The 43,944-nt window shown below is 67.1% G+C and carries 41 protein-coding genes; 28 read left to right on the top strand and 13 right to left on the bottom strand.

Going from position 1 to position 43,944, the window contains the following annotated elements; genetic code table 11:
* Window positions 1–285: 285 nt before the first annotated feature.
* The gene (locus B7G54_RS35990) at window positions 286–1,557 is read right to left on the bottom strand and encodes an SGNH/GDSL hydrolase family protein (RefSeq protein WP_085043433.1); all 1,272 of its coding nucleotides are present in this window, start codon (window positions 1,555–1,557) and stop codon (window positions 286–288) included.
* A 200-nt stretch (window positions 1,558–1,757) separates the two neighbouring features.
* Between B7G54_RS35990 and paaA the strand changes: the two genes are divergently transcribed.
* From paaA to B7G54_RS35950, 8 genes are all read left to right on the top strand, one after another.
* The gene (paaA, locus tag B7G54_RS35985; RefSeq protein ID WP_027788584.1) at window positions 1,758–2,756 is read left to right on the top strand and encodes a 1,2-phenylacetyl-CoA epoxidase subunit PaaA; all 999 of its coding nucleotides are present in this window, start codon (window positions 1,758–1,760) and stop codon (window positions 2,754–2,756) included.
* Window positions 2,757–2,793: 37 nt separating this feature from the next.
* Window positions 2,794–3,078 carry a 1,2-phenylacetyl-CoA epoxidase subunit PaaB gene (gene paaB, locus B7G54_RS35980; protein ID WP_031396947.1) on the top strand — a complete coding sequence of 95 codons (285 nt, stop codon included), beginning with the start codon at window positions 2,794–2,796 and terminating at the stop codon, window positions 3,076–3,078.
* Window positions 3,079–3,088: 10 nt separating this feature from the next.
* Entirely contained in the window at window positions 3,089–3,892 is an 804-nt protein-coding gene (gene paaC / locus B7G54_RS35975; RefSeq protein ID WP_085043432.1) for a 1,2-phenylacetyl-CoA epoxidase subunit PaaC, read from the top strand.
* 23 nt (window positions 3,893–3,915) lie between these two features.
* Complete coding sequence (gene paaD / locus B7G54_RS35970) at window positions 3,916–4,476, top strand: 1,2-phenylacetyl-CoA epoxidase subunit PaaD (protein ID WP_085043431.1); 561 nt, start codon at window positions 3,916–3,918, stop codon at window positions 4,474–4,476.
* A 5-nt stretch (window positions 4,477–4,481) separates the two neighbouring features.
* Window positions 4,482–5,570, top strand: coding sequence for a 1,2-phenylacetyl-CoA epoxidase subunit PaaE (paaE, locus tag B7G54_RS35965; protein WP_085043430.1), 1,089 nt, complete (start codon window positions 4,482–4,484; stop codon window positions 5,568–5,570).
* Window positions 5,571–5,698: 128 nt separating this feature from the next.
* Window positions 5,699–6,523, top strand: a complete 825-nt coding sequence (locus B7G54_RS35960; protein WP_085043429.1) for a DUF1835 domain-containing protein — start codon at window positions 5,699–5,701, stop codon at window positions 6,521–6,523.
* A 16-nt stretch (window positions 6,524–6,539) separates the two neighbouring features.
* Entirely contained in the window at window positions 6,540–7,145 is a 606-nt protein-coding gene (locus tag B7G54_RS35955; protein ID WP_027783292.1) for a TetR/AcrR family transcriptional regulator, read from the top strand.
* 242 nt (window positions 7,146–7,387) lie between these two features.
* Window positions 7,388–8,035: a GNAT family N-acetyltransferase gene (locus tag B7G54_RS35950; RefSeq protein WP_085043428.1), complete on the top strand. Its 648-nt coding sequence runs from the start codon at window positions 7,388–7,390 to the stop codon at window positions 8,033–8,035.
* 67 nt (window positions 8,036–8,102) lie between these two features.
* On the opposite strand, the gene B7G54_RS35945 is transcribed toward B7G54_RS35950, so the two are convergent.
* Window positions 8,103–8,627, bottom strand: coding sequence for an Lrp/AsnC family transcriptional regulator (locus B7G54_RS35945; RefSeq protein WP_085043427.1), 525 nt, complete (start codon window positions 8,625–8,627; stop codon window positions 8,103–8,105).
* A gap of 212 nt (window positions 8,628–8,839) precedes the next feature.
* On the opposite strand from B7G54_RS35945, the gene hppD reads away from it, so the two are divergent.
* Window positions 8,840–9,937 (top strand): 4-hydroxyphenylpyruvate dioxygenase, encoded by a 1,098-nt coding sequence (gene hppD / locus B7G54_RS35940; protein ID WP_085043426.1) that lies wholly within the window; start codon window positions 8,840–8,842, stop codon window positions 9,935–9,937.
* 132 nt (window positions 9,938–10,069) lie between these two features.
* Here hppD and B7G54_RS35935 read toward each other — a convergent pair whose 3' ends face one another.
* Complete coding sequence (locus B7G54_RS35935; RefSeq protein ID WP_027788593.1) at window positions 10,070–10,264, bottom strand: hypothetical protein; 195 nt, start codon at window positions 10,262–10,264, stop codon at window positions 10,070–10,072.
* Between the two features lie 330 nt (window positions 10,265–10,594).
* Between B7G54_RS35935 and B7G54_RS35930 the strand changes: the two genes are divergently transcribed.
* Entirely contained in the window at window positions 10,595–14,185 is a 3,591-nt protein-coding gene (locus tag B7G54_RS35930) for an indolepyruvate ferredoxin oxidoreductase family protein (RefSeq protein ID WP_085043425.1), read from the top strand.
* Between the two features lie 145 nt (window positions 14,186–14,330).
* On the opposite strand, the gene B7G54_RS35925 is transcribed toward B7G54_RS35930, so the two are convergent.
* Window positions 14,331–16,601, bottom strand: coding sequence for an NADP-dependent malic enzyme (locus tag B7G54_RS35925; protein WP_085043424.1), 2,271 nt, complete (start codon window positions 16,599–16,601; stop codon window positions 14,331–14,333).
* A 460-nt stretch (window positions 16,602–17,061) separates the two neighbouring features.
* On the opposite strand from B7G54_RS35925, the gene B7G54_RS35920 reads away from it, so the two are divergent.
* From B7G54_RS35920 to B7G54_RS35890, 7 genes are all read left to right on the top strand, one after another.
* Window positions 17,062–17,748, top strand: coding sequence for an orotate phosphoribosyltransferase (locus B7G54_RS35920; protein ID WP_011546659.1), 687 nt, complete (start codon window positions 17,062–17,064; stop codon window positions 17,746–17,748).
* A 240-nt stretch (window positions 17,749–17,988) separates the two neighbouring features.
* The gene (locus tag B7G54_RS35915; RefSeq protein ID WP_085043423.1) at window positions 17,989–18,582 is read left to right on the top strand and encodes a YbhB/YbcL family Raf kinase inhibitor-like protein; all 594 of its coding nucleotides are present in this window, start codon (window positions 17,989–17,991) and stop codon (window positions 18,580–18,582) included.
* Window positions 18,583–18,802: 220 nt separating this feature from the next.
* Entirely contained in the window at window positions 18,803–19,375 is a 573-nt protein-coding gene (locus tag B7G54_RS35910; RefSeq protein ID WP_021158582.1) for a flavodoxin family protein, read from the top strand.
* A gap of 154 nt (window positions 19,376–19,529) precedes the next feature.
* Window positions 19,530–20,480: an N-acetyl-gamma-glutamyl-phosphate reductase gene (gene argC, locus B7G54_RS35905; RefSeq protein WP_085043422.1), complete on the top strand. Its 951-nt coding sequence runs from the start codon at window positions 19,530–19,532 to the stop codon at window positions 20,478–20,480.
* 435 nt (window positions 20,481–20,915) lie between these two features.
* Entirely contained in the window at window positions 20,916–22,337 is a 1,422-nt protein-coding gene (locus B7G54_RS35900; protein ID WP_085043421.1) for a DUF2957 domain-containing protein, read from the top strand.
* A gap of 139 nt (window positions 22,338–22,476) precedes the next feature.
* Complete coding sequence (locus tag B7G54_RS35895; RefSeq protein WP_085043420.1) at window positions 22,477–23,718, top strand: DUF2957 domain-containing protein; 1,242 nt, start codon at window positions 22,477–22,479, stop codon at window positions 23,716–23,718.
* Window positions 23,719–23,736: 18 nt separating this feature from the next.
* Entirely contained in the window at window positions 23,737–24,570 is an 834-nt protein-coding gene (locus tag B7G54_RS35890) for an OmpW/AlkL family protein (RefSeq protein WP_085043419.1), read from the top strand.
* Window positions 24,571–24,754: 184 nt separating this feature from the next.
* Here the strand turns inward: B7G54_RS35890 and B7G54_RS35885 are convergent, their stop codons facing one another.
* On the bottom strand, window positions 24,755–25,684 hold the full coding sequence (locus tag B7G54_RS35885) for a LysR family transcriptional regulator (RefSeq protein ID WP_085043418.1): 930 nt from the start codon (window positions 25,682–25,684) through the stop codon (window positions 24,755–24,757).
* Window positions 25,685–25,781: 97 nt separating this feature from the next.
* Between B7G54_RS35885 and B7G54_RS35880 the strand changes: the two genes are divergently transcribed.
* Window positions 25,782–27,077, top strand: a complete 1,296-nt coding sequence (locus tag B7G54_RS35880) for an MFS transporter (RefSeq protein WP_085043417.1) — start codon at window positions 25,782–25,784, stop codon at window positions 27,075–27,077.
* Between the two features lie 85 nt (window positions 27,078–27,162).
* On the opposite strand, the gene B7G54_RS35875 is transcribed toward B7G54_RS35880, so the two are convergent.
* Entirely contained in the window at window positions 27,163–27,804 is a 642-nt protein-coding gene (locus tag B7G54_RS35875; protein WP_085043416.1) for a LysE family translocator, read from the bottom strand.
* Window positions 27,805–27,879: 75 nt separating this feature from the next.
* Complete coding sequence (locus tag B7G54_RS35870; RefSeq protein WP_279628102.1) at window positions 27,880–28,788, bottom strand: NAD(P)-dependent oxidoreductase; 909 nt, start codon at window positions 28,786–28,788, stop codon at window positions 27,880–27,882.
* 57 nt (window positions 28,789–28,845) lie between these two features.
* Between B7G54_RS35870 and B7G54_RS35865 the strand changes: the two genes are divergently transcribed.
* Window positions 28,846–29,598, top strand: coding sequence for a Mut7-C RNAse domain-containing protein (locus B7G54_RS35865; protein WP_085043414.1), 753 nt, complete (start codon window positions 28,846–28,848; stop codon window positions 29,596–29,598).
* A 78-nt stretch (window positions 29,599–29,676) separates the two neighbouring features.
* Here B7G54_RS35865 and B7G54_RS35860 read toward each other — a convergent pair whose 3' ends face one another.
* Window positions 29,677–29,910: a hypothetical protein gene (locus tag B7G54_RS35860; protein WP_085043413.1), complete on the bottom strand. Its 234-nt coding sequence runs from the start codon at window positions 29,908–29,910 to the stop codon at window positions 29,677–29,679.
* A gap of 360 nt (window positions 29,911–30,270) precedes the next feature.
* Between B7G54_RS35860 and B7G54_RS35855 the strand changes: the two genes are divergently transcribed.
* From B7G54_RS35855 to B7G54_RS35840, 4 genes are read left to right on the top strand one after another with little or no spacing between them, the layout of a single operon-like run.
* Entirely contained in the window at window positions 30,271–31,476 is a 1,206-nt protein-coding gene (locus B7G54_RS35855; RefSeq protein ID WP_085043412.1) for an efflux RND transporter periplasmic adaptor subunit, read from the top strand.
* Window positions 31,477–31,483: 7 nt separating this feature from the next.
* A complete protein-coding gene (locus B7G54_RS35850) occupies window positions 31,484–32,182 on the top strand; it encodes an ABC transporter ATP-binding protein (protein ID WP_085043411.1) in 699 nt (232 codons plus the stop codon).
* Window positions 32,183–32,203: 21 nt separating this feature from the next.
* A complete protein-coding gene (locus tag B7G54_RS35845) occupies window positions 32,204–33,358 on the top strand; it encodes an ABC transporter permease (RefSeq protein ID WP_085043410.1) in 1,155 nt (384 codons plus the stop codon).
* Between the two features lie 4 nt (window positions 33,359–33,362).
* Window positions 33,363–34,529 (top strand): ABC transporter permease, encoded by a 1,167-nt coding sequence (locus B7G54_RS35840; RefSeq protein WP_085043409.1) that lies wholly within the window; start codon window positions 33,363–33,365, stop codon window positions 34,527–34,529.
* Window positions 34,530–34,545: 16 nt separating this feature from the next.
* On the opposite strand, the gene B7G54_RS35835 is transcribed toward B7G54_RS35840, so the two are convergent.
* The 3 genes from B7G54_RS35835 to B7G54_RS35825 all read right to left on the bottom strand — a co-directional run bounded on the left by B7G54_RS35835 (window position 34,546) and on the right by B7G54_RS35825 (window position 37,376).
* Window positions 34,546–35,877: a carotenoid oxygenase family protein gene (locus tag B7G54_RS35835; protein WP_085043408.1), complete on the bottom strand. Its 1,332-nt coding sequence runs from the start codon at window positions 35,875–35,877 to the stop codon at window positions 34,546–34,548.
* A 17-nt stretch (window positions 35,878–35,894) separates the two neighbouring features.
* Window positions 35,895–36,518 carry a DUF2239 family protein gene (locus B7G54_RS35830; protein ID WP_085043407.1) on the bottom strand — a complete coding sequence of 208 codons (624 nt, stop codon included), beginning with the start codon at window positions 36,516–36,518 and terminating at the stop codon, window positions 35,895–35,897.
* Window positions 36,519–36,644: 126 nt separating this feature from the next.
* On the bottom strand, window positions 36,645–37,376 hold the full coding sequence (locus tag B7G54_RS35825; RefSeq protein ID WP_085043406.1) for a glutathione S-transferase family protein: 732 nt from the start codon (window positions 37,374–37,376) through the stop codon (window positions 36,645–36,647).
* Between the two features lie 91 nt (window positions 37,377–37,467).
* On the opposite strand from B7G54_RS35825, the gene B7G54_RS35820 reads away from it, so the two are divergent.
* From B7G54_RS35820 to B7G54_RS35800, 4 genes are all read left to right on the top strand, one after another.
* A complete protein-coding gene (locus B7G54_RS35820; protein ID WP_085043405.1) occupies window positions 37,468–38,391 on the top strand; it encodes a LysR substrate-binding domain-containing protein in 924 nt (307 codons plus the stop codon).
* Between the two features lie 200 nt (window positions 38,392–38,591).
* Window positions 38,592–39,932 carry an MFS transporter gene (locus B7G54_RS35810; RefSeq protein WP_085043404.1) on the top strand — a complete coding sequence of 447 codons (1,341 nt, stop codon included), beginning with the start codon at window positions 38,592–38,594 and terminating at the stop codon, window positions 39,930–39,932.
* Between the two features lie 62 nt (window positions 39,933–39,994).
* Window positions 39,995–41,392: an enolase C-terminal domain-like protein gene (locus B7G54_RS35805; protein ID WP_085043434.1), complete on the top strand. Its 1,398-nt coding sequence runs from the start codon at window positions 39,995–39,997 to the stop codon at window positions 41,390–41,392.
* 123 nt (window positions 41,393–41,515) lie between these two features.
* Window positions 41,516–41,827 carry a hypothetical protein gene (locus B7G54_RS35800; protein WP_085043403.1) on the top strand — a complete coding sequence of 104 codons (312 nt, stop codon included), beginning with the start codon at window positions 41,516–41,518 and terminating at the stop codon, window positions 41,825–41,827.
* An 82-nt stretch (window positions 41,828–41,909) separates the two neighbouring features.
* Here B7G54_RS35800 and B7G54_RS35795 read toward each other — a convergent pair whose 3' ends face one another.
* The gene (locus tag B7G54_RS35795; RefSeq protein WP_085043402.1) at window positions 41,910–43,376 is read right to left on the bottom strand and encodes a virulence factor; all 1,467 of its coding nucleotides are present in this window, start codon (window positions 43,374–43,376) and stop codon (window positions 41,910–41,912) included.
* Entirely contained in the window at window positions 43,373–43,675 is a 303-nt protein-coding gene (locus B7G54_RS35790; protein WP_133059260.1) for a hypothetical protein, read from the bottom strand. The genes B7G54_RS35795 and B7G54_RS35790 overlap by 4 nt, the downstream gene beginning before the upstream one ends.
* A gap of 101 nt (window positions 43,676–43,776) precedes the next feature.
* On the opposite strand from B7G54_RS35790, the gene B7G54_RS35785 reads away from it, so the two are divergent.
* Window positions 43,777–43,944 (top strand): helix-turn-helix domain-containing protein (locus tag B7G54_RS35785; protein ID WP_133059261.1); only part of this gene is annotated, 168 nt, incomplete at its 3' end.

Raw genomic sequence — 43,944 nt, 5'->3', positions numbered from 1 at the left:
CTACACTACATCGTTGCGACTGCGGGGCTCATCTTCCAGGCCAGCTGCGCGCCCCAGACTGCAGCACACCACCGACCCTGCTTCCCTCTTCCGCGCTGCGTTTCCGTTAGCGCGAAAGAGGCGTGATTCTAAGCACCCGCCCCCGTCCGCGCAAGCCCCTTTGTGAAAATATTTTGAAAAAGCCCCCGTGCGCTGACGCGCACGGGGGCTTGGGGCTCGGCTGGCCGCGTAACGCCGCCGCCCCGTCAGGTCGCCAGCAACACTTCCTCTATATATAGAGGCGCGTCACTTGCCACCCACTGCCGCCTGCAGTTGCTCGACCGGCACCGCGTCGGCCATCGCCGTGTAGCCGGCGTCGCTTGGATGAATACCGTCGCCGCTATCGTATCGACGCTGCAGCGCGCTCGGGCGCGCCGGATCGCGCAGCACCGCATCGAAGTCGACCACGCCGTCGAACCCCTTACCGCTCCGGATCCACCGGTTCACCTCGAGCCGGATCGCCTCGCGACCCGCCGGCAACCCGGCCGGCGTGAGCGTCGCACCGAAAACCTTCACGCCCTGACGGTGCGCCGCTTCGACCAGCCGACGATAGCCGTCGATCAGCGACGCGGCCGTGACCTGCGTATGCGGGTGGTCGCAATCGAGCCCCGCACGCGGCGGCATCGCCGCAAAGTTGATGTCGTTGATCCCGATCAGCACGATCGCCGCCTTCACCCCTGCGCGCGACAGCGCATCGCGTTCGAACCGCGACGCCAGCGACGTGCCGTAGCACGCCGAATCGCTGAGCAGCCGGTTCCCGCTGATACCCAGATTCGCGACGCCGATCGATTCCGCGCCGGAGGCGGTCAGCCGGCGCGCCAGCGCGTCCGGCCAGCGGCGGTTCCGGTTCACGCTCGAGCGCAGCCCGTCGGTGATCGAATCGCCGATCGCTGCTACGCTGGCGCGCGCGGAACCAGCCTCGACCGCAAGCTCGGTCACCCATGCATATTGGGTAAAACGGGTACGGAACGCGGCGGCACCCGGATCGCTCACGTGATCACCCGGCGCAGACACGTAATTGAACTGGTTCGATACGCGGTGCCAGACCGTCATCCGCTGGTTCGCCCCCATCTGGAGGCTGATCGCATATGGCAACCCGGCCGCCACGTCGATCGCCACCGGATCGCTTTCGAGCTCCTGGCCCGGCGCAAGTGTCACCGATGCCCTGCCGCCGAACCGGACCGGTACCGCCGCGCCGCCAACGAGCGCCGCGCCCTCGCCGGCGCGCGCAAGGCTCGCCGCCTCGACAACCAGCGGCACACGACCGTATGCATTGCTGATGCGGATCCGCGCGGCGCGCCCCGACACCGTCGGATAGACGATCTGGCGTACGGCCCGCCCGGCCACGTCGGGCGCGCGATAGAGCGGCGGCGGTGCGGCAAGGTCGGGAATCGGCTGCAACGCGGTCGCCCACGCGGCCACCCATCCGGCCGGCGCGGCCGAAGCCGACGCCACGAGCGGCGAGACAAAGACGGCCGCACCCAGCACGGCCGCGGCGATACTGCTTCGGAATGACATCGGCAAAATCCTCGTCGGAAAGCGGGCATTGTGCCGCAGAAGACGCGAACCCTACGTGCCGGACCACCCTCACGCCATCCGATCGCACCCCGACATCCCTCGTTTACCCGAGTCTCGCTGCAAATCCACAAGAAATTTATTAACCGACCGGTCGGTTGGTTTATACTTCGCACACATTCAACCGGACGAGAACCTCCGCCATGTACACGCAATCCCTCGACATCCCCGGCAACGTCGCGCCGCTCGACGCCGCAGCCGAGTCGCCCGAGCAGGCGCGGTTCGACGCGGTCATGGCCGCCGACGGCAAGATCGAACCGCAGGACTGGATGCCCGATGCCTATCGCAAGACGCTGGTTCGCCAGATCTCGCAGCACGCGCACTCGGAAGTGGTCGGCATGCTGCCCGAAGGCAACTGGATCTCGCGCGCGCCGAGCCTGAAGCGCAAGGCGATCCTGCTCGCGAAGGTCCAGGACGAAGCCGGCCACGGCCTCTATCTTTATAGCGCGGCCGAAACGCTCGGCGTGTCGCGCGATTCGCTGATCGACGCGCTGCACGCCGGCAAGGCGAAATACTCGAGCATCTTCAACTACCCGACGCCGACCTGGGCGGATGTCGGCGTGATCGGCTGGCTCGTCGACGGCGCCGCGATCATGAACCAGATCCCGCTGTGCCGCTGCACGTACGGTCCGTACGCGCGCGCAATGATCCGCGTGTGCAAGGAAGAATCGTTCCACCAGCGCCAGGGTTTCGACGCGCTGCTCTCGATGATGAAGGGCAGCGATGCGCAACGCGCGATGGTCCAGCAGGCCGTGAACCGCTGGTGGTGGCCAGTGTTGATGATGTTCGGCCCGAGCGACGCCGATTCGGTCCACAGCAACCAGTCAGCGAAATGGGGCATCAAGCGGATCACGAACGACGACCTGCGGCAGAAGTTCGTCGACGCGACGGTCGACCAGGCGAAGGTGCTTGGCGTGACGCTGCCCGACCCCGATCTGAAGTGGAACGAGGCGCGCGGCCATCACGACTACGGCACGATCGACTGGGACGAATTCTGGCGCGTGGTCAACGGCGACGGCCCGTGCAACAAGGAACGCCTCGCGACCCGCGTGAAAGCGCACGAGGACGGTGCATGGGTACGCGAAGCCGCACTCGCCCACGAAGCGAAGCGCCGCGCGCGCGCCGAACAGCACGCCGCCTGAGCGGCACACCATCGAATTCAGGATTCAGGAGAAAGTGATGAACAAGGAATGGCCGATCTGGGAAGTGTTCGTGCGCAGCAAGCAGGGGCTCGACCACAAGCATTGCGGCAGCCTCCACGCCGCCGATGCGTCGATGGCGCTGCGCATGGCTCGCGACGTCTACACGCGCCGCCAGGAAGGCGTGAGCATCTGGGTGGTGCCGTCGTCGGCGATCACCGCGTCGGATCCGGGCGAGAAGGCCGAACTGTTCGAGCCGGCGGGCGACAAGATCTACCGTCACCCGACGTTCTACACGCTGCCCGACGAAGTCAACCACATGTAACGCCCGCGCCATGACGATCACGCCCGAACACCTCTCCTACGTGCTGCGCCTCGCGGACAACACGCTGATCCTCGGTCAGCGCAACGCCGAATGGTGCGGCCACGGCCCGATCCTCGAGGAAGACATCGCGCTCACCAACATGAGCCTCGACCTCATCGGCCAGGCGCGCATGCTGTACACGCACGCGGCCGAACTCGAGCGCCAGCTCACCGGCGCGACGAAGACCGAGGACGACTACGCATACTTCCGCACCGAGCGCGAGTTCGCCAACTTCACGCTCGCCGAGCTGCCGCACTACGGCCCGGTGGCCGGTACCGCGCACGCCGACAAGGACTACGCGGTGACGATCGTGCGCAATTTCCTGTACTCGGCGCTGATGCTGCACCTGTGGAGTGCGCTGGAAGCGTCGACCGACACGCAGCTCGCCGCGATCGCCGCGAAATCGGTGAAGGAAACCCGCTATCACGTGCAGCACGCACGCGAGTGGCTCGTCCGCCTCGGCGACGGCACCGACGAATCGCACCGTCGCGCGCAGGACGCGCTCGACTACCTGACGCCGTACACGCGCGAATTCTTCGCCGCCGATGCGATCGACGCTGCGGTCGCCGCCGAAGGCATCGCCCCCGCGCCGGCTACGCTCGAAGCGGCATGGCGCGCGGACGTGGACGACGCGCTCGCCGAGGCAACGCTCACGCTGCCGGCCCCCGTGCAGCATGTGACGACCGGCAAGCAGGGCGAGCACTCGGAGCACATGGGCTACCTGCTCGCGGAACTGCAAAGCCTCGCACGCCAGCACCCTGGCGCGACCTGGTAACCCCGACGCCACGGAGCCCGACGATGTCCGTCCAGACCGCCCCTGCCAACGCCGTGCCTCCCGCGCACCACGACGATCCGTTGCTCGCCCGTGCGTGGGACGTGCTCGAAGCCGTGCCCGACCCCGAGATCCCGGTCGTGTCGATCCGCGAGCTCGGCATCCTGCGCGACGTCCGCCGCGCGGACGACGGCCAGCTCGAAGTCGTGATCACGCCGACCTACTCGGGCTGCCCGGCCATGTCGCAGATCGCGGAGGACATCGCCGCCGCACTGCAGGCCGCCGACCTCCCGCCGCACCGGATCGAGACGGTGCTCGCGCCGGCGTGGACGACCGACTGGATTACGCAGGAAGCCCGCGACAAGCTGCGGGCGTACGGCATCGCGCCGCCGGTCGGCCAGTGCGGCAGCACCGCGCCGCGGGAAAACGTCGTGCGCTTCGTGCCGCGGCCCGTCGCGGCGCCCGCGTGCCCGCGCTGCGGCTCCGCCCGTACCGAGCGTCTCGCGCAATTCGCGTCCACGGCCTGCAAGGCGCTGTATCGCTGCGTCGACTGCCGCGAACCCTTCGACTACTTCAAACCTTATTGACCGATATGGCGACCCCGCAATTTCATCCGCTGCGTATCCGCGACGTGCGGCCCGAGACCGCCGACGCCGTGACCGTCTCCTTCGACGTGCCGCCCGAGCTGCGCGACGCGTACCGCTTCACGCAGGGCCAGTTCGTCACGCTGAAGACCCACATCGACGGCGAGGAAACGCGCCGCTCGTATTCGATCTGCGTCGGCACGACGGACTACGACCGTGACGGCGAACTGCGCATCGGCATCAAGCGCGTGCGCGGCGGCCGCTTCTCGAACTTCGCGTTCGATACGCTGAAGCCGGGCCACACGATCGACGTGATGACGCCGGACGGCCGTTTCTTCACGCACCTGAACGCCGATCACGGCAAGCAGTACGTCGCGTTTTCCGGCGGCTCGGGGATCACGCCGGTGCTCGCAATCGTGAAGACGACGCTCGAACTCGAGCCGCGCAGCACGTTCACGCTGATCTACGGCAACCGCAGCGTCGACGCGATCATGTTCGCGGAGGAACTCGAGGACCTGAAGAACCGCTACATGAACCGCTTCGTCCTCTATCACGTGCTGTCGGACGACCTGCAGGACGTCGAGCTGTTCAACGGCGTGCTCGACCAGGCGAAATGTACGGAATTCCTCGGCACGCTGACGCCGGCCGACGCGATCGACGAAGCGTTCATCTGCGGCCCCGCGCCGATGATGGATGCGGCCGAGGCCGCACTGAAAGCAGCCGGCGTGCCGCAGGCGAAGGTGCATGTCGAGCGCTTCGGCACGCCACTGCCGCAGGCCGGCGCGCCGGTCGTCGAAATCACCGACCAGACACCGGCTGCCGACCTGGAAATCGTGCTCGACGGCAAGAAGCGCAAGCTGCGGCTGCCGTACGAAGGCGTGAGCCTGCTCGATGTCGGCCTGCGCGCGGGCCTCGCGCTGCCGTACGCGTGCAAGGGCGGCGTGTGCTGCACGTGCCGCGCGAAGGTGCTCGAGGGCGAAGTGCGGATGGAGAAGAACTACACGCTCGAAGCGCATGAAGTGAAGGACGGCTTCGTGCTCACGTGCCAGTGCCACCCGATCAGCGACAAGGTCGTCGTGAGCTTCGACGAGCGTTGAGCGACGTCGCGTCGCGGCGCCGGACGGTTTCTCGCCGTCACACATCTCGCTTACACTAGGGGCCGCCGGCCGGCTGGACATCGCAACGTCCGCCCGGCCGGCGGCTTTCTTTTGTTGACGACAGGCCGATGAGTACCATTCATGTGATTCAGGGCGGCACCGCCGCCGCGTCGCTGCGCGAAGCACTCGCGCAAGCCGGACGCGACGAGCACGTCGTCGGATTGCTCGACGATCTCGGTGTCGGGCCGCTCAAGGGCGCCGACGAGACGCCCGACACGCGCGCCACCTTCTGGCAGCGCGTGCTCGGCGACCGGATTCCCGACTGGAACGCAGAGATCGAAGGCGAATTCGCGCGCCTCGACCAGCTCGCGACGGATACGGGCCAGGTGGTCGTGTGGCATGCGCCGAGCGTCGGCGACAAGCTGCTGCTGCGCCGCGTCGCCTACCACCTTCGCAACGTCCCGCAGCGCCTGAACGAAGTGCGGCTGTCGGCCGCCGACCTCGACTCGGCGCAGCGCGCGTCGCTGTCGCGCACCGACCAGGCGTGCGCGACCGGCATGTTCTCGCCCGCCGAACTGGCGCGGAAGCGCCCGGTGGCCGCGCCGATCTCGGTGCTGCGCATCGGCCGCCTCGCGCTCGAATGGCAGGAGGCGAAGCACCTGAACGCCGAGCTGCGCTACTGGGTCAGCAACACGATCAAGAGCGGCCACTATGAGGATCTCGACGCGCTGATCGTCGCCCGCACGGAAACCGACTGGCTGCCCGCGCGGCGCCTCGTCGGCAGCATCATGGCCGACGCCGACCGCGGCGGGCTGTTCGTCAGCGACTCGATCGCCTGGTGGCGCTGCCGCGAGCTCGCGGCAGCCGGCCGGCTCGAACTGCAGGGCGACGCGCCCGGCGCCCTCTCTACCTCGCAGGTGCGTGCGGCCCGCACGGCCACCGCACACTGCTAATTTTCCGTATTCGACCATGGCCCGTACCCGAGCGCCCGACCACGAATCCCAGCGCGAGCAGATCCTCGATCTGGCCGCCGAGAAATTCGCGCAGACGAGCTATCCGAGCACCTCGATGTCCGATCTCGCGACCGCGAGCGGCACGTCGAAGGCACGCCTCTATCACTATTACGAGAGCAAGGAAGCGATCCTGTTCGACCTGCTCGACCGCTACACGAAACGGCTGATGCTGATCATCGCCGAGGTCGAAGGGGCGAGCCAGCGGCGCGGCCTCAGCGAGCGCGACGCGTTCGCTGAGCTCGTGCGCGCGTTCCTCTCGGAATACGAGACGTCGCACAGCCGTCACGTCGCGCTGCTCAACGACGTGAAGTATCTCGAGGACGCGCAGCGCGAAATCGTGCTCGACCGCCAGCGCGACATCGTTGCGGCGTTCACGCGGCAGCTTGCACGCGCGTACCCGGACCGCATCTCGAAGGAAAACCAGACGTCCGTGACGATGATGGTGTTCGGGATGATCAACTGGACGTTCACATGGCTGAAGCCCGGCGGCCGCCTCGGCTACCGCGACTTCGCCGAGCAGGTGATCGACCTGATCGAGCGCGGGCTGTCGACAGCCGCCTGATTGACGCGCAGCAGCAAGCGTTGCGCGACGGGCACACTGCGACCGCCCGCCACGCATTTCATATGATGAATTTTAAATTCGTTTAAAATCAAATAGATATAGAATTAACTAAGCGGATTTAGAATTCATCCTCCAGCTTAAACATCGTCAAATACGGGTTTTCCCCAATCCGTGGGCCGACGGTCGGGTAAAATGCTGTTGCATTGCACAACCCGCTGTACGGTCACACTGAGGAACCCACGATGAACACGCAATTCAACGGCACTGCCGATGTCGTCGGCAACGCCGGTAGTGCGCCGGTTCTCGTCAGGGAACTGGCTTCCAAAGATCGTGAGCAGATGCTCACTCACTTTCTCTCGCTCGACGAAGAGGACCGCCTGCTGCGCTTCGGCCAGATGGTGCCCGATCACGTGATCGAGAACTATGTCCGCACGATCGACTTCGGTCGCGACACCGTGTTCGGCGTGTTCGACCACGACCTCGAGCTGATCGGCGTCGGCCACCTGGCCTACCTGCCGGCCGAGGGCGACAAGCGCACTGCCGAATTCGGCGTGTCGGTGCTCGAAAGCGCACGCGGCCGCGGCGTCGGCTCGAAGCTGTTCGAGCGCGCGGCGATCCGCAGCCGCAACACGCACGTGACGATGCTGTACATGCATTGCCTGTCGCGTAACGCGACGATGATGCACATCGCGAAGAAGTCCGGGATGCGTATCGAATACGCGTACGGCGAAGCCGATGCATACCTGTCGCTGCCGCCGGCCGACCACTCGACGATCATCGCCGAGATGCTGCAGGAACAGGCCGCGGTGTTCGACTACGCGATGAAGCGCCAGGCGCGCCGCACCACGAAGTTCATCGAATCGCTGATGCCCTCCGCGCTGACGGCCTGACGTCAACCCTGTCGGCCAGCCGGGCCGCGCCTGCGGCGCGCCCGGCCCCTCCCTTCCCCGCCGCGCACTAGCGCACCGAACGAATCGGCAACGCCGTCGTCTCCTTGAAGCATTCGAGCGAAAAGCTCGTCTTCACGTCGATCACCGACGGGTGATGCAGCAGATGCTCCTGCACGAAGCGGGAGAAATGCGCCATGTCCTCGACCTGCACGCGCAGCAGGTAATCCATATCCCCCGTCATCGCATGGCACGCGACCACTTCCGGCCAGGCCTGCACGGCCGCGCGAAACAGCTCCGCATGGGTCGCGCCCGCACGCGCCGACGTTTCGTCGGCCCGCGCCGGCGCGAGACCGCCGCGCTTCTCGAGCCGCACGCTCACGTACGCCAGCAGGTCGAGCCCGAGCTTCTGCGGATTCAGCAGCGCGACATAGCCGGTGATCACACCGATCTCCTCGAGCCGCCGGATCCGCCGCAGGCATGGGCTCGGCGACAGGTTCACGCGCTCGGCGATCTCCTGGTTCGACAGGCGCCCGTTCTCCTGAAGAATCGCGAGAATCCGCCGGTCGATGGCATCCAACTCGGCTTGCGCCATCTTCTGCCCTCCATTGAATATTTTGAGACTGGAAATTGCGTCATCGTAGGTTCGGGTAATCAAGTTCGCAAGTTTACGCTCGCGACTGCCCGCTACACTCTGTCGCACGTACCGATTCGTCGCGCACGCCGCCGCGTGTGCCACGTTCGACATCGAACCAGGCCGGGCATGCGCACGTCGCCCCGGCCGATCGCCCCCACAGGAGACACGCCATGCAGATCCCGAACTGGGACAACCCCGTCGGCACCGACGGCTTCGAATTCATCGAATACACGGCACCGGACCCGAAAGCGCTCGGACAACTGTTCGAACGGATGGGTTTCACCGCGATCGCGCGCCACCGCCACAAGGACGTGACGGTGTACCGCCAGGGCGACATCAACTTCATCATCAACGCCGAACCCGATTCGTTCGCACAACGCTTCGCACGCCTGCACGGCCCGTCGATCTGCGCGATCGCGTTCCGCGTGCAGGACGCCGCGAAGGCGTACAAGCGCGCGCTCGACCTCGGCGCCTGGGGCTTCGACAACAAGACGGGCCCGATGGAGCTGAACATCCCGGCGATCAAGGGCATCGGCGATTCGCTGATCTATTTCGTCGATCGCTGGCGCGGCAAGAACGGTGCGCAACCGGGTGCAATCGGCGACATCAGCATCTATGACGTCGACTTCGAGCCGATCGCCGGCGCGAACCCGAACCCGGTCGGCCACGGCCTCACCTATATCGACCACCTGACGCACAACGTACATCGCGGCCGCATGCAGGAATGGGCCGAGTTCTACGAGCGCCTGTTCAACTTCCGCGAAGTGCGCTACTTCGACATCGAAGGCAAGGTGACGGGCGTGAAATCGAAGGCGATGACGTCGCCGTGCGGCAAGATCCGCATCCCGATCAACGAGGAAGGTTCGGACACGGCCGGCCAGATCCAGGAATACCTCGATGCGTACCACGGCGAAGGCATCCAGCACATCGCGCTCGGCGCCACCGACATCTACCAGGCGGTCGACGGCCTGCGCAGCAAGGAAGTGAAGCTGCTCGACACGATCGACACGTATTACGAACTGGTCGACCGCCGCGTGCCGAACCACGGCGAATCGCTGGAAGAACTGAAGAAGCGCAAGATCCTGATCGACGGTGCGCGCGACGACCTGCTGCTGCAGATCTTCACCGAAAACCAGATCGGGCCGATCTTCTTCGAGATCATCCAGCGCAAGGGTAACCAGGGCTTCGGCGAAGGCAACTTCAAGGCGCTGTTCGAATCGATCGAGCTCGACCAGATCCGACGCGGCGTCGTGCAGGACAAGGCCTGACGCATCCGGCGGGCGGCTGCCCGGGGCAACCCGGCAGCCCGCACGATCCGGCGGCACAAAGAAAAAGGGCGGGAATCCTCGGATTCCCGCCCTTTTTGCATTCCGGCGCGGCCCGCAGGCCGCGCGACCGGATCAACGCGCGTTCGCCTTCGATGCGACGGCGCGCTCGGCCGACGGCTGCGCGACGGCGTCCTGGGCCGGCGCGATCTGCTGCATCTGCGCGCCGGCTGCCGCCAGTGCGCTCGCGCCTCGCGCGTGCACCGGGCCCGTCATCGAGAAAAACGCGGCGGACACGATCAGGAAACTCTGGATATGACGTGTGTTCATTGCACCTCCTGTAAAACTGCCGGCGCCTCCCCGATTGCGTCGGAACGAACCCACGCGGCCGGGCACCTCCGGCAGGCCGACAAGATTAACGGCATTTGCCCGCAGATGACCCCGGCTTTACATGCTTTTACATGATGTAACGCATGGTTCCGCCCTGTTTTTCTGATGCATCGCCGCAATCGCCCTGCATTCCAACCGATGGGCGGCGGGTTTGCCCCAGTGCTACCATCACTTAAAACCGGCCAATATGCCGGCCACTGCCGACGCGTCCACAAGATGCCCGAAGCAGTCGAGTTTTGGTGATCCCAAACTGGATGGAGGAGACTGTTAATGAATGCCCCGCTAGACGCAGGCCAACGCGCGTCCCTAGAAGCCGCGCTGAAGTCCGTCACGCTTGATGACAAATACACACTGGAACGCGGTCGCGCGTACATGAGCGGCATCCAGGCCCTCGTGCGCCTGCCGATGCTCCAGCAGGAACGCGATCGTGCCGCCGGTCTCAATACCGCCGGCTTCATCTCCGGCTATCGCGGTTCGCCGCTCGGCGGCCTCGACCTCTCGCTCTGGAAAGCCAAGCAGCACCTGGCGGCCCACCAGATCGTCTTCCAGCCCGGCCTCAACGAAGATCTCGCCGCCACCGCCGTGTGGGGCTCGCAGCAAGTGAACCTGTACCCCGGCGCGAAGCACGACGGCGTGTTCGGCATGTGGTACGGCAAAGGCCCGGGCGTCGACCGCACCGGCGACGTATTCAAGCATGCGAACTCGGCCGGCTCGTCGCAGCACGGCGGCGTGCTGGTGCTCGCCGGTGACGACCACGCGGCGAAATCGTCGACGCTCGCGCACCAGTCCGAACACATCTTCAAGGCTTGCGGGCTGCCCGTGCTGTTCCCGTCCAACGTGCAGGAATATCTCGATTTCGGCCTGCACGGCTGGGCAATGAGCCGCTACTCGGGCCTGTGGGTCGCGCTCAAGTGCGTGACGGACGTGGTCGAATCGTCGGCGTCGGTCGACATCGACCCGCATCGCACCGAGATCGTGCTGCCGACCGACTTCATCCTGCCGGAAGGCGGCCTGAACATCCGCTGGCCCGACCCGCCGCTCGTGCAGGAAGCGCGGCTGCTCGACTACAAGTGGTACGCGGCGCTCGCCTATGTGCGTGCGAACAAGCTCGACCGCATCGAGATCGATTCACCGAGCGCGCGCTTCGGGATCATGACGGGCGGCAAGGCTTACCTCGACGTGCGCCAGGCGCTGACGGACCTCGGCCTCGACGACGAAACCTGCGCGCGGATCGGCATCCGGCTCTACAAGGTCGGCTGCGTGTGGCCGCTCGAAGCGCAGGGCGCGCAGGCGTTTGCGCGCGGCCTCGACGAAATCCTCGTCGTCGAGGAAAAGCGCCAGATCCTCGAATACGCGATCAAGGAAGAGCTGTACAACTGGCCCGACGGCCAGCGGCCGCGCGTGTTCGGCAAGTTCGACGAAAAAGACGGCGCCGGCGGCGAATGGTCGGTGCCGATGGGCAACTGGCTGCTGCCCGCGCACTACGAGCTGTCGCCCGCGATCATCGCGAAGGCCATCGCGACGCGCCTCGAGAAGTTCGAGTTGCCTTCCGACGTGCGCGCACGCATCGCCGCGCGCCTCGCCGTGATCAACGCAAAGGAAATGGCGCTCGCGAAGCCGCACGTGCAGACCGAGCGCAAGCCGTGGTTCTGCTCGGGCTGCCCGCACAACACGTCGACCAACGTGCCGGAAGGCTCGCGCGCGATCGCCGGCATCGGCTGCCACTACATGACCGTGTGGATGGACCGCAGCACGAGCACCTTCAGCCAGATGGGCGGCGAAGGCGTGCCGTGGATCGGCCAGGCGCCGTTCACGGACGAGAAGCACGTGTTCGCGAACCTCGGCGACGGCACCTATTTCCACTCGGGCCTGCTGGCGGTGCGCGCGGCGATCTCGTCGAAGGCGAACATCACCTACAAGATCCTCTATAACGACGCGGTGGCGATGACGGGCGGCCAGCCGGTCGACGGCGTGCTGACGGTGCCGCAGATCACGCACCAGCTCGCGTCCGAAGGCGCGAAGAAGATCGTGATCGTCACCGACGAGCCGGAGAAGTACGACGGCCAGAAGGCGCTGCTCGCGCCGGGCGTGACGATTCATCACCGCGACCAGCTCGACGACGTGCAGCGCGAGCTGCGCGAGATCGAAGGCACGACGATCCTGATCTACGACCAGACCTGCGCGACCGAGAAGCGCCGCCGCCGCAAGCGCGGCACGTATCCGGACCCGGCGAAGCGCGTCGTGATCAACGACGCGGTGTGCGAAGGCTGCGGCGATTGCTCGGTGCAGTCGAACTGCCTGTCGGTCGAGCCGCTGGAAACCGAATTCGGCACGAAGCGCCAGATCAACCAGTCGAGCTGCAACAAGGATTTTTCGTGCGTGAAGGGCTTCTGCCCGAGCTTCGTCACGGTCGAGGGTGGCCAGCTGAAGAAGCCGAAGGCGGTGTCGGTCGACGGCAACGCACTGCCGCCGATCCCTGAACCGACGCTGCCGGACATCGACCGCGCATACGGCGTGCTCGTCACGGGCGTGGGCGGCACGGGCGTCGTCACGATCGGCGCACTGCTCGGCATGGCCGCGCACCTGGAGAACAAGGGCGTGACCGTGCTCGACGTCACCGGCCTCGCGCAGAAAGGCGGCGCCGTGATGAGCCACGTGCAGATCTCGCACGCGCCGACCGACATCCATGCGACGCGAATCGCGATGGGCGAGGCCGACCTCGTGATCGGCTGCGATGCGATCGTCACGGCCGGCGACGAATGCACGTCGCGGATGCGGCACGACACGACGCGCGTGGTCGTCAACAGCGCGCAGACGCCGACCGCCGAGTTCATCAAGAACCCGAACTGGGCGTTCCCGGGCCTATCCGCGGAGAACGACATCCGCGCGGCGGCAGGCGCTGACGTCGATTTCATCGATGCGAACCACTTCGCGGTCGCGCTGCTCGGCGACGCGATCTACACGAACCCGTTCGTGCTCGGCTACGCGTGGCAGAAAGGCTGGCTGCCGCTCACGCTCGCGTCGCTCGTCCGCGCGATCGAGCTGAATGCGGTATCAGTCGAGAAGAACCGCGCGGCATTCGACTGGGGCCGCCGCGCCGCGTACGACCTGGCGAGCGTGAAGCAGGCCGCGGCCGGCGATGCACGCCCCGCGCAAGGCGCCACGGTGATCGCGCTGCACACGAAGAAGGCGGTCGACGCCCTGATCGCGAAGCGCGTGGAATTCCTCACCGCGTACCAGAACGCCGCGTACGCAGCACGCTATGCGGCATTCGTCGACAAGGTGCGCGCAGCCGAGCGCACACTGGCAGACGGCGACACGGTGCAGGAGCAGCTGACCGAAGCGGTCGCGCGCAACCTGTTCAAGCTGATGGCGTACAAGGACGAATACGAGGTCGCGCGGCTGCAGTCCGATCGCGCGTTCCTCGCACGCCTGTCCGCGCAGTTCGAAGGCGACTGGAAGCTGAAATTCCACCTCGCGCCGCCGCTGTTCGCGAAGACGGACGCACACGGCCATCTCGTGAAGAAGGCGTACGGCCCGTGGATGATGTCGGCGTTCCGGCTGCTCGCGAAGGCGAAGTTCCTGCGCGGCTCGGGGCTCGACCCGTTCGGCCGGACCGAGGAGCGGCGCACCGAGCGTGCGCTGATCGGCGAGTACGAAGCGCTGATCGGCGAGGTGCTCGCCAAGCTGAACGCGGCCAACCGCCCGCTCGCCCTCGAGCTCGCGGCGCTGCCGGACGGCATTCGCGGCTACGGCCACGTGAAGGAGAACAACCTGCGTGCGGTACGCCAGAAGTGGAACACGCTGCTCGCGAAGTGGCGGGCGCCGGCAGGCGGCCAGTCGCACCAGCAGGTCGCGTAACGGCAAGCGGCGGGCATTCGCGGTCCGGATGCTCGCCGGCGTGCTGCCAACGGCTCGCGTCACGATAAAAAAACGCCACGGAACGCAGGTTCCGTGGCGTTTTTCATTGCGCCGCGCGTGAAGCGCGGCACACGCGGGCGTGGACTTACTTCGTGTTCACGTTCGCGGCGGCAACAGCCGTCATGTTGATGATCCGGCGCACGGTCGCGGCCGGCGTCAGAATGTGGACCGGCTTCGCCGCGCCGAGCAGGAACGGGCCGACCGTCACGCCTTCGCCGCCGACCATCTTCAGCAGGTTGTACGCGATGTTCGCGGCTTCGACGTTCGGCATGATCAGCAGGTTCGCCTCACCCGACAGCGTCGTGCCGGGGAAGGCCTGCTTGCGGATCATTTCCGACAGCGCCGCGTCGCCGTGCATTTCGCCGTCGACTTCCAGGTTCGGCGCACGTTCGACGATCAGCTTGCGGGCCTCGCCCATCCGGCGCGACGACGCGGACGGCGCGCTGCCGAAGTTCGAGTTCGACAGCAGCGCGGCCTTCGGCACGATGCCGAAGCGCTCGATCTCGGCCGCGGCCTGGATCGTCATGTCGGCAAGCTGTTCGGCGCTCGGCAGCTCGTTCACGTAGGTATCGCACACGAACAGGTTGCGGCCCGGCAGCATCAGCAGGTTCATCGCCGCGAAGTGCTCGGCGCCCTTCGCGCGGCCCAGCACCTGCTCGATGAACTTCAGGTGGCTGTGGAACGTGTCGATCATCCCGCAGATCATCCCGTCCGCGTCGCCCAGATGCACGAGCATCGCGCCGATCAGCGTGTTGAACTTGCGCATCGCGGCCTTCGCGACTTCCGGCGTCACGCCGTCACGCGCGCCAATCTCCTGATACGCCTGCCAGTAGCGGTGGTAGCGCGCGTCGTCTTCCGGATCGACGATCTCGAAATCGACGCCGGCCTTCAGCTTCGAGCCGATCTTCGCGAGGCGCATGTCGACGACCGACGGACGGCCGATGATGATCGGCTTCGCGATCTTTTCCTGCAGCACGAACTGCGCGGCGCGCAGCACGCGCTCGTCCTCGCCCTCGGCGAACACGATGCGGGCCTGCTTCTGCTTCGCGGTCGCGAACACCGGGCGCATCACCATGCCGGTGCGGTAGACGGTCGCACCGAGCTGCTCGCGGTACGCGTCCATGTCCTGGATCGGGCGGGTTGCAACGCCCGAATCCATCGCGGCTTGCGCGACGGCCGGCGCGATCTTGATGATCAGGCGCGGGTCGAACGGCTTCGGAATCAGGTAGTCCGGCCCGAATTCGAGCGAGTGGCCTTCATACGCCTTCGCGACTTCCTCGCTCTGGTCGGTTTCCTGCGCCAGCTCGGCGATCGCGCGCACGCATGCGAGCTTCATTTCTTCCGTGATCGTCGTCGCGCCGACGTCGAGCGCGCCGCGGAAGATGAACGGGAAGCACAGCACGTTGTTGACCTGGTTCGGGTAGTCCGAACGGCCGGTCGCGACGATCGCGTCCGGGCGCACGGCCTTCGCGTCTTCCGGGCGGATTTCCGGTTCCGGGTTCGCGAGCGCCAGGATCAGCGGGCGGTCGCCCATCGTCTTGACCATGTCCTGCTTCAGCACGCCCGCGCTCGAGCAGCCGAGGAACACGTCCGCGCCGACGATCGCGTCGGCGAGCGTGCGTGCGTCGGTCGTCGCCGCATAGCGCTGCTTCGACGGATCGAGGTTGCCGCGCCCTTCGTAGATCACGCCCTTCGAATCGGCAACGAGGATGTTCGACTTCGTCAGGCCGAGGTTCACCAGCAGGTCCAGACACGCGATGGCCGCAGCGCCCGCGCCCGAGCACACGAGCTTCACTTCGGACAGCTGCTTGCCGACGACCTTCAGGCCGTTCAGGATCGCGGCCGACGCGATGATCGCGGTGCCGTGCTGGTCATCGTGGAAGACCGGGATCTTCATGCGCTCGCGCAGCTTCTGCTCGATGTAGAAGCATTCCGGCGCCTTGATGTCTTCGAGGTTGATGCCGCCGAGCGTCGGCTCGAGCATCGCGATCGCCTCGACGAGCTTGTCGGGGTCGGACTCCGACAGTTCGATGTCGAACACGTCGATGCCCGCGAATTTCTTGAAGAGGCAGCCCTTGCCTTCCATCACCGGCTTCGCAGCGAGCGGGCCGATGTTGCCGAGGCCGAGCACGGCGGTGCCGTTCGTGATGACGCCGACGAGATTGCCGCGCGACGTGTACTTCTGCGCGTCGAGCGGATCGGCGTGGATCGCTTCGCACGCAGCGGCGACGCCCGGCGAATACGCGAGCGACAGATCGAGCTGGTTCGACAGCGGCTTGGTCGGGGTGACCGAAATCTTGCCGGGTTTCGGGTTCAGGTGATAAGCGAGTGCGGCCTGCTTCAGTTGTTCGTCCATGATTGACCTGCGAGAGACATGCGAAATATTGACGGTTCAGTACACAGCACCTTCGGCCGCGTCTGCTTGAATCGAGGGGGTGATCGACTGCGAGACGGCACGCGACGCGCCGGATCGGCACGCCATCGAACCTTGGCGGGTGGCAAGAGGAAAGTACAAAGTACTGAACGATTTCTAAGGGTCGCCTAGTGTACACCCCGCGCATGACGCGCGTTGGTGCAGCGCCGCATCCTCTGCATCAGCGTGCGGGCGGTCCGGCCCCGCTTGTTTCGCCGGTGGTGAGCCGCGCGGCCAACCCGCGCAAATTCCGCCGAAAACCGGCCTGAATCGGGTAAAATAGCGGGCTACGCGCGCAGCGATGCGATTGGTGCTCCGATCGCGCCCCGGCCCTCTGGGCAGGTTCCCCTTGCTGCGCCACCGGGCCCGCGCCCGCTCTTCGCTCATCACCCAAGGAATGCCCATGACAGGCTACGATCGTCAGTCGATCTCGGATACGACCGCCAAAATCCTGCTCGAAGTGCAGGCAGTGCACTTCAACGCAGAAAAACCGTTCATCTTCACGTCCGGCTGGGCGAGCCCCGTTTATATCGACTGCCGCAAGCTGATTTCGTATCCGCGCGTGCGCCGCGCGCTGATGGAAATGGCTGAAACGACGATCACGCGCGACATCGGCTTCGAGCAGATCGACGCGGTGGCGGGCGGCGAGACGGCCGGCATCCCGTTCGCGGCATGGATCGCAGACCGGATGATGGTGCCGATGCAGTACGTGCGCAAGAAGCCGAAGGGTTTCGGCCGCAACGCGCAGATCGAAGGCCATCTGGAAGAAGGCTCGCGCGTGCTGCTGGTGGAAGACCTGACGACCGACAGCCGCAGCAAGATCAACTTCGTCAACGCGCTGCGCACCGCAGGCGCGACGGTGAACCATTGCTTCGTGCTGTTCCACTACGACATCTTCAAGGAAAGCGTGTCGGTCCTGAAGGACATCGACGTCGACCTGCACGCGCTCGCCACGTGGTGGGACGTGCTGCGCGTCGCGAAGGCGTCGGGCTACTTCGAGACGAAGACGCTCGACGAAGTCGAGAAATTCCTGCACGCACCGGCCGAGTGGTCGGCTGCACACGGCGGCGCGACGGCCCCGAAGGAATGACGCCGCGCCGGCCCGCAGGCCGGCGTCCTGGCTGAACAAGCCGCCCGCTTCATCGCGGGCGGCTTTTTTTCGTCCGCCGATTCGCGCAGGAATCGATCGCGACCACGGGTCGCGGTGTGCATCGCTCATCGAACCCTAATGCTAGACTTGATCCATCGCTGCCATCAGCTGCGCGGGCAACGCACCACGCCAACAACGCCGGGAGTATCAGCCCGGCCCACGTGACGGGAGAAGCGCCATATGCGTGTGGATCGCCGGATCACTCCGCCTGCGCCATCGGGTCGCCCGTCGCCGTTCCTCGCCCCCCTCCTTTACGCCGCCCTCCTCACAGCCCTGCCCGCACATGCGGAAGGCCCGTTCACCGTGACGAGCGACGACCTGACGCCGGGCGGGCGCGTCCGCGCCGCGAACGTGTTCGACCGCGGCGACTGCAAGGGCGGCAACCACTCGCCGCAACTCACCTGGCACAACCCGCCGCCCGGCACGCGCGGCTACGCGGTCACGATCTTCGATCCCGACGCGCCGGGGCACGGCTGGTGGCACTGGGCCGTGGCGAGCATTCCCGCGACGGTCACGAGCCTGCCTGCCGACGCGAGCGCGTCCGGCTTCCTGCGGCGCATCGGCGCGAGCGAGGCACGCAACGACTTCGGGATCGACGGCTACGGCGGCCCGTGCCCGCCGCCCGGCAAGCCGCACCGCTACGTGATCACCGTCTACGCGCTGAAGGGCGACGACCTGCGTGTCGCGCAGGGCCGCCCCGCGCCGATGTTCGAGCACGAGATCGGCACGCTGTCGATCGGCACCGCGCAACTTACGGTCAACTACGGGCAGTAACGAACGTCGGGCGCCGGGCAACGCGCCGCCGCGTCGCGATTGCCTGCCGCCATGAAATGGCGTACTCCGCGCCCGCGTGTTTTCCCGTCATTTCGGCTTGCTAGACTCGTCGTCACCGGTCGCGGCGACACGCCGCGCATCCGTCGCGCCGCCCATCGGCGACGCGTGACGCGGCGCGCCGCTGCGGCCGCCGTTTTCGTTCCTTTCCGGAGAACGCCTCATGTCGAACATCGTCATCGTCTATCACAGCGGCTACGGTCACACGCAGAAACTGGCCGAGGCCGTGCACGCGGGCGCGCAGGACGCCGGTGCGACCGTGCGCCTGCTCGCCGTCGGCGACGTCGACGACGCGGGCTGGGCCGCGCTCGACGCGGCCGACGCGATCGTCTTCGGCGCGCCGACCTACATGGGCGGCCCGTCGGCGCAGTTCAAGCAATTCGCCGATGCAACGTCGAAAGCGTGGTTCACGCAGAAATGGAAGGACAAGATTGCCGCGGGCTTCACGAACTCCGCGACGATGAATGGCGACAAGTTCTCGACGATTCAATATTTCGTCACGCTGTCGATGCAGCATGGGATGGTGTGGGTCGGCACGAGCCTGATGCCGGCCAACTCGAAGGCGGCCACGCGCAACGACATCAACTACCTGGGCGGCTCGACGGGCCTGCTCGCGCAGTCGCCGGCGGATGCGACGCCCGACGAAGGCCCGCTGCCGGGCGACCTCGAGACCGGGAAGGCATTCGGCCGGCGGGTCGCCGAAGCGACCGCCCGCTGGGTCGCCGGCCGTGGCTGAACACCCCCGAACGCCCGCACCGGCGGGCATCAAAGGGACACAAGACGGCCCGCCGGCCGTCTTTTTTTCGCCCCGCGCGGTGCAGGCCCGCCGGATGACGTCTTAAAATGGCGGATTCAGGGCGCGGGCCCCCGTTTCATTCAGTGAGAGCGAAATGAGCACCAAAGTTTTTGTCGACGGCCAGGAAGGTACGACGGGCCTCAAGATCTTCGAATACCTGTCGGCACGCAGCGACATCGAGATCCTGCGCATCGATGAAGCGAAGCGCAAGGACGTCGAAGAGCGCCGCCGCCTGATCAACGCATCGGACGTCACGTTCCTGTGCCTGCCGGACGTCGCGTCGCGCGAATCGGCCTCGCTCGTCGAGAACCCGAACACGACGCTGATCGATGCGAGCACCGCGTTCCGCACCAGCGCCGACTGGGCCTACGGCCTGCCGGAACTGACCCGCGCACAGCGCGAGAAGATTCGCACGTCGAAGCGCATCGCGGTGCCGGGCTGCCACGCATCGGCCTTCGTGCTCGCGATGCGTCCGCTCGTCGATGCGGGCATCGTCGCACCGACGTTCGCCGCGCACAGCTACTCGATCACCGGCTACAGCGGCGGCGGCAAGTCGATGATCGCCGACTACGAAAGCGCGGCGCCGGGCGGCAAGCTTGCAAGCCCGCGCCCGTACGCGCTCGGCCTCACGCACAAGCACCTGCCGGAAATGGCCGCGCACACGGGCCTCGCGAACCCGCCGATCTTCACGCCGATCGTCGGCCCGTTCCTGAAGGGTCTCGCGGTGACGACCTACTTCACGCCCGAGCAGCTCGCGAAGGGCGCGACGCCGCAGGACGTTCAGCGCGTGTTCGCCGAGTACTACGCGGACGAAGCATTCGTGCGCGTCGCGCCGTTCGATGCGGACGCGAACCTCGACGGCGGCTTCTTCGACGTGCAGGCGAACAACGACACGAACCGGGTCGACCTGTTCGTGTTCGGCAACGAAACGCGCTTCGTCACGGTCGCGCGCCTCGACAACCTCGGCAAGGGCGCATCGGGCGCCGCGATCCAGTGCATGAACCTGAACATCGGCGCGGCCGAGGACGCCGGTCTCAAACGCTGATTCAGCATCGCATGCAATGCAAAGCCGGCCACTGGCCGGCTTTTTATTTACCCCTGTCACGCAATATATAAAAAATTCCAGGTCGCGCATTTACAAATATTTACAAGCTTTCGATTGCGCGATTACCAGTGAATTAATCCCTCCCCTTCTTTATCCAGTCAATCCCGAATAGGGATAAACCGGATACCGCCGCTTTAAACGCTGCCGTTATACGCAGGAAGGCGCTTCGCCGGCCTGTCCGGCGTCGCACATTCCCCACTCCGGCCGCTTCCCGCAGCTTGCCGCACGTTTTAATTCTTACCGAATGCCATGCCCGGCAAGGATTAAATACACGATGCCCGTTTCAATCGCCTTTTTTAGACGGGTTCATCAATTGACAGCAAAAATCCAGGCAGCGACATTAGCTCGCACAATTAAACGATTGGAGACAGCGGCATGTCGCACGCCTTATCGAAGGGGGTGGCAACGGCCTTTGCCATTGCCCCTTTCCTGGTTGCATGTGGTGGGGGGGACGGCGGCGCACCTGCGCCGATCAATGCGCCCCAATGTTCCGGATCGAGCTGCGGCACGCAAGGGCCGCCGCCGTCGCAGCCCGTCAACGGTTCGCTGTGCCCGGCCAACGCCGACATCGTGAAGAGCACGTACCTCGGCGGCGCCGGTAGCGGCGAGATCGTCAGCGTCAACATCGACGCCGTGGCAATGACCTACACGCTCAAGTGGCTCGAATCGCCGATTCCGCTCGCGACCGGTACGGTCACGCCGAGCCGTGCAGGCACGACGATCACCGGTGCGGTCATGCACCCGCCGACCGGCGTGCTACCGACCGCCGAGCAGACACGCTGCGCGTTCATCCTCACGCCAGGCTCGGGCAAGGCGCCGAACGGCTCGGCCTACTCGACGGCCGCCGACTTCAACCAGGCGAACCCGCCGATGCTGCTGGTCGGCATGGGCGTCGCGGGCGGCGGCATTCCGGGTGCGACGGTCCAGTACGACGGGCTGACGATCATCCCCGGCGTGCTCCAGAACGTCGGCCAGGTGCCGAACCGTCACTTCGATTTCTACCCGTTCCTCGGCTTCGCGAGCACGACGACGGATATCTCGAAGCTGCCGGGCACGTACAACGCGCTGATCTACCACCTCGTGCCGTCGGGCAACTACGCGACGAAGGGCACGAACTCGAGCGAGACGTTCGACGCGAACGGCGCGTGCACGTCGACGAGCACGGGTGGCTGCCAGACGACCGGCAATCCGTGGACCATGAACACCGCGAACGGCGGCTACTTCGACAGCACGAAGGCACCGCAGACGCTGCCGCAAACGCAGTTGCCGCTCATCGGCGCGACCGGCAAGTCGGCGACCGCGCACATGGTGATCGGCCAGCTCAACGGCGCGACGGTGCCGGTGATCGTGCGTACGGGCAACGTGAACCTCGGCACGCCGCCGCTGCATACCGACGCGCAGGTCGACGACGAGTCGGGCATCGCGGTGCTCGGCGCGGCGACGGCAATCACGTCGGGCGCGATCGACGGCGGCTACGCGGGTGCGGACTCGAACTTCAAGTACACGGCTGCGCTGATCCGCGGCAGCAACGCGTCGTTCATCAATCCGAGCACGCAGGCCGAGGAAGACGGCTTCACGCTCGACTACGGCCAGGCGACGCCAGGCCTGCTGAACGCGACGACGACGCCGCCGAGCGGTGCGAGCTACCCGTCCGCATCGGGCGTGGTGATCGCGACGGGCGGGCTGTACGCGGCGCTGATCCAGGGCACGGTGAACGGCGGCGTCACGTCGACGTCGGCGAACTCGAGCACGTCGTCGACACCGTACTTCGGCGTGGGCGCGCAGATCAGCAAGTAGCGGACGAGGGCGCGACGGCGGGCTGGCCGCCGTCGCGCAACGCACGAGCGCGCGGCACGGCGCAGGCAGGACGAGCACAAGCAACAGAAGCGGCCGACAGGGAGCTGGCCGCCACACAAGACAAATCTGGAGGAGCAACATGAAGCGCAACCTCATTCTGGCGGCGGCCCTTGCCGCCCCCCTTCTTTCTGCCTGCGGCGGCGGCAGCGACAACCCGCCCCCGCTCGTCGAAGACCGGCTCTGCCCTGCCTCGCTCGACTACAGCACCGTGTTTACGGGCGGCGCGGGCAGCGGCGAACTCGCCAAGGTCCAGCTCGACACGACCAAGATGACCTGGCAGGTCACGTATGTCGAATCGGCGGTGCCGCAAACGACCGGCACCGTCGTGCCGACCCGCGCGGGCACCGTCGACAGCGGCACGCTCACGCAGGAAACAATGCTGCCGACCAACAAGCTGAACCAGTGCGCGTTCCGCCTGAACGGTGCGAGCCTCGACGCGTCGCGCCCGGCACGCATCTTCGTCGGCTTCGGCGTCGCGGGCGGCACGATTCCCGGCAAGGAGATCCAGTTCGGCGGTGTGCTCGGCCAGGCCGCGGTGCCCGACACGAAATTCCCGTACTACCCGTTCATCGGCTTCTCGTCGATCGAAACCGACATCACGAAGGTGGCGGGAACATACAGCCATGTGGGCTTCGGTGAAGTGCCGTCGCAGAACTTCGCGCCAGCGTCGATCGACGCGAAGGTGACGATCAACGCCGACGGCAGCTGGACCAAGTGCGACTCGACCGGCCAGTTCGCCGGCGGCGCGTGCGCGCAGCAAGGCACGAGCTTCGTCCAGTCGGCGGACGGCAGCGGCGCGTTCCAGTCGAACAACTACGCGAGCCAGCTGAAGCCGACGCTGTCGGCGACGCCGCAGGGCAAAGGCTTCATGATCGTCGGCAAGCTGCGCAACCAACTCGTGCCGATCCTCGTGCGCACGGGGGTCGCGAACCCGAACCCGACGCCCGACAGCAACGGCGTGCCGGGCCTCACCGCCGACGACGAATCGAGCATCTCGATCCTTTCGCCGCAAACGGCGGTCGCGGTCGGTTCGCAGAACGGCGAGTACATCGGCGTCGACAGCGAGTTCAACTACCGGACCACCGCGCTGATCAACAGCCAGGCAACGCTGCTGGATCCGTTCCAGCCGTCGCAGGCGTCACTCACGAGGGTTCTCGACCTCGACTACACGCAGAAGGTGCCGGGCACGGTCACGACGATCCACACGGGTGCCAGCAGCTCGACGCCGACCGGCAAGTTCATCTTCACGGGTGGCGTGTTCGGTTTCCTCGACAACGCCGGATCGACGCCGTATTTCACGATCGGCGCGTTCGTCCAGTAAGCGGAGGGGGAAGCCGTGATGAAGAAAACCCTTCTCTGCGCGGCGGCCGGCGCCGCCGTGCTGGCGCCGCTCGCGGCGCACGCGCAGAGCGCCGGCAGCAACGTCGTCACGCTGGGCTGGTTCCACGTGATGCCGCAGCAGAGCAGCACGCCGATGACGACCAACGTCGCGCCGACGCCGATCAACACGCCGCTGCGGCTGCCGCCGTCGTTCACGTCGCCGGGCACCGGGCTGCGCACGAGCGGCGCCGACACCGTCGGCCTGACGATCAGCCACTTCCTGACCGACCACATTGCGGTCACGTCGGTGGCCGGCGTGCCGCCGGTGTTCAAGGTATCGGGCCAGGGCACCATCAGGCCGCCCGGCCCTGCCGGCGCACTCGGCACGCAGAACATCGGGCTGGCGTCGGTCAACCCGATCGTGAAGAGCGTGCGGCAGTGGAGCCCGGCGATGCTGCTGCAGTACTACTTCGGCGCGGCAACTGCGAAGTTCCGGCCGTTCCTCGGCCTCGGCGTGTCGTACAACTGGTTCAGCGACCTGCAGCTCAACACCAACTTCATCAAGCAGACGCAGGACAACCTCGGCGCGATTCTCGCGGCGGGCGCGGGCAAGCCGGGTACGACATCGGTGGAAGCGAAGGCGTCGTCGTCATGGCAGCCGGTGTTCAACGCCGGCCTGCAGTACAACATGACCGAGCATTTCGGGCTGATTGCGTCGGTGACATACATCCCGCTGAAGACGACGTCGACGGTGACGATCAAGGCGGCCGACGGCACGGTGCTCTCGGAGTCGAAATCGGACCTGAAGGCCGACCCGATCATCAGCTACGTCGGGATGACGTACAAGTTCTGAGCGCGGCGACGGACGGCGAATGGAAGGCCGCGACAAAATCGCAGGCAAAAAAAAGCCCGCCTAAGAGGCGGGCTGAATCCATATCAGAGGAGACATGGAGGAGACAGGGACAACTATACCGAATCGATTTCCGCAATGCAACATTTCCGTAGAGAAAATAAGGATTTTCCCTCGAATGTCGCCTCTAGACCGCCTTCGCTGCATCTGACCCCGCCCTGTTTACCCGGTCGAGCACTTCGCCCAGTGCATCGCGCAGCAGCGCGGCGGGCCGCACCAGCCGGCCCGGCAGCGCGCCGTGCACGATCCACACGTTGATCCGCGTCTCGAGCCCCACCGTTTCCACCACCCTCAGCGCATCGCGATGCGCGCTGCGCGCCAGCGCGTTCGGCGCGGCAATGCCGATGCCCGCGCCGCGCGCGACGAGCGACAGCTGCAACTCCGAGCCGAACGCCTCGACCGCGACGTCGAACGGCAGCCCGGCCGCGCCGAGCGTGCGGCTCAGCGCCGAGCGCATCCCGCAGCCGTCCTGGCTCAGCACCCACGGAAAACCCGACAGCGTGTCGATCGACAGCGGACCGTCCGGCAGCGGGAAGTCGCGCGCGGCGACGAGCACCGTCGGCTGCGTGCCGAGCAGCGTCGACGTGAACGTGTCGGGCAGTGCCACGCTGGCCGGCACCATCACGGCCGCGACGTCGAGCGTGCCGCGCTCGATGCCCTGCATCAGCGCCGGCGACCAGCCGGCCGTCACGCGCAGCGTGAGGCGAGGAAACGCGTCGCGCAGCCGGTCGATCGGCTGCTCGAGTGCCAGCTCGGACAGGAACGGCGGCACGCCGATGCGCAGCTCGCCCGACGGCTCGCTGTCCGGCGCGCCCGCCGCCATCAGCTCGTCGACCGCGCCCAGCACGTTGCGCGCGAGCGCGTAGACGTCGCGCCCGGCGGCGGTCGGCTTCAGCGGCTTGCTTTGCCGGTCGAGCAGCGGCATGCCGAGCAGCGTTTCGAGATTCTGCACGCGCCGCGTCAGGCCCGGCTGCGTCAGGTGGAGCTTCGCGGCCGCGGCGACCATCGACCCGCTGTCGACCACCGCGACGAATGCCTGGAGATCACGCGTATTCAAAACAAACTCGCATAATCATGTTAGAGATATTTCAATTGTCGCATAAACATCGACCACCTACGATGGGGACTCCTTCGCCCCACTCGCCAGGCTTCCGATGAACTGCCCTGCCAATCCTTGCCCCGCCGCCGTCCGCACGCCCGTCGGCCCGACCGCCGGCACGCCGCCCGCGCTGAGCGCGGGCATGACGCTGTTCTTCGCCGCGACCGTCGGCGTGATCGTGATGGACCTGTTCGCCGCGCAACCGCTGACAGGCCCGATCAGCGCCGACCTGCACCTGCCGCCCGGCCTGGCCGGCCTCGTCGCAATGCTGCCGCAGCTCGGCTACGCGGCCGGGCTCGTGCTGCTCGTGCCGCTCGTCGACCTGCTCGAGAATCGCCGCCTGATCGTCGCGACGCTGGCCGCGTGCGCGGCCGCGCTCGCGCTGCCCGCGTTCACGCGGTCGGGCACCGTGTTCCTGCTGGCGACGCTCGTGGCCGGCGCCGCGTCGAGCGTGATCCAGATGCTCGTGCCGATGGCCGCGTCGATGGCACCCGAGGCGCAGCGCGGCCGCGCGGTCGGCAACGTGATGAGCGGGCTGATGCTCGGCATCCTGCTGTCGCGGCCGCTCGCGAGCCTGATCGCGGGCTCGGCCGGCTGGCGCGGGTTCTACGTGCTGGCCGCGCTCGCGAATGCCGCGATCGCCGTCGTGCTCGCGCTGCGCCTGCCGTCGCGCACGCCGTCGATCACGGCCGGCTACCGCACGCTGCTCGCGTCGATGGGGCGCCTGCTGGCCGAAGAACCGGTGCTGCGCCGGCACGCGCTGTCGGCCGCGCTCGCGATGGCCGCGTTCAGCGCATTCTGGACCGCGGTCGGGCTGCGGCTCGCGCAGCCGCCGTTCGGCCTTGACCTGCATGGGATCGCCCTGTTCGCGTTCGCCGGTGCCAGCGGCGCGATCGTCACGCCGCTCGCCGGCCGTGCCGGCGACCGCGGCCACGGCCCGGCCGCGCAGCGGATCGCGCACGGCACGATGCTCGTGGCGCTCGTCGTGCTCGGGATCGCGGGCGCCGGCTGGTTCGGCTTCGACGCACACGCGCATCGCGGCTTCGCGCTCGCGCTGCTGGCCGGCGGCGCGGCTTTGCTCGATGCGGGCGTCATCGTCGACCAGACGATCGGCCGCCGCGAGATCAACCTGCTGAACCCGGCCGCACGCGGCCGCCTGAACGGGCTGTTCGTCGGACTGTTCTTCATCGGCGGCGCGCTCGGCGCGGTGCTCGCTGGCAGCGCGTGGGCCTGGGGCGGGTGGAGTGCGGTGTGCAGCGTCGGGTTCGCGTTCGCCGGCGCGGCCGCCGTCTTCGGGCTCGCGGCCGGACGCCGGGCCGGCGCAGCGGCGTTGACTCGCCCGCGTGCGTAAGCGAGCGTGACGCAGGCCCGAAAAGCCGAACGCCCCGCCCTCTTGCGAGGGACGGGGCGTTCGGCGCACCGGTGTCAGGGCGAAATCAGTGACGGACGAGTGCCATCATCGCGCCGAAGCCGACGAACAGCCCGCCCGTCAGCCGGTTGAAGATCTTCGCCACGCTCTGGCTCTTCAGCGTCGCGCCGATGCGCGTGCCGAACGACGCATAGACGAGATACCAGCTCACCTCGATCACCGCGAACGTGACGACGAGAATGCCGAACTGCGGCAGCGTCGGCTCGGCCGCGTTGATGAACTGCGGCAGCAGCGCAGCCGCGAACAGGATCGCCTTCGGGTTGCTGCCCGCGACGAGGAAGCCGTTGCGGAACAGCGTCCCGCGCGAGGCGGGCGCGGACTGGCGCGAGATGGTTTCAACGTCGGCGGCAGGCTGCTCGTCGTCGACGCGTGCGCGCCACGCCTTCACGCCAAGGTAGATCAGGTAGGCCGCACCCGCGAAACGCAGCGTGTTGAACATCGCCGGCCAGGCCTCGAGCACCGCGCCGAGGCCCGCCGCCGACACCGACAGCATCAGCACCAGCGCCGTGAGGCAGCCGGCCATCGTCCATGCCGAACGCCGCAGCCCGTGCCGCGCGCCGTGCGTCATCACCAGCAGCATGTTCGGGCCCGGAATCGCCGATATGACGAACACCGTCGCCACGAAAAGCCACCACGTATGCAAGTTCATGACCGCCTCAGCCTGGATGTACGGAAAACGAAACGTCGATTATGCCGGTGCGCCGGCCTTCTGTCGCGCGACGGATCAGCGGCCCGCGCGGCGCAGCGCGACTTCGCCGAGCACCGCGAAATCCTGGTCGCCGCCGCCGTGCGCGAGCGCGTCGAGCAGGTTGTCGCGCACGACGCTCGCCACCGGCAGCGGCACCGAGACGGCGTCGCCGGCTTCAAGCGCGAGGCGAACGTCCTTCAGCCCGAGGCGCGCCTTGAAGCGCGCGGGCTCGTAGCGCCGCTCGGCGATCATCGAGCCGTAGCCTTCGTAGACAGGCCCCGGAAACACGCTGCCGGTGATCACGTCGAGGAAGTCGCGCATCGCGACGCCGTGTGCGCCCAGCAGCGCGGACGCCTCGCCGAGCGTCTCGATCGCCGACGCGAGCGTGAAGTTCGCGGCGATCTTCGCGACGTTCGCGTGCTGCGGCAGCGAACCGAACCGCCAGGTCTTCTGGCCAATCGCGTCGAACAGCGGCTGCACGCGGTCGATCGCCTCGGCCGGGCCGCCCGCCATGATCGTCAGGCGCGCGGCGGCCGCGACGTCGGGCCGCCCCATCACCGGCGCGGCGACGTAATGGATGCCGCGCGATGCATGCGCGTGCGCGAGCGATTCGGCCAGCGCGACCGAGACCGTCGCCATGTTGACGTGAATCAGGCCACGCGGCGCCTGCGCAAGCAGCGCGTCGTCGAAGATCGCGCGCGCAGCGGCGTCGTCGGCCAGCATCGAGAACACCGCGTCGCCGCGAAACGCGTCGGCCGGCGTGTCGACGATCTGCGCACCGGCCGCGGCGAGCGGCTCGGCGCGCTCGCGCGACCGGTTCCAGACCCGCACCGTGTGCCCCGCCTTCAGCAGGTTCGTCGCGATTGCCTGCCCCATTTCACCCAGCCCGATAAATCCGAGATCCATTACCCGCTCCTTCGCTCCGTGAAGCCGGGAGTTAAACACAGATGCGGGGTGTCTGCAGGGCACGCGGCCGGCCAAGCGCGGTGCGATACTGCGCGCATGGCGACCGCGACCTTCCGCTTCCACGACGAACTGAACGCCTTTCTCCCGCGCATACAGCGCGACCGCGCGTTCGGGCACGCATGCGCGCGCGATGCGACGGTGAAGCACGCGATCGAGGCGCTCGGCGTCCCGCATACCGAAATCGGCCGGCTCTGCGTGAACGACGCACCGGCCGCGCTCGACCGGCCGCTCGGCGACGGCGACCGGGTCGAAGCCTTCCCGGAGCGCGCGCAGCCGGCGGCGAGCGGGACCGCCGCGCCGCAACCGGTGCAATGGCGCTTCGTCGCCGACGCGCATCTCGGCGGCCTCGCGCAACTGCTGCGTCTCGCGGGCTTCGACACCTGCTACGACAACCACTACCGCGACGACGAGCTCGCGGCGCTCGCCGCGCGCGAGAGCCGGATCGTGCTGACCCGCGACCGCGAGCTGCTCAAGCGGCGCGCGGTCGAGCGCGGCTGCTACCTGCACGCGCTGCAGCCGGCCGACCAGCTGCGCGAACTGTTCGAGCGGCTCGATCTCGCGCCGCACATGCGGCCGTTCCGGCTGTGCCTGCGCTGCAACGCACCGCTGCATCCGCTCGACGCGGCCGCTGCCGCGCCGCGCGTGCCGGCCGGCGTCCGGCAGCGGCACCGGCGCTTCGCCGCGTGCGACGTGTGCCGGCGCGTGTTCTGGGAAGGCTCGCACTGGCGGCGCATGCGTACGGTGGTCGATGCGATGCGCGCGCCGCCGGCCGGCGAACACAACGCCTGAAAAAAACAAAACCCCGCATGCCGGAACATGCGGGGTCTCGCGACTGGCGGCCGGCGGTGCCGGCCCCGGGCGAAGCGCTTAGTTGGCTGCGCCTGCGTCGTTCGTGCCGGCTGCCGATGCAGCGGCGGCCTTCGCCTTGCCCTTGGCCGAACCGTGTTGCTTCAGCTGGTGCTTCGGCTTGCTGTGATCCTTCTTGGCCGGTGCCGGAGCGGCTGCCGACGTGTCGGCTGCCGGCGCGGACGCCTGTGCGAATGCCGAAACCGATGCGAGTGCGAATGCTGCGGCGATGATCGAAGCGAGCGTCTTCTTCATTGTTCTTCCTTTAGCGGAGAAAAAATCAAACGTACCGGTAAGTAAAGATGCGAGGCATTCGCATCGGAGCCCCAGGCCGCGAGGCCGGCTTGCGCCGTTCCGCCGCGACAAAACCTGACGCACTGGTTCCATAACGCATCGCGTTCGCGGCAAGTTGACACGTTGCTTGCGCCCCTCGGGTTTCCCCGGGGGAACACGCACCTCCCCGCGTCGGCGATCGTTCCGGCGGCTGCGGCGACGGCGCTGCCAACCCGCTCGCGCGCCGCCGGGGCGACGCTTATACTGGCGTCCATCCGTCCCTTTCCCCGGAAACCGGATCGCGGCCGGTCGCCAGACCGCCGCCGTCTCGAGGCGCTCAAATTGCCCGATCACAATCTGGACAAACTGAAGATCGACCGGCGTCCGCTCGCACCGGCGCCCCGCCGGCGCCGGTGGCTCCGCTATGCGGCCGTCGCCGCGGTCGTCGTCGTCGCGATCGTCGCCGGCCTTGCGCTGACCGGCCGGCCGGCCGTCGAAACCACCGCCGTCACGTCCGCCTACCCGTACCAGAACGACACGCAGCTCAATGCGACCGGTTACGTCGTGCCGCAGCGCAAGGCCGCGGTCGCATCGAAGGGCCAGGGGCGCGTCGAATGGCTCGGCGTGCTCGAAGGCACGCGCGTGAAGAAGGACGAGATCATCGCGCGCCTCGAAAGCCGCGACGTCGAGGCATCGCTGGCGCAAGCGCTCGCGCAGGTGAAGGTCGCCCGTGCCAACCTCGGCGTCGAGCAGGCCGAACTGAAGGACGCCGAAATCGCGTTGCGCCGCACCTCGGCACTCGCGCCGCGGGGCGCCGTGCCGGCCGCGCAGCTCGACACCGACACGGCCCGCGTGAACAAGGCGCGCGCGTCGCTCAGCAGCGACCAGGCTGCCATCGCGTCCGCCGAGGCCAACGCGCAGGCCGCGCAGGTCGCCGTCGACCAGACCGTGATCCGCGCCCCGTTCGACGGCATCGTGCTCGCGAAGCACGCGAACGTCGGCGACAACATCACGCCGTTCTCGTCCGCGTCGGACAGCAAGGGGGCGGTCGTGACGATCGCCGACATGGACACGCTCGAGGTCGAGGCCGACGTCGCCGAATCGAACATCGCGAAGATCCGCGCAGAGCAGCCGTGCGAGATCCAGCTCGATGCGCTGCCCGATACGCGCTTCGCGGGCCGCGTGTCGCGCATCGTGCCGACCGTCGACCGCTCGAAGGCCACCGTGCTCGTGAAGGTGCGCTTCGTCGACCGCGACGAGCGCGTGCTGCCCGACATGAGCGCGAAGATCGCGTTCCTGTCGAAGCCCGTATCGGCGCAGGACCGTCAGCCCGTGACGGCCGTGCAGGCGAGCGCGGTCGTCGAGCACGACGGGCGGCCGGTCGTGTTCGTCGTGAAGGACGACATCGTGCACGCGACGCCCGTGACGGCCGGCATGCGGATCGGCGAACTCGTCGCGATCCGCGGCGTGAAGCCAGGCGACACCGTCGTGCTCGCGCCGGGCGCAAAGCTGAAGGACGGCGCGAAAGTGACCGTCGCGAAGAAGTAGCGCACGCGTGAACGACGCCCCGCCGCCCCTCGTCGAGATCAGCCACGTCGCGAAGTCGTACCGGCGCGGCAACCAGATCGTGCCCGTGCTGACCGACATCACGCTCGACATCGCCGAAGGCGACTTCGTTGCGCTGATGGGGCCGTCCGGCTCCGGCAAGAGCACGCTGCTGAACCTCGTGGCCGGCATCGACCGGCCCGACAGCGGCGAGCTGCGCGTGGGCGGGCTCGACATCTCGCTGCTCGCGGAGGCGCAACTGGCCGAATGGCGCGCGGCGAATGTCGGCTTCATCTTCCAGTTCTACAACCTGATGCCGGTGCTCACCGCGTTCGAAAACGTCGAGCTGCCGCTGATGCTCACGCACCTGTCGCGCCGCGAGCGGCGCGAGCGCGTCGAACTCGTGCTCGACATGGTGAACCTCGGCGACCGGACGAGCCATTACCCGTCCGAGCTGTCGGGCGGCCAGCAGCAGCGCGTCGCGATCGCGCGCGCGCTGATCACCGATCCGGTGCTGATCGTCGCCGACGAGCCTACCGGCGACCTCGACCGTGCGTCGGCCACCGACGTGCTCGCGATGCTGCAGCGGATGAACGCCGAGCTCGGCAAGACGATCATCATGGTGACCCACGACGCGCATGCAGCCGGCGCCGCGCGCGCGCTCGTGCATCTGGAAAAAGGGGAGCTGATCGATGGGCACGCCGGCTGACCGGCTGCGGGAGCGCGCGCCATGTACGTGCTGAAGCTGATCGCGCGCAATGCGCTGCGGCACCGGCTGCGCACGCTGCTGACCGTGCTCGGGCTGACCATTGCGGTACTCGCGTTCGGGCTGCTGCACACCGTAGTCGACGCGTGGTACGCGGGCGCGGCCGCCGCATCCAGCGGGCGGCTCGTCACGCGCAACGCGATCTCGCTCGTGTTTCCGCTGCCCGTGAGTTACGAGAACCGGATCCGCGGCGTCGAAGGCGTGACGGCCGTGGTCCGCTCGAACTGGTTCGGCGGCATCTACCGCGACCCGAAGAACTTCTTCGCGAGCTTCGCGGTATCGGACAACTATCTCGACCTGTACCCGGAATTCATCGTCCCGGACCAGCAGCGCGCCGACTACAACCGCGACCGGCGCGGCTGCCTCGTCGGGCGCCAGCTCGCGACGCAGTTCGGCTTCAGGATCGGCGACGTGATTCCGCTGAAGGGCACGATCTACCCGGGCACCTGGGATTTCGTCGTGCGCGGGATCTTCGACGGCCGCGACGACTCGACGATCACGCGCCAGCTGGTGTTCCACTGGGATTACCTGAACGAGACGGTGCGCCAGCGCACGCCGAAGCAGGCCGACCAGGTCGGCGTATTCGTGCTCGGCGTCGCGAACCCCGACGACGGCGCATCGATCGCGCGCAACGTCGACGCGGTGTTCAAGAACTCGCTCGCCGAGACGCTGACCGAGACCGAGCAGGCGTTCCAGCTCGGCTTCGTCGCGATGTCGAACCAGATCATCGCGGCAATCCGCGTCGTGTCGTACGTCGTGATCCTGATCATCATGGCCGTGATGGCCAACGCGATGGCGATGAGCGCACGCGAGCGCACGGCCGAATACGCGACGCTGAAGGCGCTCGGCTTCGGCCCCGGCTTCCTCGCGCTGATCGTGTTCGGCGAATCGGTGGTGATCGCGGTGGCCGGCGGCGGGCTCGGGATCCTCGCGACGCCGCCCGCCGCAAGCCTGTTCAAGCAGGCAGCCGGCGGCATCTTCCCGGTGTTCAAGGTGTCGGCCGAGACGGTCGCGCTGCAGGCCGCGTGCTCGATCGCGGTCGGCTTCGCGGCGGCGATCGTGCCGGCGTGGCAGGCCGCGCGCGTGCGTGTCGTCGAAGGCCTGCGGGCGATCGGCTAGGCGCATGGCGATCCCGCTCAACTACATCGCGCGCAACCTGTGGACCCGGCGGCTCACCACCACGCTGACCGCCGGCGGGATGGCGCTCGTGATCTTCGTGTTCGCGACGGTGCAGATGCTCGACGCGGGGCTCACGAAGACGCTCGTGTCGACCGGCGAACCCGACAACGCGGTGGTGATCCGCAAGGGCGCCGAAACCGAGATCCAGAGTTCGATCGACCACCAGCAGGCCAATGCGCTCGAGATGCACCCGGCCGTCGCGCTCGGCCCCGACGGCCGGCCGCTCGTGTCGAAGGAGGCGGTCGTGCTGATCTCGCTGGTGAAGACGTCGTCCGGCAAGCCGTCGAACGTCGTGATTCGCGGCATGTCGCCGGCCGGCCTCGCACTGCGCCCGCACGTGACGCTCGCCGCCGGCCGCATGTTCGCGCCCGGCTCGTCGGAAATCATCGTCGGCAGCGCGATCGCGAAAGGATTCAGCGGCACGCAGCTCGGCGACAGCCTGCATTTCGCGCAGCGCGACTGGACCATCGTCGGCATCTTCGACGCGGGCGGCAGCGGCTTCGATTCGGAGATCTGGGGCGACGTCGACCAGCTGATGCAGTCGTTCCGGCGCACCAGCTATTCGTCGATGGTGCTGCGCATCCCGAGCGCCGACGGCTTCGCGCGCTTCAAGGCCGACATCGATGTCGACCCGCGCCTCACCGACGAGGCGAAACGCGAACAGACCTTCTACGGCGACCAGTCGAGGGCGCTGTCGAAGTTCATCAACATCCTCGGCATCACGCTGTCGACGATCTTCTCGATCGCCGCGATGATCGGCGCGATGATCACGATGTATGCGTCGGTCGCGAACCGCGTCGCCGAGATCGGCACGCTGCGCGCGCTTGGCTTCAAGCGCACGAACGTGCTCGCCGCGTTCCTGCTGGAAGCGCTGCTGCTCGGCTTCGTCGGCGGTGTCGCGGGGCTCGCGTGCGCGTCGCTGATGCAGTTCGCGTCGTTCTCGACGACCAACTTCCAGACCTTCGCGGACCTGTCGTTCCGCTTCGTGCTGACGCCCGCGATCGTCGTGAAGACGCTGCTGTTCTCGCTCGTGATGGGGCTCGTCGGCGGGTTCCTGCCGGCGATGCGCGCCGCGCGACTGAAGATCGTCGACGCACTGCGCGCGCAGTGACGCGCAGCGCCGCCGCTCAGCGCCCGCGCGGCACCCACGCGCCGTGGAACCCGGCCGGCACGCGGCGCGGCAGGTGCACGGTTGCGAGCGGCCCCGCGTCGATCGCCCGTGCATCGAGGATCACGACGTCGCTCGTATCCGTCGCCGCGCGGTAGACCATTACCAGCAGCCAGCCGTCGTCCTCGTCGACGCCGCCCGGGCGCGGCACGAACACCGGCTCGCCGTTCTCGTCGCCGGGCGGCACCGCGTAGCGCGTCGTCGTGCCGCTGGCGTGGTCGAAGCGCATCACGCCGCGCATTTCTGCGGGGTTCGGCTGCTCGACCGCATACAGGTAGCGGTAGCGGCGCCCCGTCCGGCTTTCGTTGATGCGCGGCATCTCGATGCCGCCGTCGGCGAGCGGCCCTTCATCGATCAGCCCGTTCGCCGTATCGATCACGTAGCGCCACAGCTCGCCGACCGGGTTGTCGACGAAACGGCCCGTCCCCACGTCGAGCCGCAGGAACGACGAATAGCGCACCGCATCGAGCACGATGCACGACGCATCGCAGTCGTACGCGTTCACGACGTGCATGACGAAGCACGGCTCGACACCGAACCAGCGCACGGCGCCGCCATGGCGCGGGATCACGCCGATGCGCGCGGGTCGGTCGTCGTGCCAGCGCAGCGGCATCCGGTGGCCCTGCTTCAGCAGCGAGAAGTCGTAGCCGACGTTCAGGTCGAGCAGCAGGCTGCGGGTCTCGGTGATCGCGAGGTCGTGCATCATCGACGGCGCGCTCAGGTCGATCGCGAGTTCGACGCGTTGCACACCTTGCGCGTCGGCAACACCGTAGCGCAGCCACGGCGCACGCCAGTCCGCGCGAAACGCGATCAGCTCGCCGGTCACCGGATCGACCTTCGGATGCGCGGTCATCCCGCCGCCGAAGCCCGCGTGCCGCGCCGGCACGCCGAGCGAATCGAGCGCGGCCGTGATCGCGAACGGCGCGCCGCCCTCCGACAGCGCGAGCAATTCGCCCGCATGCTGCAGCACACTCACGTTCGGATTGGTGTCGGGCAGCCGCGACACCTCGCCGGGCGCATGCACGGCGGCCCAGCGCTGCGTGCGCGCCCAGCGGTTCCGGTAGCCGGTCGCGCGGCCGCCTTCGAACGCGATCGCGTGCAGCATCGCGGCTTCCGGCCACCACGACAGCATGTCGTTCCCTTCGAAGCGGCCGCCCGGCGGATTCGGGCCGTTGCGCAGCAACGTGCCGGCGAGTTCGTGCGGGACGGTGCCGGTCACGCGCAGGTCGACGAGATCGACCTCGTCGGCGACCGGCGCGATCGCGCCGCGGTTCAGGTCGAATACGGTCATGGCGTCCGATCTTCCTTTCAGCAGTCTTCGGTGGACGGCGGCAGCTCGCCGCGCGCCAGCGCGAGCGCATGGTCGCGCACGTCGTCCGGCCAGCCGGCGATCAGCTCGGCGAAGCGCGCCGGATCGTTCGCATACAGCGCGCGCGCGGCCTCTTCGAAGCCAGGCAGGTCGCCCGCCATCGCCGACATGAAGTGGTATGCACGCGCTTGCGCGTCGCGGAGACGATCGGCCGCCGCATGCGTGCGCCGTGCGTCCTCGACGAGCTTGCGCAACGCGACGGACGCGCCGCCCGGCTGCGCGGCAAGCCATTCCCAGTGACGCGGCAGCAGCGTGACCTCGCGCGACACGACGCCGAGCTTCGGCCGGCCGCGGCCGCGCTGTTCGCCCGCGCCGGCCGGCTCGCTGGCGGCCGCCGATGCGTCGCCCGGCGGCGGCGCATAGCGCGCGCGGATCTCGTCCGCCGTGCCCCGCAGGTCGAGGTCGATCGAGCGGCCCGTCGCATCGTCGAAGATCAGGATCATGGCGGGCATCGCATCGCCGGCAGCCTGCCGGGCCGCAAGCGCGACTGTCGCGAGCGGGCCCGACGCGAGCCGCCGGTGGCCGTCGAAAGCCGTGTAGGAAGGAAGCAGTGTGGTGGTCATCGTGGTCGCCCGTGGGCTGGAATCAGAATGGCGCTATTTTTATCCGGGTATAAATTGAATGTCAATATCATCCGGGTAAAAATTATCGCCAGCGTCTTCCATCCCTTCGGGTGATCACGAGGCTGGTCAGATCGCCCTGGCCGGAATCGCGATGTCGCGTGCGCTTGCCAGCGCATCGTCGAGCGAAACATGCCCTTCGAACGTCGACGACGCCGGCAGCGGCAGGTTTCCCTCGATCGCATGCGCGAACTGCACGCCTGCATCGTCGGCGAGCCGCGCACGCAGTGCAGCGATGCGCGGGAACGCTTCGGGCTCGAACACTGCGTGATAGTCGGCCCAGCGCGCGATCCCGGCGAAGTACGCGTCGGCCAGCGTGCGCCGTGTGCCCAGCAGCCACGGGCCTTCATCGCGCGCGAGCATCGCCTCGAGCTGCCGGTGGGCCTTCAGCACCTTGCCGCGGCCGTACGCCTGCAACGCCGCTTTCTCGGCGCCTTCGGTGTCGTGTTCGTACACGTACCAGAGCGCACCGAACGCGTTGAAGAACGTCGTGTTCAGCCACGCCAGCATCCGGTTCAGCCGGTCGAAATCCGCGCTGCCCTGGCGGAACGCGAGGCCGCTGTCGAGCGCCTGCGCGCCGATGTGGCCGAGGATCGCGAGGCTTTCGGTCAGCACGTCGCCGTTCGCGGTTACGAACGCCGGCGTCTCGGCGACGGGGTTCAGCGCGAGGAACGCGTCGCTCGTCACGGTGCCCGGCATCGTGATGCGCGACAGCCGGTACGGGCGGCCCGTCCATTCGAGCGCAACGATCGAGCCGAACGAGCAGCCGGCGGGAATGCCGTAAAGAAGGATGGGAGACATCGGGAGATTCCGAAGAAGTTGAACGAGCGGTCATGCTCCCACGGCGAACGATGACGCAGTAGCCGCTAAAATTGAAACCCGTCGTTTCTCCATGTGGACGCTGGAAGTGAATCTGAACGATCTCTACCTGTTCGTGCAGGCGGTCGATGCCGGCAGCATGTCGGCCGCCGCGCGCCGGCTCGACCTGCCGAAATCGACGGTCAGCAAACGCGTTGCCGAGCTCGAGCGCACGCTCGGCGCTCGGCTCGTGCATCGCACGTCGCGCAGCTTCCGGCTCACGCCGGTCGGCACCGAATTCTTCGAACATGCACGCGCTGCCGTCATCGAGGCCGAAAGCGCGCGCGACGCGGTGCTGCGGCAAGCCGCCGAGCCGGCCGGCGTCGTGCGGATCACGAGTTCGGTGCCGGTCGCGCAGCACATCCTCGCGCCCTGCCTGCCGGCGCTGGCGATCGCGCACCCGAAGCTGCTGCTGCAGATTCATGCGAGCGACCGCCTCATCGACATCGCGCAGGAAGGCTTCGACATCGCGGTGCGCAGCCATTTCGCGCCGCTGCCCGATTCCGCGCTCGTGCAACGGCCGCTCGCGACGTCGCCGATCGTCGCCGTGGCATCGCCGGCCTATCTCGCGCGGGCCGGCACACCGGACGCGCCGGCCGAGCTCGCGCAGCACGACGGGCTGCAACCGGGCCAGCAGCCGTGGCGGCTGCAGCGCGGCAGCGACGCCGTCGACGTGACCCCGCGCCCGCGCCTGCAGGCCGACGAATCGACGCTGCTGCTGCAGGCGGCGACGGCCGGCCTCGGCATCGCGTGCCTGCCCGACTGGATCGCCGGCGCCGCGCTCGCGTCCGGTGCCCTCGTGCGCGTATTGCCCGGCTGGCGTGCGGGTACCGTCACGACGACGCTGCTGATGCCGCACCGGCGCGGCCAGCTGCCCGGCGTGCGCGCCGCCGTCGAGTTTCTCGCGGAGCACGTGGCGCGCCACCACGGCACCGCCGCGGACGACGCATGTGCCTGAGCGATCGATTCAAATCGTGAATCGATCAAGTCAGCAATTGGCATGAAAGCGCAAATTTCGACATGACAGAATGGCCCGGACGCCCCGCCTGCATTGGCGTCCGGTGCCTGGCCTCGTGCCGGCGGCACCTGCACATATCACGCGCGCACCGACGCGCCTGCCGCACGACGGCACCTTCCGCCCTTCGGAGGAGACAAGTCATGAATCCGCTTCACGCGCTGCCGGCGTCCGCGTCGGCAACGGCCCGGCGCACCCGCGTGCGCTGGCTGGTGCTGGCAGTCTTGTTCGCGGTCACGACGATCAACTACGCGGACCGCGCGGCGATCGCGATCGCGGGCCCGAGCCTCGCCCGCGCGCTGCACCTGAGCCACGTGCAGATCGGCTTCATCTTTTCGGCGTTTGGCTGGTCGTACGTGGTCGCGCAACTGCCGGGCGGCTGGCTGCTCGACCGCTACGGGTCGCGCATCGTCTATGCATTCAGCATCTTCTTCTGGTCGCTGTTCACGCTGCTGCAGGGCACGATCGGCTTCTTCGGCGGCGCGGCCGCGTTCGCGCTGCTGTTCGGGCTGCGCTTCCTGGTCGGCGCGGCCGAAGCGCCGTCGTTCCCGGCCAATAGCCGGATCGTGTCCGCGTGGTTCCCGGCCGCCGAGCGCGGCACCGCGTCGGCGATCTTCAACGCCGCGCAGTACGCGGCGACCGTCGTGTTCGCGCCGCTGATGGGCTGGCTCGTCCATTCGTTCGGCTGGCAGTCGGTGTTCGCGGTGATGGGCGTGCTCGGCTTCGCGTTCGTGCTGGTGTGGAACCGCACGATGTACGACCCGAAGGACCACCCGAACATCAACCGCGCGGAACTCGACTACCTCGCCGAAGGCGGCGCGCTCGTCAATATCGACCAGGCGACCGGCGGACGCGACGGCGGCCCGTCGATGCGCCACGTGAAAGCGCTCCTGAAAAACCGGATGCTGATCGGCGTGTACGTCGCGCAGTACTGCATCAACGCGCTCACCTATTTCTTCATCACGTGGTTTCCCGTCTATCTCGTGCAGGCGCGCGGGATGTCGATCCTCAACGCGGGGCTCGTCGCGTCGATCCCGGCCGTGTGCGGGTTCCTCGGCGGGATTCTCGGCGGGATCGTGTCCGATGCGCTGCTCAAGCAGGGCCGCTCGCTGTCGGTCGCGCGCAAGGTGCCGATCGTGATCGGCATGCTGCTGTCGATGTCGATGATCGTCTGCAACTACACCGATTCGCACGTGCTCGTCGTGCTGTTCATGGCGCTGTCGTTCTTCGGCAAGGGGCTCGGCGCGCTCGGCTGGGCCGTCAACGCCGACACCGCGCCGCGCCAGATCGCAGGCTTGAGCGGCGCGCTGCTCAACACGTGCGGCAACCTCTCCAGCATCACGACGCCGATCGCGATCGGCTACATCGTCGACCGCAGCGGCTCGTTCAACGGCGCGCTCGTCTACGTCGTCGCGCACGCGCTCGTCGCCGTGATCTGCTACCTGTTCGTCGTCGGCGAGATCCGCCGCGTCGAGCTTCAATGAACGGCACGGGCCGCGCCGGCGCAGCCTGCGGCCCGCGCACCACCGGAACCAGGAGCGAACCGATGTCCGAACCCAGCCGTGCCGGCACCCCGCGTGTCACGCGCATGCAGGTGATTCCCGTCGCCGGCCGCGACAGCATGCTGCTCAACCTGTGCGGCGCGCACGCGCCGTACTTCACGCGCAACCTCGTGATCCTCGACGACAGCAGCGGACACACGGGCGTCGGCGAAGTGCCCGGCGGCGAAGGCATCCGCCACGCGCTCGAGCGCATGACGGATCGCGTGGTCGGCCAGTCGATCGGACGCTACCAGGCGACACTCAACGCGGTGCGTGCGGCGCTGTCCGGTGCGGGTGCGGGTGCGGGCCGCACGATCCGCCATGAAGTGACGTCGGCCGGCGAGGCCGCGGTGCTGCGCCAGCCGCACGAGATCAACCTGCGGCTCGACAACGTGATCACCGCGATCGAAGCGGCGCTGCTCGACCTGCTCGGCCAGCACCTCGACGTGCCGGTCGCGGCACTGCTCGGCGAAGGCCAGCAGCGCGACGCGGTGCCGATGCTCGCGTACCTGTTCTATATCGGCGACCGGCGCCGCACCGATCTGCCGTATCGCGACGAGGCGCACGCTTCGGACGCCTGGTTCCGGTTGCGCAACGAAGCGGCGCTCACGCCGGCCGCGATCGCGCGCCAGGCCGAAGCTGCGGTCGAGCGCTACGGTTTCGCCGATTTCAAGCTGAAGGGCGGCGTGATGGCCGGCGCGGACGAGATGGAAGCGATCGCGGCGATCAAGGCGCGCTTTCCCGATGCGCGCACGACGCTCGACCCGAACGGCGCGTGGTCGCTCGACGAGGCCGTCGCGCTGTGCCGCGGGCAAGGCCACCTGCTCGCGTACGCGGAAGATCCGTGCGGGCCAGAAGGCGGCTATTCGGGCCGCGAGGTGATGGCCGAATTCCGCCGCGCGACGGGGATCCCGACCGCGACCAACATGATCGCGACCGACTGGCGGCAGATGGATCACGCGGTGCGGCTGCAGGCGGTCGACATCCCGCTCGCCGATCCGCATTTCTGGACGATGCAGGGCTCGGTGCGGCTCGCGCAGCTGTGCCGCGACTGGGGGCTCACGTGGGGCTCGCACTCGAACAATCACTTCGACGTGTCGCTCGCGATGTTCACGCATGCGGCGGCGGCCGCGCCCGGCACGATCACCGCGATCGACACGCACTGGATCTGGCAGGAAGGCGATGCGCGGCTCACGCGCGAGCCGCTCGCGATCGTCGGCGGCCAGGTGGCCGTGCCGGAACGGCCGGGGCTTGGGATCGAGCTGGATATGGCGCAGGTCGAGGCTGCGCATGCGCTGTACAACGCGGTGGGCGGCACGGCGCGCGACGATGCGGTCGCGATGCGATATCTGGTGCCGGGGTGGACGTATGATCCGAAGCGGCCGAGTTTTGGGCGGGGGTGACGGGACGGCGGGCGGGCGGCGGTTGCCAAACGCGGAAAACGGCCGCATTCTGCCGGCTGCCTTGATCGGCCCGCACGGCGGACGGTCGGGCGCCCTCCGTCCATCCGCAACAGAACGCTCTCCATGACGTCATCCGATCCGACACCGCGGCAGATCATCGTCTTCGTGCTGTATTCGGTGCTGTGCCTGCCTGCGAGCATGACCGTCGCCGGGTATGCCGCGACCCGGATCACGCAGAACGTATCGAATTTCGAAGGCGGTGCGGGCTATGCGGCGCTGTGGTGGGTCTTCATTCTGACCTGCGCGTTCTACGGGCTGGCGATCGCCCTCTGCGCGCTGTTGCGGAAAAGGACCGCGGTGCTCGCGGTCATTACGGTGGGGTTCGCGGTGCTGTCAGTGCCGACGTTCAGGGTGATCCACGAGTTGGCGACCTGATCGCTGCCTGTCGTCTCACTACCTGTTCAGGAAAAGCCCTGAGGTAGACACCGACGAAATGAGCACCGCGCATGGATGCTCCTCAGTACGAGTAACCCTGGATGCCGTAGTTCGTGTCGTGACGACGTCCCCACCACGGCAGATAGGCGTTGTTCTCGCCGCGTGCGCGGAACCAGTCTCCGTTCGGGTTGATTGGCGTGAGCTTCGATGGCGGCAGCACGACAACCGCAGTCGGGTGGTTAGCGTCCGTCGTGCCTGCAACCAGCGCATTGCCACCGAAATGGTTGATCCGGCCGATTGCGAGTGCGATGTCCGTCAGCGCCGTGCCTGCACCCATGTCGCCGAGTAACGCCGGCGTGTTGAAAACCTGCTTCGTGTAGTCGAATTCGGGCAGCGTTTCGGTGAGCGTCTGCGACAGCGACGCCAGACGCGCCGATGCCGCGTCGCTGCCCTTGCCTGCGTCGTGCACGACGAACTGGATACTCGACGGGTCGACGTTTGCGTTATGAGCAGCCTGTGCGATCGTCGCTTTCCACGCCTGAACCGCTCGTGTAGTGCCGGCCTTCGCCTCGTAGTCGCTTACCTTGCCCGTTGCCACCTTGCCGATCCAGGCGAGCGGCTCGCGCTCCGTCTTCAGATCCGGGCCGGCCAGGAACAGTACGGTGAGGTTTTCGTTCATCTGCTCGTCTTTAGGCGGAAAGCTCGGTGCGTCCCAGTTCATCACCCATACGCTTTCCTGCGGGTGTGCCTGCAGATAGTCGAGTGCCGCGTTCAGCGATGTGAAACCGGCATTCGCGCCGCCGACGCGGATCTGAATGTCAGGCGGCGTATCCCTGCTCCACAGATCGGGGAACGATTTGCTTCCAATTGAAAAGGCCGTCAGCATTTCGTTGCTAAGACGCGAACGAGCCTCTTGCGGAGGAAGTCGTGAGGGAATCGCGAGTTCAATCCGAATGCCTGCCAGCTCCCGCCAGCGTCGCTTATCGGATGGCTGAACCGTATAAAAATAATGCTCTTCCATCGCGTACCTATCGTGAAGCGCGATAAGTAGAGTGCGGATGTATTTCTTATAAAACCCCTTTAAAGATTCCTCTCCGCCGTTCCCGTCCGCAACAATAGCGACGGGTTTAACCGATGAAAAACTCTGGGGGTCTGTTCTGACCATGTCATCGTTCTTATTCGGCTTGACGAGTCCCATCGTCCACAGCAATTGCCACTCGGTAGGATAGTCACGACGCTGCAGCGGATTGAGCCACTCCAGCCCCACGACTTGAGCGACAAACGGCCCCTCTTGAACAGGCGCCGATGGGGCCGGCGCGGAAATAGGCTGTGCGGCCTCCGCGGTCGCTGATGACCACGCCGTGGCGAACGCAAAGACTGCAATCCCAGCCAAGGCCGGCAATCCTATCCATCGTGTCATTTCTTCTCCCATACTTCGCGTCTGATGACCATAACCGGTCGCTTCAATTGCCACGGCGCCAATTACAAGCAGTACTGACGCGAATGCCAGGGCAAGCCGTCGTGAGCGGGAGGCAAATAGCGTTTTCATACGACCTTCCCGATACCGAGCAATGTACCACCTTGCCGCGTGTCGTCTATCGTGTCTGGCAGCGTTGCCTCATGGTCTTCGGTGATCCAATTGACAAGCGATTCATTCTTCATCGTGCCGTAGCTGAAGTATTCTGAATAAACACTATTCGAATGATCGTCGCTCAACTGCGCGCCAAATCGCCAATCGGCCTCGATCCTGAAATCGTTCAATTGTTGTGGTGAAATCCGACAAATTCCGATCGCGACATCGTAAGCCAGCGCCAACCTGGCGTGCTTGGGATTGGTGTTGATGTCCACGCAGAACTGACCCACTAAGGGGCGCAATTTTCATCGAATTTTGACCCGCGTGATTGAATGCCCTGCTCAATCCTTGAGCAGGGGATACAAAGGTGATCACGGTGGGCATATTGGCCAAGATCAGGCGGATGTATTTCCGCGAGAAGGTCCCGCTGCGCGAGATTGCGAGGCGTACGGGCCTGTCCCGAAACACGGTGAGCAGCTGGCTGCGGCAGACCGATGCCGTCGAGCCGAAGTATCCGAAGCGCGTCAGTCCAAGCGTCGTCGAC

This window comes from Burkholderia puraquae (assembly GCF_002099195.1).
Taxonomy (GTDB): domain Bacteria; phylum Pseudomonadota; class Gammaproteobacteria; order Burkholderiales; family Burkholderiaceae; genus Burkholderia; species Burkholderia puraquae.
Note: the sequence above shows the minus strand (reverse complement) of the source record. Positions and strands in the feature narration are given on the sequence as shown.

Excerpts from the sequence above, each read along its gene's own strand:
- B7G54_RS35990 (WP_085043433.1), bottom strand. The coding sequence starts at position 1,557 with ATGTCATTCCGAAGCAGTATCGCCGCGGCCGTGCTGGGTGCGGCCGTC.
- paaA (WP_027788584.1), top strand. The coding sequence starts at position 1,758 with ATGTACACGCAATCCCTCGACATCCCCGGCAACGTCGCGCCGCTCGAC.
- paaB (WP_031396947.1), top strand. The coding sequence starts at position 2,794 with ATGAACAAGGAATGGCCGATCTGGGAAGTGTTCGTGCGCAGCAAGCAG.
- paaC (WP_085043432.1), top strand. The coding sequence starts at position 3,089 with ATGACGATCACGCCCGAACACCTCTCCTACGTGCTGCGCCTCGCGGAC.
- paaD (WP_085043431.1), top strand. The coding sequence starts at position 3,916 with ATGTCCGTCCAGACCGCCCCTGCCAACGCCGTGCCTCCCGCGCACCAC.
- paaE (WP_085043430.1), top strand. The coding sequence starts at position 4,482 with ATGGCGACCCCGCAATTTCATCCGCTGCGTATCCGCGACGTGCGGCCC.
- B7G54_RS35960 (WP_085043429.1), top strand. The coding sequence starts at position 5,699 with ATGAGTACCATTCATGTGATTCAGGGCGGCACCGCCGCCGCGTCGCTG.
- B7G54_RS35955 (WP_027783292.1), top strand. The coding sequence starts at position 6,540 with ATGGCCCGTACCCGAGCGCCCGACCACGAATCCCAGCGCGAGCAGATC.
- B7G54_RS35950 (WP_085043428.1), top strand. The coding sequence starts at position 7,388 with ATGAACACGCAATTCAACGGCACTGCCGATGTCGTCGGCAACGCCGGT.
- B7G54_RS35945 (WP_085043427.1), bottom strand. The coding sequence starts at position 8,627 with ATGGCGCAAGCCGAGTTGGATGCCATCGACCGGCGGATTCTCGCGATT.
- hppD (WP_085043426.1), top strand. The coding sequence starts at position 8,840 with ATGCAGATCCCGAACTGGGACAACCCCGTCGGCACCGACGGCTTCGAA.
- B7G54_RS35935 (WP_027788593.1), bottom strand. The coding sequence starts at position 10,264 with ATGAACACACGTCATATCCAGAGTTTCCTGATCGTGTCCGCCGCGTTT.
- B7G54_RS35930 (WP_085043425.1), top strand. The coding sequence starts at position 10,595 with ATGAATGCCCCGCTAGACGCAGGCCAACGCGCGTCCCTAGAAGCCGCG.
- B7G54_RS35925 (WP_085043424.1), bottom strand. The coding sequence starts at position 16,601 with ATGGACGAACAACTGAAGCAGGCCGCACTCGCTTATCACCTGAACCCG.
- B7G54_RS35920 (WP_011546659.1), top strand. The coding sequence starts at position 17,062 with ATGACAGGCTACGATCGTCAGTCGATCTCGGATACGACCGCCAAAATC.
- B7G54_RS35915 (WP_085043423.1), top strand. The coding sequence starts at position 17,989 with ATGCGTGTGGATCGCCGGATCACTCCGCCTGCGCCATCGGGTCGCCCG.
- B7G54_RS35910 (WP_021158582.1), top strand. The coding sequence starts at position 18,803 with ATGTCGAACATCGTCATCGTCTATCACAGCGGCTACGGTCACACGCAG.
- argC (WP_085043422.1), top strand. The coding sequence starts at position 19,530 with ATGAGCACCAAAGTTTTTGTCGACGGCCAGGAAGGTACGACGGGCCTC.
- B7G54_RS35900 (WP_085043421.1), top strand. The coding sequence starts at position 20,916 with ATGTCGCACGCCTTATCGAAGGGGGTGGCAACGGCCTTTGCCATTGCC.
- B7G54_RS35895 (WP_085043420.1), top strand. The coding sequence starts at position 22,477 with ATGAAGCGCAACCTCATTCTGGCGGCGGCCCTTGCCGCCCCCCTTCTT.
- B7G54_RS35890 (WP_085043419.1), top strand. The coding sequence starts at position 23,737 with ATGAAGAAAACCCTTCTCTGCGCGGCGGCCGGCGCCGCCGTGCTGGCG.
- B7G54_RS35880 (WP_085043417.1), top strand. The coding sequence starts at position 25,782 with ATGAACTGCCCTGCCAATCCTTGCCCCGCCGCCGTCCGCACGCCCGTC.
- B7G54_RS35875 (WP_085043416.1), bottom strand. The coding sequence starts at position 27,804 with ATGAACTTGCATACGTGGTGGCTTTTCGTGGCGACGGTGTTCGTCATA.
- B7G54_RS35865 (WP_085043414.1), top strand. The coding sequence starts at position 28,846 with ATGGCGACCGCGACCTTCCGCTTCCACGACGAACTGAACGCCTTTCTC.
- B7G54_RS35860 (WP_085043413.1), bottom strand. The coding sequence starts at position 29,910 with ATGAAGAAGACGCTCGCTTCGATCATCGCCGCAGCATTCGCACTCGCA.
- B7G54_RS35845 (WP_085043410.1), top strand. The coding sequence starts at position 32,204 with ATGTACGTGCTGAAGCTGATCGCGCGCAATGCGCTGCGGCACCGGCTG.
- B7G54_RS35840 (WP_085043409.1), top strand. The coding sequence starts at position 33,363 with ATGGCGATCCCGCTCAACTACATCGCGCGCAACCTGTGGACCCGGCGG.
- B7G54_RS35835 (WP_085043408.1), bottom strand. The coding sequence starts at position 35,877 with ATGACCGTATTCGACCTGAACCGCGGCGCGATCGCGCCGGTCGCCGAC.
- B7G54_RS35830 (WP_085043407.1), bottom strand. The coding sequence starts at position 36,518 with ATGACCACCACACTGCTTCCTTCCTACACGGCTTTCGACGGCCACCGG.
- B7G54_RS35825 (WP_085043406.1), bottom strand. The coding sequence starts at position 37,376 with ATGTCTCCCATCCTTCTTTACGGCATTCCCGCCGGCTGCTCGTTCGGC.
- B7G54_RS35820 (WP_085043405.1), top strand. The coding sequence starts at position 37,468 with ATGTGGACGCTGGAAGTGAATCTGAACGATCTCTACCTGTTCGTGCAG.
- B7G54_RS35810 (WP_085043404.1), top strand. The coding sequence starts at position 38,592 with ATGAATCCGCTTCACGCGCTGCCGGCGTCCGCGTCGGCAACGGCCCGG.
- B7G54_RS35805 (WP_085043434.1), top strand. The coding sequence starts at position 39,995 with ATGTCCGAACCCAGCCGTGCCGGCACCCCGCGTGTCACGCGCATGCAG.
- B7G54_RS35800 (WP_085043403.1), top strand. The coding sequence starts at position 41,516 with ATGACGTCATCCGATCCGACACCGCGGCAGATCATCGTCTTCGTGCTG.
- B7G54_RS35795 (WP_085043402.1), bottom strand. The coding sequence starts at position 43,376 with ATGAAAACGCTATTTGCCTCCCGCTCACGACGGCTTGCCCTGGCATTC.